This window comes from Chromobacterium amazonense (assembly GCF_001855565.1).
GTDB classification, from domain to species: domain Bacteria; phylum Pseudomonadota; class Gammaproteobacteria; order Burkholderiales; family Chromobacteriaceae; genus Chromobacterium; species Chromobacterium amazonense.
In genome coordinates this window covers 115,344-169,487 of sequence record NZ_MKCR01000033.1, presented here as the reverse complement: position 1 = coordinate 169,487, position 54,144 = coordinate 115,344, and the positions used below count along the sequence as shown (strand labels likewise).

The following is a 54,144-nucleotide window of genomic DNA, read 5'->3' as shown; positions in this document are numbered from 1 at the left end:
CTTCCACACTACCCGGGAGATGAGGACATGACGGTTTTGGCTACGCTGCGCCAGCAATTCGACGCGCTCAACCACGCGTATCTGCAAGTTCATAAAGCTAAGGAAGATCTGTTCTGGGACACCTATATGGCGGTGTCCGACGACGACGCCGGCTTCGCCCGCGCCGAAGCCGCGTTCAAGGACTTCATTTCCAGTCCGGAGCGGCTGGCGCAGGCCAAGTCGGCTGTCGCCCAGCTGCAGGGCTTGCCGGCCGAGTCCGAGCGCGATGCCTTGCTGCATGGCTTCAAGGGGTGGCTGGCGCTGTTTGAGAGCAACATCATTGAAAGCGATGAAGCGCGTAAATTGATGACCGAGCTGGTGGAGCTGGAGTCCGAGCTGTTCGCCAAGCGCCGCGCTTACAAGATGCACCATCTCAACGAGGCTGGCGAGCGCGAAGAAGCGACGCTGAGCATGCTCAGCACCAATATGGGCACCAACCGCGAAGAGGCGGCGCGCAAGAGCTCGCACGACGCTTTGCTGGGCCTGGAGCGCTGGGTGCTGGACAACGGCTTTCTCGACATCGTGGTCAAGCGCAACCAGCTGGCCCGCAGCCTGGGCTATGCCGACTACTTCGAATACAAGGTGAAGAAAAACGAGCAGATGACGCCGGATCAGCTGTTCGCCATTCTGGACGATTTCGAGGCGCGCACCCGCGACGCCAACCAGCGCGCGCTGGATGATTTGCAGGCCAAGCATGGCGACGCCGCGCTGTTGGGCCACAATCTGCGTTTTCATATGAGCGGCGACGTCACCCGCCAGATCGATCCCTACCTGCCGTTTTCCAAGGCGGTGGAACGCTGGGTGCTGAGTTTCCGCCGCCTGGGCATCCAGTACCGCGGCGCGACCATGCAGCTGGACCTGATCGAGCGCCAGGGCAAGTATCAGAACGGCTTCTGCCATGGTCCGATTCCGTCCTTCTTCGATGGCGCAAGCTGGGTGCCCGGCCAGATCAACTTCACCGCCGACGCCAAGCCGGACCAGGTGGGCAGCGGCGCGCGCGCCATCAACACCCTGTTCCATGAGGGCGGCCACGCCGCGCACTTCGCCAACGTCACGCAGAATGCGCCGTGCTTCTCCCAGGAGTTCGCGCCGACTTCGATGGCCTACGCCGAAACCCAGAGCATGTTCTGCGACAGCCTGCTGGACGACGCCGACTGGCTGAAGCGCTACGCCCGCAACGGTCAGGGCGAAGTGATTCCCGACGAGCTGATCCGCGCCCGCATCGAGGCCGCCCAGCCGTTTGCCGCCTACGCCGAGCGCTCCATCGCCGTCGTCGCCTACTTCGAGCGCGCGCTGTACGCGCTGCCGGAAAACGAACTGACCGCCGAGCGGGTGCTGGAACTGGCGCGCGCCAGCGAGCGGCGCATCCTGGGCATCGCGGTCAGTCCGCGTCCGCTGCTGGCGATCCCGCACCTGCTGAACCAGGAATCGGCCGCCGCCTATCACGGCTACTTGCTGGCCAATATGGCGGTGCATCAGACCCGCGCCTACTTCATCGGCAAGTTCGGCTATCTGACCGACAACCCGGCCATCGGCCCGCTGCTGGCTCAGCACTACTGGGGTCCGGGCAACAGCATCAATCACAACGCCACGCTGCTGAGCCTGACCGGCGAGCCGTTCAACGCCCGCTATCTGGCCGACAGCTGCAACCAGAGCGTGGAGCAAGCGTGGGCCGAGGCGCAGAAGCTGATAGCCGAATCCGCCGCGCGCGACTATCCGGCGCAGTACCCGGGCGATCTGGATGCGCATATCCGCCTGGTGCACGGCGCGGAGCTGATCGCCGACAACGCGGCCGGCGACGCGGCGATGTTCGACCGCTTTGAAAGTTGGGTGGCCAGCCGTTACCCGGCCAGCGTGCATTGAGTCTGAGGCAGGAAAGCGAAACGGCCAGGGAAATCTGGCCGTTTTGCTTGGGCGCGCCGGCAGCCGTTATTGCTGCCGGTAGATCAAGCGTCCTTCCAGCAGCAGCTCGCTCGGCGTCAGCGCCAGATTGTTGCTGGAGGCGGCGCGGTCGAAGACGAAGCGCTGGCCCTGGTATTCGATCCAGGCGCAGATCGGCTCGCCTTGGAAGCGGCCGAGGATTTCTTCGGAGCGGACGACCTCGGCGTCGGCCGACAGCATCAGGCCCTGCGGCGATTCGTTCTCCACTTGCCAGCTGTCGTTGTCCACCGGCTGCGGGTCGTGCCGGGTGGCGGATTTCAGCCACATGCGGAAGATCCACAGCGGCAGCACCACGCGATGCACACGCTTGTCGTCGCTGATGACGCAGGCCACCGGGAAGGTTTCGCCGCATTTGGGGCAGCGGGCGTCCGCGGACAGGAAGATCTTGCCCTGCATCAGGCTGGCAATGCCTTCCATGTGTTCGGCGCTGACCATGGAGCGGCATTGCGGGCAATGCTTGCCGAAACGGCGCACGCTGTTGCCGTTGGCAAAGGTGAGCGGAAGGAAGCGGGAAATCTTGTCTGGTCGTGCCATTGCTGCAATGTTCCGGTATGCGGGGAAGCGCCGCCGGATTGCTGCCGGCGGCAAGTCATCGATTATAACCCCTAGTCGCGGCAAGAGAAATCCACACGGCAAGCCAGCTTATGCGCTGCGCCGGGCGCCAGCGCGCGGGCGTCGTCGCCGGCATTGGCGGTTTCGACGCAGACGAAGCGCCGCCAGTCTGCATCCGGCAGGTCCGCCAGCCGCTGCGCCTTGGCCTGCGCCGGGTTCCATACCACGGCGCTGTGCGAGCCGGCGCTGGCGATGCGGACGGCGCGCCGCCAGCCGGCATCCTGCAGCGTGATGGCGCCGCCGCGGTAGGCCACCAGGTCCACCTCGCCGTCAAAGCGGAACGGCAGGGCAGGCAGATTCAGCCGGCGATCGCTGAGCTTGTCGTGCGCCGGCGCGCCCTCCAGCCCCAGCAGTTCGACGCTGTCGATGTCGGATACCGCGAAATAGCTGTGCAGCGCGGCGCTGACGGTTTGCGGCAATGCGCCGTGGTTGGCTGTGGTCAATTCGATGGCGACGCCGTCCGGGCCAATGCGGAAGTCCAGCACCGCCGACAGCTCGCCGTGGCGCGGTCCGCTGAGTTTCACGTGGAACACTTTGCCGTCGCGGGACGCTTCGGCCAGCTTCCATAGCTGCTGGCGGGCCACGCCGTGCGCTGGCTGCGCGGCGTCGGAAGAATGGGCGCCGAACCAGGGCCAGCATACCGGCACGCCGCCGCGTATCGCTTTGCCGGGCAGATACGCCGATTGCGGCGACAGGTAGAACAAGGGCGGCTGCTCGCCCCGGCGGTAGTCCAGCAACTGGCCGCCCAGCAGCGCGATACGGGCGGAAAAGCCGTCGCCGGCCAGCAGAATCTGTTCTACGCCAGGCGCCAGTTCGGCCAGGCTCATGCCTTGCGGGTGGGTCATGTGCGCTCCATCGAAATCCGAAAAAAGACCGATGATAGCGCGTGGCGCCAGGGGCGTGCTGCGGTGGATCAGGGTTTTGTCGGCGTTTCGCGGTCGATCAGGCCCAAGCGCAGCCACAGCGCGCGCAGGGTCCACAGCGGGCCGATCAGCAGAAATTGCAAATCCTGGGTGAACGAGGGTTTCCTGCCTTCGCGCGCATGGCCGACAAACTGGCCCGCCCAGGCCAGCGCGAACACCAGCAGCGACAGGTAGCCCAGCGGCCAGCCGGCGCTTTGCGCCGCGCTCAGCAACAGCAGCCCTACGCTGCACAACAGCGCCATCACCAGCGCCGCCTGGCGCGACAGCCGCCAGTACCAGGCCACGCCCGCCAGCACGGCCAGCCAGGCCCAGGGCAGCGGGCCGGGCAGGGCCATCAGCATGCCCAGCAGCGACAGCACGATCAGCGGCACGCACAGCTTGTGCATGGCGATGTTGAACGGATGGCGATGGCTTTCGTCGTACGCCTCCAGCCACTGCGGCAGGGTCATCATGGCTTGCCTCCGGTTTTCTGCGCTGGATCATCCAGCGATGCGGCCGCTCGCGCTACAATCGGCCATTCCCTCGAACATGGAGCCACGGTGTCAGACGCCCCGCAACCCCGTTACCAACGGATCAAGGACTACATCCTGTCCGGCATTCGCGACCGCCACTTTCTGCCCGGTTGCAAGATTCCGCCGGAGCTGGAGCTGGCGCGCCAGTTTGGCGTGTCGCGGATGACGGTCAACAAGGCGGTGCGCGACCTGGCCGAAGCCGGCATCCTGCTGCGTTTCGCCGGCGACGGCACTTACGTGGCCGAACGCAAGGCGGAGTCGCCGTTGTTGGACATCAACAACATCGCCGCCGAGATCGAGGCGCGCGGCCACCTCCATACCGCTCAAGTGATGGTGCTGGAGGCGGTGCCGGCCAGCGAGGAAGTGGCCTTGCGTCTGAGCGTGCGCGCCGGCGGCCTGGTGTATCACTCGCTGATCGTGCATTGCGAGGACGAGGTGCCGATCCAGCTGGAAGACCGCTACGTCAACCCGGCTTTCGCGCCCGACTACCTGCGCCAGGATTTCCGCGAACGCACCCCCAACGACTACCTGATGCAAAGTTGCCCGCTCACGGATATCGAGCATAGCGTGGAAGCCGTGCTGCCGGGGCCGGCGGAGCAGACGCTGCTCGGCATTGCCGCCGCCGAACCGTGCTTGTTGGTGCTGCGCCGCACCTGGTCGCACAAGAAGCTGGTCAGTTTCGCCCGGCTGACGCATCCCGGCCTGCGTTACAAGCTGCGTTCGCAAACGCGCGTGAAAAAGTAAATCGGTATATACAATTAATGCGATTAGGAAAAGGCTGCCTGCTGGCAGCCTTTTTTATTGCCCTGCAACATCAAGGATTTGTAGCGGATTTTACAAATCAGCGGCTTGACAGTGCTAAACCATGCGCGTATTTGTATATACAAATCACTGCGCGAGAAACCGATGCCACCGATTCATCCGCACCGCCCCAGCCTATGGCTGAATGCCCGGCTGGCCACCATGGACCCGGCCCGCGCCGCGCCGTACGGCAGCCTGGAAGGCCACGCGCTGTTGTTGCGCGACGGCCACATCGCGGCGGTGTTGCCGCAGGCGGAGGTTGATCCGGCTGCTTTCGACGGCGAGGTATTCGACCTGCAAGGCCGCTGGGTCACGCCCGGGCTGATCGACTGCCACACCCATCTGGTGTACGGCGGCAGCCGAGCGGCGGAGTGGGAGAAGCGGCTATCCGGCGTGCCTTACCAACAGATCGCCGCCGAGGGCGGCGGCATCGTCTCCACCGTGCGCGCCACCCGCTGGCTGGACGAGGAGGAGCTGGCGCTGAAGAGCCTGCCGCGGCTGAAGGCGCTGATGGCCGAAGGCGTCACCACGGTGGAGATCAAATCCGGCTACGGCCTGACCCAGGCGGACGAGCTGAAGCAATTGACTGCAGCGCGGCGGCTGCAGGATTCGCTGCCGGTGGAAGTGGCGGCCACGCTGCTGGCCGCGCATGCGGTGCCGCCGGAGTACGCCGGCGACGCCGACGGCTATATCGATCTGGTCATCGAAACCATCTTGCCGGTGGCGGCCAGAGCCGGTCTGGCGGAGGCGGTGGACGTGTTTTGCGAATCCGTCGGCTTCACGCCGGCGCAAACCCGCCGCGTGTTCGAAGCGGCGCGCCGCCATGGCCTGCGCGTCAAGGGCCATGTCGAGCAGCTGTCCAACCTCCACGGCGCGGAGCTGGTGGCGGAATTCGGCGGCCTGTCGGCCGACCACATCGAATATCTGGACGACGCCGGCGTGGCAGCGTTGAAACGCGCCGGCACCGTGGCGGTGCTGCTGCCCGGCGCCTTCTATTTCCTGCGCGAGACGCAAAAACCGCCGGTGGACAAGCTGCGCGCCGCCGGCGTGGCGATGGCGGTGTCCACTGATCTGAACCCCGGCACCAGCCCGTTCGCGTCTATCCGCCTGGCGATGAATCAGGCCTGCGTCTTGTTTGGCCTGACGCCGGAAGAAGCGTTGGCCGGCGTCACCCGCCATGCGGCGCAGGCTCTGGGCCGCGGCGACACGCATGGCCGCCTGGCGGCTGGCTGCGTGGCGGACCTTTTGGTATGGGATATCGAGCATCCGGCCGAAATCGCCTATAGCGTGGGCGTGCCAGTTTTGAAACAGCGCGTGTTCCGCGGGACGGTTCAACACATCGATTAAGCGCATGACCGCCACTCCGCCGCGGCGGAGTAGCGCAAGACAAGGATTCAGCGATGAGCATCAATATGAGCGTGTGGACCGGCCGTGTGGACGCGGCGGAAGGCGAGGCGGCCCGGCGCTGGCACCAGGTGGTGCAGGCCCTGCCGGAAGGCGGCGCGCCGGGCATCGCCATCATTGGCTTCGCCTGCGACGAGGGCGTGCGCCGCAATCAGGGCCGCGTCGGCGCGGCCGGCGGCCCGCAGGCCTTGCGCAAAGCCTTGGCCAACCTGGCCTACCACCCCACGCAGCCGCTGTACGACGCCGGCGACGTGGTGTGCGACGCCGGCGATCTGGACGCCGCCCAGCGCAAGCTGGCCTTGAAGGTACGGCAAGTGTCCGCCGCCGGCCATCTGCCGCTGGTGCTGGGCGGCGGCCATGAAACCGCCTACGGCCACTGGCTGGGCCTGGCCGATGCCCATCCCGGCAAGCGCATCGGCATTGTCAATTTCGACGCCCACTTCGACCTGCGCCAAGCGAACGAGGCCACCAGCGGCACGCCGTTCGCGCAGATCGCCGCCGACTGCGCGCAGCATGGCCAACATTTCCGCTACTTGTGCTTGGGCGTGGCCGAAACCGCCAACACCCAGGCGCTGTTCGACACCGCGCGGCGGCTGGGCGCCGAGTGGCGGCTGGATACCGACATGAACGGCTGGCAGCTGGCCGATATCCGCGGCCAACTGGCCGATTTTCTCGACAGCGTGGATGTGGTCTATCTGACCATCGATCTGGACGTGCTGCCGGCGGCGCAGATGCCGGCGGTGTCGGCCCCTGCCGGCTACGGCGTGGACATCGCCGTGGTGGAGTCGCTGGCTGCCCGCATCGCCAAGAGCGGCAAGCTGGTCGGCGCCGACCTGGTGGAGTTCAACCCGGAATACGACATCGACAGCCATGGCGCCAAGGCGGCGGCGCGGCTGGCGTGGTCGTTGGCGCGGAATCTGCGCCGTTGATGGACTGGATTTCCACGCAAGTTAAAAAGCTTTTTTGCCACAGAAACACACGGAAGAACACGGAAAACAGGAAGAAGACTCAAATGCCGATTGGATAAGTCATTTGATTTGTTTCCGTGTCTTCCCGTGTGCTTCCGTGGCGAATTGATGTTACGTGGCATGAGAACCCGTTTTACAGAGGAGAGCCCCCATGACCGACCCGCGTTTTGACGCATCCCGCCATATCCGCGCGCCGCGCGGCAGCGAGAAGACCTGCAAGAGCTGGCTGACCGAGGCTGCCTACCGCATGATCCAGAACAATCTGGACGCCGAAGTGGCCGAGCACCCGCAAAGCCTGGTGGTGTACGGCGGCATCGGCCGCGCCGCCCGCAATTGGGAATGCTACGACAAGATCCTGGAGACGCTGCGGCGGCTGGAGGACGACGAAACGCTGCTGGTGCAGTCCGGCAAGCCGGTGGGCGTGTTCAAGACCCATGAAAACGCGCCGCGGGTGCTGATCGCCAATTCCAATCTGGTGCCGCACTGGGCCAACTGGGAACACTTCAACGAGCTCGATAAAAAGGGTCTGATGATGTACGGCCAGATGACGGCCGGCTCCTGGATCTACATCGGCTCGCAAGGCATCGTGCAGGGCACCTACGAGACCTTTTACGCGGTGGCCAACCAGCACTTCGGCGGCAAACCGCAAGGCCGCTGGATTCTGACCGGCGGCCTGGGCGGCATGGGCGGCGCGCAGCCGCTGGCCGCCACCATGGCGGGATTTTCCATGATCGCTGTCGAATGCGACGAAACCCGCATCGATTTCCGTCTGAAAACCCGTTACGTGGACCGCAAGGCCACCACGCTGGACGAGGCGCTGGCCATCGTCGAAGACGCCAAGCAAAGCGGCAAAGCCGTATCGGTGGGCCTGCTCGGCAACGCCGCCGACGTGTTCGCCGAGCTGGTGGCGCGCGGCATCACGCCGGACGTGGTCACCGACCAAACCTCGGCCCACGACCCGGTGCACGGCTATCTGCCGCAGGGCTGGACCGTGGCCCAGTGGCGCGACAAGCAGAAGACCGCCGCCGCCGAAATCACCGCCGCCGCCAAGAAGTCCATGGCTGTGCAAGTGCGCGCGATGCTGACCCTGCAGCAGCGCGGCGCCGCCACGCTGGACTACGGCAACAACATCCGCCAGATGGCGCTGGAAGAGGGCGTAGAAAACGCTTTCGACTTCCCCGGCTTCGTACCGGCCTATATCCGCCCGCTGTTCTGCGAGGGCATCGGCCCCTTCCGCTGGGTGGCGCTGTCCGGCGATCCGGAAGACATCTACAAGACCGACCAGAAGGTGAAGGAACTGATCCCGGACGATCCGCACCTGCACAACTGGCTGGACATGGCCAAGGAACGCATCGCCTTCCAGGGCCTGCCGGCGCGCATCTGTTGGGTGGGGCTGAAAGACCGCGTGTGCCTGGGCCTGGCCTTCAACGAGATGGTGAAGAACGGCGAGCTGAAGGCGCCCATCGTGATCGGCCGCGATCACCTGGACTCCGGTTCCGTCGCCTCGCCTAACCGCGAGACGGAATCGATGAAGGATGGTTCCGACGCGGTGTCCGACTGGCCGCTCTTGAACGCCTTGCTCAACACCGCCGGCGGCGCCACCTGGGTCTCGCTGCACCACGGCGGCGGCGTGGGCATGGGCTTCTCGCAACATGCCGGCGTGGTCATCGTCTGCGACGGGACCGACGCCGCGTCCGAGCGTCTGGGCCGCGTGCTGCGCAACGACCCGGCCACCGGCGTGATGCGCCATGCCGACGCCGGCTACGACATCGCGGTGAAGTGCGCCAAAGAGCAGGGCCTGGACCTGCCGATGCTGAAGTAAACGCGTAGGGCGGAAGCCTCAGAGGGGCGTTCCGCCTTCGCATACATGGAGAAATGGCAGTGCAAGCATCAGACCTGATCGGCGAATGGAAGCTGGACGACTTCATCGTCCACCGTGAAAACGGCGAGGCCTTCCATTGGCCTGGCGAGCAGAGCGGGACGCTGATCTACACCGCCAGCGGCTACGTCAGCGTGGCGCAGAACCGCCAGCCGCTGGCCAATCCCAGCCCGGAAGACGCGCAGCGGGTATCCAACTTCTATACCGGCCGCTGGCGGCTGGGCAAGGAGCCGGGCGTGGTCTACCACACCGCCTTGCAATCCAGCGCGCCGGCGGTCATCGGCCAGACCATGCGACGCGAGGCGGAGCGCCTGCCGGACGGACGGCTCAAGCTGTCCGGCCAGGGATTGAAAGAGCGCGTGACGCTGATCTGGTCCCGCATCGGCTGAATCCGGCCCGGATCAGCCATCGATGAGCAAAACATAAGAGAAGCAAGAGAGACAGAAGCCATGAGCATCCTCAACATCGTACCGGGCCAGCTGACGCTGGCCGAGCTGCGCCGTGTTTCACGTGAAACCGGCCTGCAATTGCAGATCGATCCGTCCGCGCATGCGGAGATCGACGCCTCCGCCGCCACCGTGGCGCGCGTGCTGGCCGAGGGCCGCACTGTCTACGGTATCAACACCGGCTTCGGCCTGTTGGCCAATACCAAGATCGCCACCGACGAGCTGGAGCTGCTGCAGCGTTCCATCGTGCTGTCGCACGCCGCCGGCATTGGCCAGCCGATGGAAGACAGCACCGTGCGCCTGGTGATGGCGCTGAAGATCAACTCGCTGGCGCGCGGCTTTTCCGGCATCCGCCGCCAGGTCATAGACGCCCTGGTCACGCTGTTCAACCGCCAGATCTACCCGGTGATTCCGCAGAAGGGTTCGGTCGGCGCGTCCGGCGACCTGGCGCCGCTGTCGCATATGAGCGCGGTGCTGATCGGCGAGGGCGAGGCTTTTGTCGACGGCAAGCGCGTGTCCGGCGCCGAGGCGATGCGCGCCGCAGGCCTGGAGCCGATCACCCTGGCGCCGAAGGAAGGCCTGGCCCTGCTGAACGGCACCCAGGCATCCACCGCCTTCGCGCTGGAAGGCCTGTTCGCGGCGGAAGACCTGTATGTGTCCGCCACCGTGGCCGGCAGCCTGTCGGTGGAGGCCGCGCTGGGCAGCCGCACCCCGTTCGATGCGCGCATCCATGCGGTGCGCGGCCATCAAGGCCAGATCGACGCCGCCCGCCTGTACCGCGAGCTGCTGGCGCACAGCCAGATCGAGCAATCGCATGAAAACTGCGGCAAGGTGCAAGACCCGTACAGCCTGCGCTGCCAGCCGCAAGTGATGGGCGCCTGCCTGACCCAGATCCGCCAGGCGGCAGAGGTGCTGCGCGTGGAGGCCAATGCCGTTTCCGACAACCCGCTGGTTTTCGCCGGCGACAACGACATCCTGTCCGGCGGCAACTTCCACGCCGAACCGGTGGCCTTCGCCGCCGACAACTTGGCGCTGGCCATCGCCGAAATCGGCTCCTTGTCCGAACGCCGCATGGCGCTGCTGATCGACAGCAATCTGTCCAAGCTGCCGCCCTTCCTGGTCAACAACGGCGGCGTCAATTCCGGCTTCATGATCGCCCAGGTGACCTCCGCCGCGCTGGCCAGCGAGAACAAGTCGCTGGCGCACCCGGCCTCGGTGGACAGCCTGCCCACCAGCGCCAACCAGGAAGACCACGTGTCGATGGCCACTTTCGCCGGCCGCCGCCTGCGCGACATGGCCGGCAACACCGCCGGCATCCTGGCGGTTGAGCTTTTGGCGGCATGCCAGGGCATAGACTTCCGCGCGCCTAACCAGTCCAGCGATAAGCTGGAAGCGGCCAAGGCGATGCTGCGCGAGCAGGTGGCGTTCTACGACAAGGACCGCTACTTCGCGCCGGACATCGAAAAAGCCGCCGTCCTGGTGGCCAGCGGCCGTTTCAATGGTTTGATTGGCGGCAGCATATTGCCGTCGCTGTAAAGTAGGGCGGAGGCCCCGGCGTTGCCGGGGCGTTCCGCCGCATGCGCGTCATTCGTTTAGGGTGATGGAAAGCAAGGGCAGGCCGGGAGGCTTGCCCTTGTGTCGTTTTGAGCCGGATTTACAGCAATTCGAAAGACAGCAACACCGCGCATACCGACATGCCGCACAAGCCAAAGACAAAGGCGATGTCCGCATGCCGTTCCAAACGGCCCCAATTGGGGCGCCGTATCGATAAGTAAGACAACAAGGCGCTGATCAGGAAGATGACGCTGTCGTCGGCCAGTAGTTCGTCGATGATGGTGCCTACATGGCCCACTTTCATCAGTTTGATGATGGGGATGACGGTCATGCACACGCCCAGCATGGTGGCGGAAGTCGGCAGGATGTGGTGGGCAAGGTTACGCATGCTGCAAATCTCTTCTGGAGACACTAGGACGGCTGCGCCTTGGCCGCCTCATAGGGTTAGATCGGCAGATTCTAATGGTTGGATGTTGTGCAAGTTTCTAGCGGCAAGGACGGTTTGCAAAGAAACGTAAAGCCTGGCCAGCGAGGCAGGAATGGTTTGCCGCTTGTTTGCGCTTGAGCGGCGTCGCGGCCAAACCAAGGCCATGGTTGGCATTGCGCTTTGCTATCGCTGCCATCCTGAAATCCAATTGGCATTAAGTGGAATTGGAGATCAGACTGTAAGCGTAAACCTCCCCATGGAGCGAGGCATGCTGAGCGATATGTTGACTGAGTTGCTGCCTTACAGCGGCAGCTACCGTGGCGGTTTGAGCAATCATTTGCCGATGACCCTGCAGGCGCTGGCGGAGTTGGGGGCCAGCGACGCCGAGTTGCGTTTGCTGGCGGCGCGGCGCAGCCATCTGGAGCCGCTGCCGGACGATGGCCGCGATATCGGCGATACCCGCGGCTGGCTGGGCGATGCGCAGAGCGAAGGCGCGTGGCGGCGGCGTTTTGCCTGTGAGCGCGGGCGCGGCGAGTGGGGGCGTCATTGGCCGAGCCGTTTGCAGCTGGTTCTGGCGGCGCCGGCATCCGCGTCGTTCCATGGCGTGATTCGCTTGGCCTATGCGCTGCGCGGCGGCGTGGAGCCGGAAATCGACGCTGCCTTGGCTTATGCGCTGTCGCACTGGCGTTTGCTGCCCTTGCCTGGCCTTGCCACTACGCCGCTGGGCCTGGGCGAGGTGCTGCGCGACTGGCAGGCCGCGCCTTTGCCCATTCCGGACGATGGACGGCTGATCTCGGACGACATCGCGGCGGCGCTGGCCTTGCCGGATGTGCCGCAACGTCTGCCTCCGGGCCTGCTGGCCAGCGCGCGCGAGCAACGGCGCTACGCCCGCCTGTTGTTCCAGGCGCGGCATGAGTTTGACGCGCTGCACCTGCTCACCGGCTGGGAGGCGGCGCTGAGCCTGGCGCGCGGCCATGGCATGAGCGAGGTGCCGGACAGCGCGGCTTTGCAGATGCAGGCGGCGCTGCTTGGCATTTATATCTACAACGGTTGTCCGGTTTTGGCGCGGCCGGGGAAGATGGCTCTGGCCGATGTCGGGGAAATCGCCGCGCAGGCCCGTTCCCAGGCCGACGATCACAGCATCAAGCTGGCGCTGAGCTGTTTGCGCTTGGCCGAGCTGGAGGACGACGCCGACTGGCTGATGCTGGCGGCGCAAACGGCCCGGCGCGGCTGGCGCGGTGTGGCGCGGGCATGAAAAAGGCGGCTTGTCGGCCGCCCATAAGGCTCAGGCGGCTTCCGCGCCAAAAATTTCGCGCCAGGACAGGAACAGCGCCAGGTACATCACCGGAAAAAGCACCAGGAAAGCCAGCCCCAGCGTCAGCAGGGTCAGCAGGCCGAGCAGCACAAAGGCGAGCAGGCTCAACAGCATGGGTTGCCAATTGCGCAGCACGGCGTGCACGCTCAGCGACAGCGCCTGCCAGAACCCCACGCCGTTGAAGATCAGCAAGGCTGGAATGAAAGAGCAGAGTAGCCCAAACAGCAGCAGGGCGATTTCCGCCGCGATCAGCAGCGTATGCTGAACGCCGTGGCTTTGCAGCAGATTCTGGGCGATGTATTCGCTCACGATGCTGATCGGCAGCAGGAACAGGCAGTAGCCGGCCAGCGGGCGGAAATGCAGCCGCCAACCCAGGAACAGGTCCGCTACGCTTATGCTTTGATCCAGGCTACGCTTTTGGGCCGCTAGCAGGAAGCCGGCGACGAACAGCGGCATGCTGCTGCTGAGCAGCACTTGGCCAAAGCTTTGCAGCATGGACATGCCCACCCAGATCAGCACATAGAGCAGGGACATGCCCACCCAAGGCCATTTCTGTTGGCGGAACAGCTGGAACCCGTCGGCTATCCAGCCCCAGCCTCGGCTGGGGGCGGCTGTATGGATATGGATCTCGGCTTGCATCGTCGCTCCTGTTGAAGGACGGCCGGCGGGCGGCGCGTCGGTGGATGGGCCGGGGCGTGGCTTATGACTCCGGCTTGCCGTGTTCGCCCTGCACGGGCGAATGAACGGCTGCAACTAGAACGGCAGGCCGCCGCGCATGCGACGCGCCTGCCGAGGCGCTTGCTTACTGTACTTTAGCGAATGCTTGGGCCACATAGGGCGCGTTGGCGGTATTGAGGCCGGCCACGCACATGCGGCCGCTGCCCACCAGATACACGCCGAACTGCTCGCGCAGCTTGTCCACCTGGGCCTGGCTGAAGCCGGTGTAGCTGAACATGCCGCGCTGGTTCATCAGGTAGCCGAAGTCGCGCTCAGGCAGCGCTTCTTTCAATACCTGCACCAGCACGCCGCGCATCGCCTGGATGCGCTCGCGCATCTCATTCACTTCCGATACCCACAGCGCCCTCAATTCCGGATCGTTCAGCACGGCGGAAATCACCTTTGCGCCATGCGTTGGCGGGCTGGAGTAGTTGCGGCGCACGGTAGCTTTCAGCTGGCCGGCCACCAGCGCCGCTTCGGAGGCGTCGTCGCACACCACGGACAAGCCGCCGCAGCGCTCCCCATACAGCGAGAAGATCTTGGAGAAGGAATTGCTGACCAGACAAGGCACGCCGGCATCGGCCATGGCGCGGATGGCGTACGCGTCTTGCTCCAGGCCGGCGCCGAAGCCTTGGTAGGCGATGTCCAGGAAGGGGATCAATTGGCGCGCCTTGGCCACCGCCACCACTTGGTCCCACTGCGCGTTGGTCAGGTCCGCGCCGGTAGGGTTGTGGCAGCAGGGGTGCAGCAGCACGATGCTCTTGGCCGGCAGCGTTTCCAGCTTGGCCAGCATGGCCAGGAAGTCCACGCCGCGGGTGGCCGGATCAAAATACGGGTAACGCTCCACCGTGAAGCCGGCGCCTTCGAAAATGGCGATGTGGTTGTCCCAGGTCGGATCGCTGACCCAAACGTTGGACGTCGGGAAATAGCGCTTGAGGAAATCCGCGCCCACTTTCAGCGCGCCGGAGCCGCCCAGCGTCTGCAGCGTGGCGATGCGGCCGTTTTTCACGGCCGGGTGTTCGGCGCCGAACAGCAGTGCCTGGATGGCGTTGCGGTAAGCCGCCAGACCGTCCATCGGCAGATAGGTGCACGGCGGCTGCGGCTGGCTGGCCAGCAGCGCTTCGGCCTGCTCCACCGCCTTCAGCCGCGGGATGCGGCCGGCTTCGTCGTAATACAGACCAATGCTGAGATTGACCTTGTCGGCGCGGGCGTCTTTGCCGAAGGCTTCCACCAGCGACAGGATGGGGTCGCCGGCGTAGGCGTCGATATGTTGGAACACGAGTCTTCTCCTCTAGGTATGCTTGCGCCCGCCTGTTGCGTCGGCGGGTCGCCCGGTGTGCGGCGCGGCGCTCAGGCCAGGTCGTCGCGTTTCAACGCCAGGCCCATTGCCAGCAGCCATGGCAGAATCAGCCATCCGCCCACGACATTCAGCAGCGCCACGGCGCGCAACCGCGGGCTTCTCTCCAGCAGCGCGGTGAAGGTGGGCAGCAAATAGGCGCCTACCATGACCAGGGCATCGCCCAGCCAGATGGCGGCCTCAACCAGCTCCGGCCGGTTTTGCCAGCTGCCGTAGCACCATAGCAGGATGGCCAGCGCCAACAGCGCGAACAGCAGGTTTCTCAGCAGCGGAAATGGGTTCATGGCGAGAGGGCGATGGGCAAACCCTTATCGTGCGAGTTTTTTCCTCGGCTGGCAACGGCCTTCTACGTGAAACAGGAGAATGAAATTCCATAAATTGGGCAGATTCTGGCATGAATAGATCGTTTTCATGCCAAACGCTTGTTTGGGCCTGGCAACTTGTTTAGGCTAGGCTTTTTCCAAGCGCAAGGGAGCGGCCATGGCGGTGCAAATCGATTGCGATCCGCGGCGGCTGGACCGCGAGCGGATCTACCGGTATCTGTCGCAGCAGTCGTACTGGGCGCGCGGGCTGCCGCGCGACATCTTCGAACGCTCGCTTGAGCATTCCCTATGCTTTGGCGCCTATGACGAGGCGGGCAGCCAAGTCGGCTTTGGCCGGGTGGTGACCGACCGCGCCACCTTTGCCTATCTGGCCGATATCTTGGTGCTGGATGGATGGCGCGGGCAGGGCATAGGCAAGCAGATCGTGGCCGCCATGCTGGCGCATCCAGAGCTGCAGAACCTGCGCCGCATGATGCTGGCCACCGCCGACGCCCACGGCTTGTATGCGCAATACGGCTTCACGCCGCTATCCAGACCGGAGCGGTTGATGGAGAAGCTGGAGCAGGAGGTTTACCAGCGGCTGGCGCATGAAGGCCAGGCGGGCGGCGCTTGATGGATGTCGCGAAGGCGTCGGCAGGCATGACCCGCAAGCAATTCTGGAGCGATCCGTATCAGACTGAACTCCTGACCCGCGTCCGACGCGTGGAGGGCGAGCGGGTGTGGCTGGACGCCACCATCTTCTATGCCTTCTCCGGCGGCCAGGAGAGCGACAGCGGCAGCATAGGCGGCCGCCCCGTGTGCGCGGCGGAAAGGCAAGGGCGGGACATCGTCTATACGCTGGCGCCGGACCACGGCCTGCAAGCCGGTGCCGAGGTGGCGGTGAAAATAGACTGGCCGCGCCGCTACCGGCTGATGCGGCTGCATTTCGCCGCCGAGCTGGTGCTGGAGCTGATCTGCCGCCAGGCGGCCGGCGCGGAGAAGATAGGCGCGCATATCGCGGAGGACAAGGCGCGAATAGACTTCGCGCTGGACCAGGCCATCACCGCCTTGCTGCCCGCTATTGCCGCCGAGGCGCAGCGGCTGATCGACGCCGATCTGCCCATCGCCAGCGCCTTTTCCGACGAGGCGGCCGAGCGCCGCTACTGGGAGCTGCCCGGTTTCGCGCGCGTGCCTTGCGGCGGCACTCACCTCAAGCGCAGCGGCGAGGTGGGGCGAATCGCCCTCAAGCGCCGCAATGTCGGCAAGGGCAAAGAGCGCGTTGAAATTTATTTATTGGATGCATGATGTGGTATGACTTTGCCGCAGTCGGCGCCGCCGGCTGCTGGGCTTTGGGCGGCCTGCTGGGCGCCGCGCCCTCCCGCCATTTCGGCCCCTTCGCCTTCACCCGCTTGCGGCTGACGCTGCTGACCATCGTATTAGGCGCTTACAGCCTGCTGTCCGGCGGCTGGCACAGCATCAGCGCCGCCGCATTGTGGCCGGTTCTCATTTCCGGCCTGGCTGGAATCTTCCTGGGCGACACGGTGATGTTCGCCTCGATGAACCGGCTGGGGCCGCGCCGCACCGGCTTGTTGTTCGCCACTCACTCGGTGTTTTCGGTGCTGCTGGGCGTGCTGTTTCTGTCCGAACGCCTGAGCGCCGGCGCCATGCTGGCTAGCGCGCTGGTGTTTGGCGGCGTGCTGCTGGCGGTGGCCTTTGGCCGGCGCGAAGTAGACGCCCACGTATGGGAGCGCAACGACAAGCTGGCCGCCGGCGTCGCGCTGGGCCTGGCCGCCGCGTTGTGCCAGGCGCTGGGCACCTTCTTCGCCAAACCGGCGATGGCGGCTGGGTTGGAGCCGGTGACCGCGTCGGCGCTGCGCATGGGCGTCAGCTGCGGCGCGCATTATCTGCTGTGGTGCAGCGGCTGGCGCCTGGCGAAAAGCCGCGGGCCGTACACGCCGCGCATGCTGGGCCAGACCGCGCTGAACGGCTTGGTGGCGCTGGGCCTGGGCATGACGCTGATCATGTTGGCCTTGCAGCATGCCAACGTGGCCACGGTGGGCATCCTGTCCGCGCTCAGCCCGGTGCTGATCCTGCCCATGCTGTGGGTGACGTTGCGCCGCCCGCCGCCGCCCTTGGCCTGGATAGGCGCGGCGGTCAGCTGCGCCGGCACCGCGCTGGTGGTGCTGCGCTGAACTGTGCCGCACCATGCAAAAACCGCGCTGAACAGGCGCGGTTTCACGTGGAACGTTGCGGGCGTCAGTACTTGATGCAGGCGAGCAGGGCGATGTTGCGGGGGCGAGTTTCTGCTCCTCCGGTCTTGTCCGTGGGTACGGGGCCGACCCCATCGCCATAGTCGATGCCTGTTCCCATGTTTGTGCCAACCTCTCTGCCGGGAGTTGTAGGGATGCCATTTGTGGTTGGGCTGGCATGACTATGACTTAAGAAGTCATGGTTTTGCAATGAACCCAGACCGCGCGTGGAGTCGGGGTCGGCTCCACGGCCTCTATCCCAACCTCGAATGAATTCACCTTGTAAATTAGGTAGTTGGAACTGTTTTATGCCATCCCCACCGAATATAGCCCCAATAGCAGTGAACAAAGCAGGATAGTCTTTGCAGCTTTTCATTGAACCATCGGCAATTAACCAGCCGGTCGGCGCATCCTTCATCGCGAAATAAGCCACCATGCCAGCCGGAGCGGCGGCATTGACTTGAGTTGAAGTCGCGCCATCGCTGATGCCATACCCGGCCAGAGTGGATGCCCTGTCGGCCTTGCCGGCAAGCAGTTTAGCGATCGACGCCGCGAAGTTGGCGTCATTGCCCAGCGCTGCCGCCAGCTCCTGCAAGGTGTTCAAAGCGCCCGGCGCGCCGGCTACCAGATTGCTGATTGCGCTTTGTAGATCAGCCTTGCTCGCCCCATCGTTAATGCCATACCCCGCCAATGTAGTTGGCTTTTGATTGCCGCCCCAGGCGATGCTCTGCACCGCTTGCAGCAGCTGATCCTTGCGCGCCGGGTCAGGGTTCTGGCCGTTGCTCTTGATGACGGACAGCAGTTCCTGCTGCGTGGTTTGCACCGCGGATTGCACGCCGTTGAGCCAGTCCGAGGTGACGATGGTGCCGAGTTCGCCGGTGGCGGGGTTGCCGTCATGGAACAGGCCGTCCGGACTGGTGATGGGTTTGAGCTGGTCTTGCATGGAAAGCGCCTCCCGCTGGTAATGAGAAATCGGCCGCCGGGGCCGATGACAGATGTCGCTGATTCGGAATGACGGCGATTGTGCGGGAAGCCGGCGTGGCGGCTCAGTGGACGAATGTCAGTGCTAAAGGGAAACAGCCACTCCTGATTCGGAGTGGCTGTTTTTAGATGCTACTAAGCTCCGATAGCGATCTTTTTAAGATTGGAAATGATTTCCAGTGAGAGGTTTTTCACATTCTGAAGTGTAGGCTGCTTGAATAGTTCCAGTTTCCTCATTCGTTCCGTTGCCAGTTGTTCCTTTTGTACGCGCAGTGCCTGGGCATTCGACAGTACAGTTTCACACGCCTCTTGTATGGTTTTGCCACTTGCCTGGATGTATGTCGCCATGTAATTTCCGGGTGTAGCCTTATAGCCGGACTGTTTCAACTCTTTAGCCTCAACTTCGCGTATTTGGTACTCTTGGTCAAATCGGGACAAGTCGTTGTACAGCTGGGCAGCAATGTTGTCTATCGCGATAGCCTCTCGGGTGGATATTTCTTTCAGCGATCTTTCAACAATCTTGCCATCGATATAACGATAATCAAATTGTCGTTCCAGCAAGTCTGTAGGCACATTGTTGACATCCAGCTCAACCAGGGATGCGCCACAAGGCCAGAGCGTTGAAATATCCTGCGCTAAAGAGCGAATGGAACCATCGGTTTCGTAAACTATTTTCAATGTGCTGGGAGAGAATTTCTTTTGGGATTGATACCAGTCTTCCCCATTGCCATCACGAAGATACAGCGTATTCGGCATCGCATTGTCAGGGGTATATTGTTTCAGATTAAGTAGCTGTCTCATGGGAATCGCCTTAGATAGAGGAAATGGTATACCAAGGGAAGGTCTGAACAACCTGCCACGCAAACAGAAATGCAATTTCTCGCGGGGCTTCGGTTGCATTTCACCCACCAATTCCAGATCGCCCGCCATGAGGATGACCGGGTGCTTCCGGTCATCCGGCCTTTTAACTCGCCGCCAGCAAGGCCTTTCGCGCCAGCCAGATGTTGGCCAGCCCAAACAGCGTCATCAGTTGCGCGGTGTTCTTCTTCAAACCGCGGTAGCGTGTTTTCAGGTAGCCAAACTGCTGCTTGATGACCCGAAACGGATGCTCCACTTTGGCCCGAATCTTGGCTTTGACCATTTCGCCCAGCTGGATCTGCCGGTCGTCGGCTGAATCGGTCAGCGCTTTGCGCTGGCCGGGCCTCATCGCAATCCACCAACGCACCGCTCGCGATTGGTGTTCGGCTCGCTTGTGCACGCCAGCAAAGCCGGCGTCGCCAAACACATCGATTTCCTCGCCGTGCAACAACTGATCGACCATCGTGACATCCGCCACATTGGCGGGGGTGCCGGCCACGTGATGCACCAAGCCGGACTGGGCGTCGACGCCGATATGGGCCTTCATGCCGAAGTACCACTGATTGCCCTTCTTGGTTTGATGCATGTCCGGATCGCGCTCGCCCTGAGCGTTTTTGGTGGAGCTGGGCGCGTGGATCAGGGTGGCATCGACGATGGTGCCTTGCTTCAACATCAGCCCTTTGTCGCAGAGATGCTGGTGGATGGCGGTAAACAGAGCGTGGGTCAGCTGGTGCTTTTCCAGCAGATGGCGGAAGTTCAGCAGGGTGGTTTCGTCCGGGACGGCGTCCAGGGAGAGGCCGGCGAACTGGCGCATGGAGGCGATCTCGTACAGGCTTTCTTCCATGGCGGGATCGGACAGGCTGTACCAGTGCTGCAGGCAGTAGACGCGCAGCATGGCGGACAACGGGTAGGGGCGGCGACCGTTGCCAGGCTTGGGATACACTGGATCGATGACGGCTTCGAGCTGCGCCCAAGGCATGACCTGATCCATCTCTGTCAGAAAGATTTCGCGGCGGGTGCGCTTCTTCTTAGCGGCGAGTTCGAGATCGGTGAAGGTCATCTGCTGTCGCATGCTGGCGTCCTGGATCTGACTGAGGGGGAGTCAGTTTACGGGAAGATTGGAGACTTGTTCAGACCTTCCCAAGTGCCGTTGATCTGTTTTTGCAATGGGCGGCGTTGCACCACGTCAGGGAAGGCGTCGGTATTGCCATTGACCACACCTGTTATGACATAACCAGCAGTGTCGGAGTAACCTGGTCCATTCCAGATCATGACGCTTTCCATGGCACCCAGCCGGATATCTTGTACTAAGGAGGGGCCGGGATTGAAGTTTCCGGAGTGCCAAACACGGTATTCTGCGCCAGAGGCTTCCTTGAGTACTAAGGTTTCGGAGCCGTAATTCTTATGGACCAGCGCTACGGCTGATTTTCCTGGACGGTGCAAGCCGAGCGATGGGAAGTCATCTCCCGTTGACTGCAACATCATGGTGCCGCGGGCATAAATATTTGGGTCATATTGGTTGGGTGTGGTTTTGACGATGGCGGTGGTTTGCGCTGTGGTTAACACGGCATTTCTTGGGGAAATTACGCCGTCAACCGCAGCATTCATTTCATTTTTGCTGGCCGCGTCAGTGATGCCATAGCCGGCTAGTGTGGAGGCTTTGTCGGCCTTTGCTAGGAATGCGGGACTGTCCTCATGTACCAGTGTATGCCAAGCATTCCATTTCTTTGCATCGTCGTTACGAGTGCGAAAACGCATGATACTGCCACTGCCGTAATCGGCTGTTAGCTGGCAGGAGTAGTCGATGCTGCCGCCTAGGCCGCCGAAGGCGATGAACGGGCCATTGACGCCGCTGGAAGTCCCATAGTTGAAGCCCATTTCGCCAGCGGAGATCGAGGTATCGAGGGATGTGCCGTCATCAGCATGAATCCGGTAGCGACGTTTCTTGATGATTTGGCTGTCATTTCCGGAATGCCACACCCGATATTCGCCGCCGCCTGCTTCCTTCAGCATCAAGGTATCGTCGCCATAGTTCTTGTGCACCAGCGCCACCGCGCTGTTGCCGGGACGGTGTAGGCCCAGTGACGGGAAGTCGGTGCCGGTGGAGCGCAGCTCCAGCGTGCCATTGGTGTAGAGATTGTTGTCGTAGACGTTGGGCGTGGTTTTGAAGATCTGCGACGTTTGCGCGGTGGACAGCGCCAACGTGTTGATGCCGTAGCCGGCCAGCGAGCTGGACTTGCCGGCCAGTTTGTTGGTGATGGTGGCGGCGAAGTTGTTGTCGTTGCCCAGCGCCGCTGCCAGCTCCTGCAGCGTGTTCAGGGCGCCGGGCGCGCCGCTGACCAGGCCATCCACCGCCGCTTTCAGCTCGGCCTTGGTGGCGCCGTCGGTGATGCCGTAGCCGGCCAATGTGGTGGCGGCATCGGCTAGTTTTTGCCATTGGGTCCAGTTGCCGCGGTAGCGGCAGCGGTACCAGCAGCCGGCATTGTTGAAGGACTGATATTGCTGGTAGACCATCTCGCCATCGGAGAAAGCGAACAGCAGGCCGGCGTACGGCACCGGGTAATTGGCACCGTTGGCGGCATAAGCGTTGGCAGGGTTGTGGTACAGGCCGTCGTCCGTGATGTTGTTCAAATCGACCCTATCACCGAGCTGGGGCCGCAGCGTCAAACCATCCGTAATGCCATACCCCGCCAGGGTGGTCGGTTTGTTGTTGCCGCCCCAGGCGATTTTCTTCACAGCCTGCAATAGCTGGTCCTGGCGCGCCGGGTCGGCGTTCTGGCCGGTGTCCTTGAGCACCGACAGCACTTCCTGTTGGGTGGCCTGGAGGGCGGATTGCACATTGTTCAGCCAGTCGGCGCTGACGATGGTGCCGAGCTCGCCGGTGGCGGGGTTGCCGTCGTGGAATTTCTGGTCCGGCGTGGGAATGGGTTTGATGGGGTCTTGCATGGGCGCTCCTGAGAGATGGATGGGAGGCGGCGTGCCGCTGGCGGCGGGGCCGGGTGAGGAGAAGGGCGGGCAGTGGACGCGCGCAGCGCGGGCTTACGGCCGGTAGGCGAAGTAAACGAAGGTGTGGGCCGGTTTGAGGTCCTGGATCATTTCCTCCAGCCTGGGGTCGCCGAAGGCGGTGAGGCGTTCGCCCGCCAGCGATTGGCCGGCGCGAAACTGGTAGGGACGGACCTTGCTGCCGAACACCGTCACCTGCCACACCCAAGGGATGTCTTCGCTCCACAGCTGCTGGCCGGCGCGGTTGACGCCGGCGCGGAACGGCTGCGGCTCGGCGATCTGGATTTTGTAACCCATGCCGGCGGCCAGCCGGGTGAAGTAGGGGATGGACAGGCCGCCGGTTTCGGCCAGCTTGGCCAGCACGGCCTGCTGGCGCTGCTGGTAGGGCGCGCCGGGCGGCGGCGTCAGGCCGCAGACGCGTTCCCAGTCCGGCAGCAGCGCCTCGGCTTGCAGCGGCGTGACGGCGCCGGCCAGCTGGCGGGCAGAGCTTTGCGCGCGGTCCAGCGCCGCGCCCTCGCTGGCCAGTTCGGCTTGCAGCCGCGGGCCGTCCGGGCGGTAGCTGGCCGGCGGCAGCAGCCGGGCCAGCAATTCCTGGTAGGGCGGTTGCGGCATCATTTCAGCGTCCTCACCGTCAGTTGGCCCAGGCGCAGCCATTCCACCTTGCTGGCGTCGGAAACCGGTTTGACGTTGCCGGCCGGGGCGTTGAGCTGGCGGTCCTGCACGCCGGGCAGGTCGGAAATCATCGCCTCGATCCGGCTTTTGACCAGCTGCTCGCCGGGCGCGAGGCCGGCGAAATAGGCTTGCAGCGTTTGCTGCAGCAGCGGCGTGAAGGCGTCCGCGCCCATGCCGCCCAGATCCAGCGCCACGTCGATGTCCACCGGGCGCGGGGTGGGCGCCAGCACCAGGCAGTTTTTGGCGGTGACGGGCCGCAAATCTTCGATATGGGCCTGCACCTTGGCCAGCGTTTTATCCGAGGGCAGGCTGCCGTCGGCGGTGATGACCACGTCCACGGTGCCGGGTCCGCGTCGCAGCGGGTAGACGTAGGCGGCGCTGACGCCGTCGATTTCCATGGCCCAGCGGCGGTAATCGTATTGGTTGCCGCCGGCGGGCGGGCGGCGGATCAGCTCCAGCAGGCGGTCCAGCAGGGCCGGGTCGCTTTCTTCGTCGGTGGCGCCGGTCATCGTCAGCAGCATGGCTTTGCTGGCGATGCCGGAAGGCGCCTGCATCAGTTCCACCGGCAGATTGGCGGGCTGATTGCCGGCGCTGCCGGGCAGGCTAGCCTGGATGGGCAGGCTGGCCCGGCCGTTGGCGTCCAGCCGGTCCGGCGCCGGCTTGCCCTGCGCATCGAAGGGCTGCGCGACGTACAGCTGGTCTCCGACGCGGACTGGCAGGCCGCTGGCTACCAGCGCGCCGGGCGCGCCGTTGATCTGCAGCCAGCCGCTGGCGGCGGTGGCCGGCTTGCGCACGATGCCGCGCAGGCGGGCGTGTTGTTCCAGGTAGGCGCTGTCGGCGGTGTCGGGGAAGATCTGGCGCGCGATCCAGCTTTGGTGCTGGTACAACCCTTCCACCGCGCCGGCGGTGGCGCTGGCGCGGACGAAGTTGTCGCTGTCCGGCGCGGTGGCGGCATCGGCGCGCAGGTTTTGCAGGTCGCGCAGCAGCGCGTCGCGAATGCTGGCGAAGTCGGGCGTGGACAGGGGCATCAGGCTATCCTCACTTGATGTTGGAAATGTCGGATGTGGCCGCCGGTTTCGGCCACTTCAATGCTCAGCACCAGGCGGCCGGGGCCTTGCCGCTGCGCCGATACCTGGATGCGGCTGGCGCGGCCGTCCTGTCGCAGCGGCTGCAGCGCCTGTTCCGCGTACTGACAGGCCAAGAGGTCGATGCGGCTGCTGTCCTTGCTCCGCGACAGTTCGTGCAGGCGCGAGCCCAGCGTCGCATCGGCCCACCAGCCGCCCAGAGGGGTCATCAGACGGAGGTAGACGGCGTTGGCGAGGGTGTCGGTGGCGCCGCCGGCGTAGTCGCCGGTGACGGGGTCCAATAGTGGGTCCATGGCTATTTTCCTGGATGGGGGAAGGAGGCGGCAGAGGACGCCAGTCAGTGGCGCGGCTTATTTGGGCGGGCTGGTGGGGCCGTTGGGCGCGTCATGGGTGTGCGAGACCAGGCTCTTGCCGCTGGCTTTGACGTCGCCGCTGGCGTTCATCGACCCGGAGAGCTGGATATCGCCGTTGACGCTGGCGCCGCTGCCGCCCTGGATGGCCAGGCCGCCGTTGCCGTTGATCTGGCCCTGGGCGGTGAATTGGGCGCTGGTTTTCAAGGCGGGGGTGGTGAAGCTGGCTTGCTCGCTGGCGTTGACTTGCCAGTTCTTGCAGCTGAGCTGGAAGGTGTCGCACTCCACCGCGATGATTCTGCCGCGTTTGAGCACGATCTTGCTGCCTTCGTCGCTGTACAGGGCCACTTCTCCCGGTTGCAGCGATTGCAGCCGGTAGCTGCCGTGCTCGGTGGCGATCACCACGCTATGGCTGCTGCGGCCGCCCAGCGGCAGCACCATGGCCATGGTGCCCGGCGGCGGATTGGAGGTGTAGCCGTAATGCTGGAATAGCTCGGCGTCTTGCAGCCGCTCGCCGGCCAGCGCGTCGGCCTGGGCCAGCTGCACGCCGCCGCCGCTGTCCACGTGGGTCAGCGCCGCGCGGAAGCCTTGGCGCACATTGCTGAAGGCGCGGCGTATGCGTTGGTCTACTTCATGCCACATGGCGGTTTCCTTTAAGTCTGAAAAACATAGCAATAGCCACGGAAACACACGGAAGGCACGGAAAAATTAAATCAGACATGGAGCTTTGCACGCGATAGAACCGCCATCAGAACCTATATTTCTCCGTAATTTCGCCGATTTTCCGGGGATGAAGAGGCATTGATGGTTTTTTCCGTGTCTTTCCGTGGCCAATAATGGGTTTAGGGGCTTTGTTTTCCGGCGCGCATCGCCGGTATCCAGCACTGGTCTTCCTTCAGCGTCAGCCGCGTGACACAGCCTTGGCCGCGGCCGCCTTCGAAAGTGCGCGCCATCAGGAAATAGGTGCCGTGGATGCCGTGCGGCTCGCTTTCCACTTCGATGCGCTGGCCCGGCGTCCATAGCGCGCCCTGGCTGTCGCGGTGGCCGGCCACGGTGGCGGTCAGGGTGTAGCCGGCCAGGCGGGCGTCGGCCAGCATCTTGTCGGCGCGGGCGGCCAGCTCGGCCGGGCTGGCGGCGTCCGGCTCCACCTGGATGCGCGGCTTGTGGTAGCAGACGTCGGAATCGAAGGTTTGATGGCGCATGGCGTGGCGGCCGGCCGTCAATGCCTGGCCGTGGGCCTGACCCAGCAGGATCAGCTCGGAATAGCGCTGCGCGTGGGAGCGGGTTTCGCTCAGGCTCAGCACATTGTTGCCCTTGCCGTCGCGGCGCAGGATCAGCCGCGCGCTGGCCGGCCGGCTGTAGTCCGGGCCGCCCACCACCAGGGTGCCGTCCGGGTCGAACCAGGCGGTCAGGCCGTTGGCCTGCGCGGCGCGCGTGAGCACGTCCCAGGCGCTGTTGCCGGGATCGACGTTGATCTTCTCGATCTGCCCTTGAGCCTTGGCGTCGACACGGATATGGGCGATACCCAGCGGTTTCACCACGTTGTCCAGCACGTCTTGCAGCGTCATGCCCTTGGCGGTGAACAAGGGCGCGCTGCAGTCCAGCAGCATGCCGGCCAGGTCACGGCCAGACAGCGCCAGCAGGTGGCTGCCGGAAGCGACGCTGTGGCTGATGTCGTCGATGCGGCCCAGCAGCACGGTTTCGCCGCCGACCTGCACTTTCACCAGCGCGCCCGGTTCCACTTCCGGCGGGAAGACGCCGCCGGGCAGGCCCAGCGACACCTGCCAGCCGTCGGCGGCCATGGCCAGGTCGGAGTCGATGGCGTAGTGGGTCCAGTCGCCATGCTGGCGGCCGTTGATTTGCAGGCTGACGGCGTGATTAGCGGGCGTAGCCATAGACCAGGGTTCCCGGAGTCAGGTGATTCGGTTGCGACAGCTGCGGATTCAGCCGCAGCAGCTCGTCGGCGCGCTGGCTGTCGCCATACCACAGGTGGGCCAGCTGGCGCAGATTGCAGGCGGCCTCCACCTTGCGCTTCAGCAGTGGCGGTTTGGCGGCGATCAGCGCGGCGGCGCTTTGCTGCACCTGCAGGCCCAGCGTGCGCAGGCCATCCACCACCGGATACGCGTATTCGGACGCCATGCCGGCGCGCCATTGCTCCATGGTGGCTTGCAGCGAACCGCGCACGTCGCCGGCGATCTGCTCCAGCGCCGGCGGCGTCAGCGTCGGCTTTTGCGCCTCGCTTTGAAAGATGCCGGCGGCGGCGGCGGCCAGTTTGGTGGAGACATGCAGCTGCAACATGGCGTCGATGCGGCGTTGGTCATCGGCCCAGACCGACAGCGAGGCGCCGGCGGAAAGCGGGGCGATATTCTGGCGCACCGTGGCCGGCAGGTTTTCCAGGCGGCGGCGCAGCGCTTTCCAGTCGGCCAGCGTGGCGGAGGGCAGCGCGGCGGCGGTTTTCAGCGCCGGCAGCGGGCCGAGATCGACTTGTCGATCCAGGCGCCAATTGGCGGCCGCGTCCACCAGCTGGCCAGCCTGGGAGACGAAGGCCTGCGGATAGGCCAGCAGGTCCGTGGCCTGGGCCACTGCCTGATTGGCCATTTTCGCCAGCTGTCCCACCGTGGCGGTGAGCTGCTGGCGCAGCGCGGCCACCCGGCTCAGCGCGCCCTTGGCCGTCGCCACCACGCCTTGCGCCTTGGAGAAGGCCTCGCCGGCCATCTGGCGCAGCTTGTCCACTTGGGACGAGATGGCCTCAACCTGCGGCAGGGCGGCGCCGGCGGCGAAAAACGGATTGCCCGGCGTGGCTTCCACCCAGTTGATGTCCACCGTGCAGGAGTCCGGCGCGTCGGCGTCGTGGCTGATCTGGTAATCCAGCACCTGAGCCTGCGGCATGCTGCCGAACACCGGGTGCACCAGCTCGCCGGGGCCGGCGGCATCCAGCGCGGCGACGAGCTCGCGCAGCCGGCGCTGGTAGTCCTTGCCCCAGAACATGGCGGACAGCGATACCTTGCGCGCCTTGCGGCCCAAGTCCTCCACATCGGCCCCGTCTTTATATGGGTACTCGTGCATGGCCTGGTCGCGCTGCGCGCTGTCCACGCTTTTCAGGCAGTCGAAGCGCACGCCGCGAAAGCTGGCGTCCACCAGGCCGCCGGCGGATGGGACGCCGGCGAATACATTGAGGCTGAACATCAATTCCTCCTTTGCTGCTTGCTATTGGCGGCGTTGACGGCAGCGACGATGTTGCCGTTTTGGACGTCGACCACTACGCGTATCGGTTGCGCCAGCGCGGCGCTGAGTTGGGCTATCAGGGCGGATAGCTGCGATTCGGCTGTATTGCCGAGAGCAGGTGCGGCTTGACCGGTCGGCGCGGATTTTTTGGCCGGGGGGGCCGGCTTGGGCGCTGCGGCGCTTGGGCCAGCCGATTCAGCCGGTTTGGCGGCGATGGTCGCTTTGGCCGGCGGCGTGGTGTGGGGCTCGGCAGAGGATGGCGATGCGGGGCTGGCGCTGGGCGCGCCACTGACTGCCACCTTGCCGGCCTTGAAGCCTTCCACTTTCTTCATGCCGTCCATCAGAGCCTCGAACTCGGGATGAGTCAGGTCCTTGATTTTCTTGCCATGCAGGTCCAGGCCGCGGCTGGCGGCCAGCTGGTAGATGCCCTCGGCGTACTGGGCGTGATGGGCCTTGCCCGAGTAGTCGGACACCGCGTATTTCGGCAGCATCTGCTCGATGGTCTTGTCGCCGTGTTGCTGGGTCAGCAACTGGGCCTTGGCCGCGCGTCCCGCCGCTTCGTCGGTGAAGATGGCGTTGCCCCATTGATCCAGATCGACCACGCCTTGATAGCGTTTTTGGGCGTCCGCCAACGCGCGGGCTTTGCTGCGTTTGCTGTGGTCGGTCTTGTCATGGCTGCCGGCGTAGCCGAATTTCAAGTTGCCCGGATTGTGGTTGCGCCAGGCCACGGTGCCGCCGCTGCGGGTTTGCACCGTGCCGTCAGCCATTTGGTAGACCCGGGTGCTGCCTTCGGCCCGCAGCAGCTTTTGCACGGCAGCGGATGCCGCGGGTTGCTGGGCGGATGCCGCCGCGGCGGGTTTCGCGGTGACTGGTTTCTGCGTAAGGGGTTGCGACGCCACAGCTTTGGGTTGAGGTGCTTTCTGCACGGCGGCGGCGGGGGGCGCTTGCAGATACTCGGCCTTGGGACGCAGGAATTTTTGCGGTTGACCCCACCATGCGCCCTTGCCCATGGCGGCGCGGGACGCGCCTTTCTTGGATTGCGCGCCGAAGAAGCTGCCTTTGCCGGTTTTGGCGTCGTAGTCCTCGACGATGCCGGTATGGTTCTTCTTTCCTTGCCATAGCGCGATGTCGCCAGGTTTGACGTCCTTGGCATCAACTTCCTGGTAATACTGGGAATGCGCCATGTCGGCGGTGGTCTGGTACGGAATGGCGTAGCCGGCGCCCTTGACCGCCTGGTTGACCAGATGGGAACAGTCGATGCGCTTGACGCCCTTGGCGTCTTGCTCGCCTTTGCCGCCGTATTGGTACTTGTAGCCGTTGAAGCGGCTTCTTTGACTCAAAATCGCCTGAGTGCCCGAAGCGGAGCTTGGCGCTGCAAACGAGGAGGCGTCTTTGGGCATGGCCCTTTTGGCCTGCTGTTGGCCTGCTTGGATGGCTGGGGGGGCGGGATGGGCCGTGCCGGTGTCGATGCCATCATGTGTGTTGGCAGGGCGGGCCGCAGGCGTAGCCGGCGCGTCTGTCGTCGGCTGCGCGGCGGCATGGCCGCCTTGCATGGCTTGCTCCACTTGCGGCGCCAAACGGTTGATGGCGCTTTGCGCGCGCTGCGCATACTCGGCGGTCGAGGTGCCATTGCCGTCGCGGGTTTCTTTGTGCTGCTTGAAAAGCGCGCTGGCCCCGCCAACGCCTTTCAAATGCGCCGCCCCGGCGAAGGCCGCGATTCTCTCCGCGGAGTCGTTGGCGTTGATGGCCTTTAACTTGATGCCTTGCTGGATTTGTTTGTTGGTGTATTCAACAAACTTGGCGTCTTGCAGGGCTTTATCGCCAAGAAAGCTGCTGAGACCGCCCGGCGTTTTCCAGTTGGACGCATCCTCCAAGAATTTGGCGTGCAGGCCAGTGTTCTTGGCATACCATTGTTTTCGCCAAGCTTTGCCGTACTGTTTCTTGGCAGCGGCGATAGCGGCATTGTATTTTTCGCGGTCGACCAGCCCGGTTTCTACCAGCGCTTCCGCGCCGAACTGGTATTGGCCGTAGTAGCCCTGCTTGTTGTCGCTGTTAACCTTGCCGGCGCTTTCTTTCTGCATGACCGCAGAGGCGTAAGCGCGGGTTTGGGCCTCGGTTAGGCCGGCGATTTTGTCCTTCCCCTGAAAAGACAGCGCATGTTGGACGAGATCGAATCCCTCGTTTGCTTGTTGATTCCGTGGTTTTTGAGTCATCGCAACCTGCCAGTGGTGACGTGCTGCCTGTTGAAGACACAGGCAGCACGGATTAACGACTTAGTGGAGTCACTCCGTCACTTTGCGCAGCGACATCAGCTTGATGTCGCGGCGCGCTTCGCTTTCCACGCCGTATTTCTCGCCGACTTCCAGCGTGAAGCAGTCGAGGTAGCTCACGCGCTTGCCGCCCGGGGCCAGCGGATATTCGGTCAGCTTGGCGCCTTCGATCGCCTCCCAGTCGATCTCGCCGCTCAGCGGGATTGAGACGGTCACGGCCAGTTCGTATTCCGACACGCCGCGGGCGAAGCCTTTGGCGCGGCCGCTGGAGTTCATGGTTTTCACCAGCTTGCGGCCGGTTTTGCTGCTGACGTTGAGGTCGATGACATCGATTTCCTGGCCGTCCACTTCCAGGACGATGGAGCCTGCGTATTCTTTGAGAGCCATGAGTCTTTCCTTGTGGGTTCTAGAGAAGGGGCCGACCGGCGGCGCCGGCCGGCAAAGGGGAGAGCGTTACAGCAAGAGATCGATGCGGCCGGCGAACACGTGCAGGCCGTTGACCACGTCCACCGGGATTTTGGCGTCCAGGCGGTTGGCGTCCTGCAGATCGCGTTCCACGATCAGGCCGGCCTTGTTGGCTTCCACCTGTTCGATGATTTCCAGCTCTTCCAGCTTGTACAGCACGTCCAGCAGCTCGGAGCGGACCTTGGACGGCGTGCGGTCGGACAGCTTTTCGCGCGGGAAGCGCAGCGCGATGCGCTCGCGGCAGGCGCGGCGCACGTAGTCCAGGGTGCGGATGGTGGTGATGTCCAGCAGCGACACGTCGTCCACGCCCTGCGCATCCTTGGTGTAGGTGCTGATGGCGCGCACGATCTGCACGCGGTTGCCGGCGGCCACTTCCAGCGGGGTGACGCCGTTGTACAGCGCGCTTTCCTGCTCGGTGCGGGTGGTGCGGTAGGCCAGGTCCACCACGTCCAGGCCTGGCAGCTCCAGCGTGTTCAGCGGGCGGGCCGGATCTTCCTCGCTGGCGATCACCGCGGCGTAGGCGGCGGCGATGTCGCCCGGCAGCTTGGCCGATCCGCGATACCAGGCGGCGGTGATGCGGCCGCTGTCCAGCTTGGCGGACAGGGCGCTGGCGTCGGCCAGCGCGCCGGTGCTGGCGATGACGCCGATGGCGCCGCGCTGTTCCAGCGGGCCGGACACAAAGTCCAGATGGGCGCGCAGCGCGGTCAGCGCGGCATCGCCGGTGAACGGGCTGGCGATGATCTGATGGCCGCCGCTGGCTACGGCGGACAGGGCCGGCGCGATGTCCGGGTCGCCGGCGCCGCCCTTCATCGGCGCGACGACGACGCCGAGGCCGGCGATCTGCTCCTGCGCCTTCAGCGCGATGGCGTTGCCCAGGCTGCCCTTGTGGCGGGCGGTGAGGGTCAGCACTTCCTTGGCCGCGACAGCCGTGATCGGCAGGTCGGTCAGCTTGGCCAGCGCGGCCTGAGCGTTGGCGGCGATCTTGGGCGCGTCGTCGCCGGCGGCGACGGCGACGTCCACGCGGGAGGCGCCGATGTACAGGCTCAGCACGCCGGCGGCGGTGGCCGGGCCGCTGAAGGTGAAGCTGCCGACGGCCGGCACGCCGGCGGGATTGTCATCGACGGCGATCACCGTCAGCTGCAGGTAGGGGTTGGCGTTGATGGCGGCGCGGGCCATCAGGTGGGCGAAGGAGCCGCGGCCGAAAACCTGGGCGGCCTGCTCGTCGCTGAACACGTCCAGCGCGGCCAATGCCGGCTGGGCGGCGCTATCGGCCAGGCGCTGGCCGATCACCAGCACGCGCTGCGGATTGCCCGGCAGCGTGCGCACCGCCAGTTTGGTGTTGAACTCGAAGTATTTGCCCGGCTTGCGGATGGAGGCCGGAATCTGGTCGAAGCTGATGTTGGGGCTGGCCATGAGGAAAAACTCCTGATTTGGCGGTTGGGAAAGGAGCCGCGCCGAGCGGCGCGGCGAGGGGAAAGGCCGAGGCGGCTTCAGGCTTTGGGGGCGTTGACCACGTCCTGGGCCTGGACGCCGGCGGAGCCGGCGATGTGGTAATTGAGTTGCACGCTTTGCGCGGATTTGACCGGGTCTTCCAGGCGGCCGCCGAAGGCGCGGAACAGCGCGTCCGGATCGGCGTCGCCTTGCGGCGCCGGCCAGTGGCCGTTGTCCAGCGCCTCGTCCAGCCAGTAGGTGCTGAAGTCGCAGGCCACCAGGCTCCACGGCTGGCCGTCGCGCGCCGCCTGGCCCAGCGGGCGGACTTTTTCCGGCAGCAGCGGGTTGACGGCGAGGCCGAAGTCCTGCGAGGCCAGCAGGCGGCGCACGGCGTACACCAGCTGCCAGACGCCGGCGCCTTTGTAGGCGGCATCGGCTTGCAGGCGGTCGCCGACGATGACGGTGAACAGCGCGTTGGCCTTGTAGCGCAGGCGCTGGCTCGATTGCGGCTGGCTGGAGACGATGCCGCCGGCCACGGTCCACAGCGCCGGCAGCCGGGCCAGCGCCTGCGGGTTGATCGTGGGGCTGGCCTGGCCGGGGGTGAGGCGGCTGGCGTAGTCGCCGTGGGACAATTGCAGGCCGCACAGGGCGGTTTCGTCGAGGTCGGCCGCTACTTCGCGCACCATCTGGCCCATGCCCTGGCGCAGGCGGTCGGCGATGGCGGTTTGCAGCGTGATCAGCATGGACATGATCATTCCTTGGAGAAGGCGGGGATGGGGGCAGTGTGCGGCCAGTAGCGCCGCGCGGCTTAGTTGAGGGGTGTCAGTGCAGTACGCGTTTGAGCATTTCGCCGGCCAAGGCGACCAGCAGCGCGGAGATGGCGCCGGACAAGGCGCCGCTCTTGGCGGCTTGCACTTCCACGTCGCGCAGCCGGCCGTCCAGCTCTTCCAGCTTTTTGTCCTGCTTGGCCAGGTGGGCGACGATCATGTCCAGCTTGCCTTCTATCCGGCCCAGGGCCATCAGGTTGTCCTGTTCCACGTGAAACCTCTCAGTCTTCCGCCTGTTGCTGGCACTGCACGCAGCGGGTGCAGCTGGGTATGGCCGCGCGGCGCGCGGCCGGTATCGCTTCGCCGCAGTCCTCGCAATGGCTGTAGCCTCTGGATTGCAGTTGCTGGAAATGGCGGGCCAGCGCCTGTTCGCGGAATTCGGTTTCCAGTTCGCTGGCGCGATCAAAGAAATCGCTCATGGTTGGGGTTCCTGTTGCGTGAAGAGTTGTTTCAGGGCGAGGAGGCGCTGCTCCAGCTCGCCGCACCAGGCACCGTAGTCGGCGGCGTGGGCAAGGAGGTCGGCTGGCGGTAGCCCGCCATCGGCGCCGGGGGCTTGGGCGGCAGATCCAGCAGGTAGGGGCTGGGGGCCGGGCAGGTCGGCGGGATAGCCGAGGAGCTGGCGGTAGAGGCGCAGGCCGTCAGGGCCAAGGCCAGTAAAGCGGGGACCATCGTGGCGGGCGACATCGTCTATCCTTTGCGTTTGCTGGCGCCGCAGGGCTTGCAGCGCGTTTTGCTTGTCCAGCAGCTGGCCTTCCAGCTGGTCCATGCGTTGCCGCCATTGCCGTTGCCATGCCAGCGCGGCGGCTTGCTGCTGTTGCAGCTGCTGGCTGTGACCGGCCTGCAGTTCGGCAAGCTTGGCCGCCATTTCGGCCTGCCAGGCATGGCGGCTGTGGGCGCTGCCCGCGGCATAACCGGCTGCGGCGGACAGAATGGGCAGCAGCAGCCGGTTATGCGCAGGGTGGACAGGCTGATCATGGCTGGCTCCGGTCGCGGTAGGCGGCGATCATGCGCAGCGAGGCGGAATAGCCGCCCACCACGCCCAGATAGATCAGCCAGATGTCCGGCGTCAACGCGCCGCGCCAGCCGTCGCGGATGAACATCGCGGTGGCGGCGGCGCAAGCCACGTTGGCCCACAGCCGGCTATGGCTGATGCGGCGGCTGCGCGGACGGCACAGCAGGTCGGCGGGATGCATGCTCAGGGCTCCAGTGACAGTTGAAAATGCGGGAATTCGCGGTAGGGCGCGTCCAGTTGGCCATGCCAATACAGGCCCAGGCCCAGCGCGATGCGGCCCATGGTTTGCCAGTGGGGGTGGTCTGCGTCGCAGACCGGTTTGCCGCCGACCAGGGGCACGACGTCGAAGGCGCGCGCGGCCGGGCTGCCGTACAGCATGGCGTTGTGGGCGGATTCGCCGGGGCGGGCATAGGTGACGATCGGACCGGGCTTGTCGCGACCTTGCTGGTAAAGCGCGTCCTGCTCGGCCGCCGAGCGCCAGGTGCAGACGATCAACGGATCTACGCCGTGGTCGCGGCAGCGTCGCAGGAAGGTTTCGGCCAGCGGTTGCAGTTGCGGGTGCAGATCGGAAATGGCGCGGCTGGCCATGCGGGTTCTCCTAGGTTCGGGAAACGATCAATGCACTTCTCCCGGCGCCGGCGGCGTTTTCAACACGCGCCAGATCATCCGGTCGCTCAGGTGGTAGCGCATGGCGAGCACGCCGACCGCCTCATTGGCGCCCAGGCCATCGGCCAGCAATTCGTCGAAGTCGCGGATCAGTTGTTGATTGCGCGCTTGGCGCAGCGCCTGGCTGCAACGCGGGATGTACAAAATGTCGCCGCCGAAGTGATGGGTCAGCCGTTCCGCCGCTTCCTGGCCGATCACATCGACCAGCGCGGCGAAGCGCAGCTGGCCGGCGCGGCTCTGATTCTTGGAGAACGGCAGGGTCGTGCCGCCTAGCGCCTGCACCAGCTGCAGCGTGCGAGGCATGCCGATCAGCTTGGCGACCAGTTGCATGGTGGAAGGCAGGGCGGGATATTGCGCAAGAGTATTCATCACGGAAGCTCCAGGAGGTCGCGAATGGCCTTGGGAGACAGTAAGTTCTAAATAAGTTACAATTTCCTGATCACGGAGAAGACAGACAGCCGTGTATTATTGGGTGTTTTTTTAGAACTAACTTGCCTTGGTCATCAGTTTAAGTATAAGTTTCAACTGTAAAAATAGAATAATTGGAACTGATTTGTCATTTCGTGGCTATTCTAGACGGGTATTTTGAACTAAACAAGCAGCGGGATGTCACTACGCATGTCAGTTCCACTGGATGAGATGACAAAAGAATAGTACTCTGGGGGGTCGGTCCAGCGGTACATGCAACTGATGGAGTTCCAAATGGAAAATTCTCTGCAGGCTACGGATTTCAAGCAGCGGCTGGAACTGCTGATCGGCGCCGAAAAGCCATACGCCTGGGCGGCGCGCATCGGCATCAACAAAGGCTCCTTCACCAATATGTGGTACAAGGGCGGCGTGCCCAGAATGGCGACCGCGCAGAAGATCGCGGCCAGCAGCGGCTGCCGTCTGCCTTGGCTATTGCACGGCGAAGGGGCGATGCGCGACGAGGCGGCGGCGCCTCCCGAGCCGGCGGGCGAGAGCGAGCGCGGCAGGGCGGCGCGTCCGCTGGACGCGGATGACGATTTCGTGCCGCCGGGCGTGCATGAGGAGTTCTGTTTTATACCGCGTTATAACTTGAAGGCGTCGGCCGGTTTTGGAACCAGCGCCTCGGGCGAACAGGCGATGTTCTATATGGCCTTTCGCCGTTACTGGGTAAAGAACTATCTCAACGCCTCCCCGCGCGATCTGGCGGTGATCAGCGTCAAGGGCGACAGCATGAGCGGCGTGCTGGAAGACCGGGACACCATCCTGGTCAACACCGCCGAGCGCAATCCCGGCGAAGGCTTGTTCGTGATCCGCATCGGCGACGACATCTTCGTCAAGCAGCTGCAACGGCTGCCGGGTGGCGCGGTGCAGGTGAAGAGCGCCAATCCGCTATATGAGACCTTTACCGTCGATCTGGCCGGCGCTGGCGCCGAGTTCGAGGTCATCGGCCGGGTGGTGTGGTTCGGCCGGCAGATCGCCTGAGGACCGCTCTAGGCGTTGGGTGTAAACTGTGGCCGACTTCGCAAGATCAGGATGCTCCATGCAAAACCATATTCAGGCCAGCCTGGCCGAGGCGCAAAGCGCGCTCGATAATCTGCTGGCCAATCCGCAGGCGTTGGCCGCCATCGAGGCCGCCGGACAGACCATCATCGACGCGTTGGGCAGCGGCGGGCGGATTTTCTCCTGCGGCAACGGCGGCTCGATGTGCGACGCCATGCACTTCGCCGAGGAGCTGACCGGCCGCTACCGCGACAACCGCCGCGGCATGGCGGCGATCGCCATCAGCGATCCCAGCCACATCAGCTGCGTCGGCAACGATTATGGCTATGACGAAATCTTCGCCCGCTATCTGGAAAGCCACGGCCGGGCCGGCGACGTGCTGCTGGGCTTGAGCACCAGCGGCAACAGCCGCAATGTCATCCGCGCCGCCGAGGCAGCGCGCGAGCTGGGCATGAAGGTGATCATCCTGACCGGCCGCGCCGGCAGCAGGCTAGAGCCGCTGGCCGATGTTTACGTCAACACCCCGGGCGGCCGCTACGCCGACCGGGTGCAGGAGCTGCACATCAAGGTGCTGCACATCCTGATCGAACTGACCGAACGCCATTTCTGCCCGGAGAACTATCCGGCCCCATGATGGCGCCGCGGCAGCCGGCGCGCCGGCCGACGCGGTTCAGTCGGCGTTGAGGAATTCGCCGATGCGGCGATAGGCGAGGGCGCAGGCCTCTGGCACCAGCGCTTCCATGTTCAGGAAGGCGTGCATCTGGTCGTCCAGATGCAGTTGCGCCACCGCCGCGCCGGCTGCCTGCAACTGGCGCGCGTACTGCTCGCCTTCGTCGCGCAGGATGTCGAAGCCGGCAGTGATGACCAGCGTGGCGGGCAATTTCGCGCTGCACGGCCAATACAGCGGCGACGCCTGCCGCCTGTCTTCGCCATGCTGGAAATACTGGTCGAAATACCAGGCGGTGCGGCTGGCGGTGAGGAAGTAGCCCTCGCCGTTTTCCTTCACCGATGGCTGGGTCAGCGTGTAATCGACGCAGGGATAGATCAGCACCTGGCGCGCGATTTCCAGCGAGGCATCTTGCTGCGCCTTGCCGCTGAGACTGGCGCACAGCGCGCCGCCGGCGGAGTCTCCCGCCAGCGCCAGACGCCGTTGGAAACGCAATTGGCGCTGCTCCAGCACGTCCCAAACCCCCTTGGCCACCGACCACGCGTCGCGCAATCCGGCGGGATAAGGGTTTTCCGGCGCCAGTCGGTATTCCGCCGCCACCACGATGTGGCGGCTGGCTGCCGCCAGGCGCCGGCTGATGCCGTCGTAAACGCTGACGCCGCCGGCCATGTGGCCGCCGCCATGCAGGAAAACCAGCACCGGCAAAGGCTGATCCGGGGCTGGGTGGTAGATCCGCACCGGCACGCTGTATTCGCGGCCGGGCACCAAGTCATCGTTGACCCAGGCGATATCGGGGCCGGGGCTGACCATCTGCGCGGTCAACTGCGCCAGCGCCTCGCGCGCGCCGATGGCCGTGGCCTTGTAGCCGCTGGCGATCTTTTGCGCGGCTATTTGGTTGAACTGTTCCAGCCATGGTTTCAGCGTGGGGTGGAGTGTGTGCATGGTGGGCCTCTGCCAGGAGATGCGGCATGAATGGTGGTTTTAATTTATACCATGCGCATTCTTGAGGCAAATCATGTGACCCATATGCCGACCGTTCTCAACCGAACAGCATTTCCAGCAGGCCAGGGCGTTTGCGGCTGTTGAGCTTCTGGTTTTCCGCCAACAACTTGTCTATCAGACGGTTGTTGGCGCGGGGCTGGCGCGCCTTCACCAGATCGCGCTTGCCCGACGGCGTCAGCGACAGCTCGCCGCTGTGCTTGCTCAGGCGATAGCCGCCGCCGCAAGCCGGGCAGTAGATGTCTTCGCCATCTGCGGCGTCCGACGGCACAGCGATGATGGGACCGCAGGACAGACAACACTGCATGGGTACGCCCGGTTCGCTGTGCCCCAGCACATGGTCGAGCTTGCCGGCGCGGCCCAAGGCTACGAAGCGGTCGGCCAGTTCGGCGTCGAACTGGCCGCCGCGGTTTGCCTCGATGATGGCCAGCGCTTTTTCCGACGGCATGCCTTGGCGGTAGGGCCGGCTGCTGGTCATCGCGTCAAAGGCATCGGTGATGCCGACAATGCGCGCCGCCAAAGGGATGGATTTGCCGCTGAGCTGGTTGGGGTAGCCCCGGCCATCCGGCGTTTCGTGATGGCTGAGCACCGCGTCTATCACCAGGTCGGCCAAGGGATGGTCCAGCAGCAAATCCGCGCCGACTTGCGGGTGGATCTTGATCACCGCGTATTCTTCGTCGCTCAGCTTGTCCGGCTTGTTCAGCACCGCGTCGGGCACCCCTATCTTGCCCAGATCATGCAGAAAGCCGCCCAGCGCGATGCGTTCCACCTCTTCCCGCGGCAGCTGCAGATCGGTCGCCAGCAGCAGGCTATAGCGCGATACGCGCCATAGATGGCCGCCGGTATAGGCGTCGCGCGCCTCAACCAGCATGGCCATGGTGTACAGGGTTTTCAGCAGTTCGCGATGGGCTTGCATGGCAGCTCTCCTGGGCGGTGGTTTTCTTACTATGGCATATGCAAATCGGATCGACAGCGGATTGATGCTGCGCTGGCGAGATCACGACAGTCAGTCGAGTGTTGGATCTATTTCTTACGGCAAACGCTGGCCCGATATACAAATTTCATATTTCCTTTCTACTGTGCTGTGTCTATCCCTTCGATGCCGTACCCACCACTCATCACGAGGAGAAAGCATGAAAGCATGGTTGCTGTTGAGCGCCGCGTTGGCCGCGCCTGCCTTTGCCGGCAATGCCGATGTGACGCCGGACGCCCGCTACGCCCATATCCTGTCGCCGTCCGGTCCGCTGAGCCGGGAGCAGCTGCTGAAGCAAGGGCTGCCCAAAGCCAAGACGGCCAAGGCGCGGCTGGGCGCCCAGTCCGTGCCGGGGCCCGCGACCTACACCTATGTGCGCTGCTATTACCGCGCCTCCGGCGCCAATACCCAACCGACGACCGACTACGTGTGGGCGCTCGATCCGTCCAGCGGCGACTACTACCGGCTGAACGGCCATTGGTGGGGAAGCGGGTTGTTCGATTGGAAGAACATGTTTTACAGCGACGTGACGCAGGACGCGCTGCGCTCGGTCTGCCAGAGCACGCTGGCCAGAAAAGGCATCCAGCAGCAGCCGGCGATGGTGTTCGCGGCCGATAACGCCATGTCGTTCAACTACACGGTATGGACTAACGATCAGGCAGGGCAGGGAACGGCGATCAACAAGATCGTCGCCTTCGGCGACAGCCTGTCCGACAACCAGAATGTCTACAACGCCTCGCAATGGACGCTGCCGAATCGCAATAGCTGGTATGTCGGCCATTTCAGCAACGGGCCGGTCTGGGTGGAATACCTGGCGTCGCGCTTGAAGCTGCCGCTGTACAACTGGGCGATAGGCGGCGCCGGCGTCAGCACGCAGAAACTGGTGATCCCGGGCGTGGTGCAGCAGGTGCAGTCGTGGCAGGAATACATGAAGCAGGCGCCCAACTACAACCCGGCCACGACCCTGTTCACCATGTGGATAGGCGGCAATGACCTGGTCAATTATGGCAGCACCCCGGACAAAGTGATCGCCGGGCAGCAGCAGGCGCTGAGCAACCTGATCCAGTCCGGCGGCCGCAATATCCTGTTGCTGAAGCTGCCGGATGTTTCGCGCGCGCCGGTGTATCAGCTGAAGGGCGGCGCCGCCACGGTGGCGGCCCAGGTGCTGGACTACAACCAGAAGCTGGCCGCATTGGCCGCCTCGCTGAACCAGCAGTACGGCGCCAACATCCAGGTGTTCGACAGCTATGCGTTGTTCAACGATCTGCTGACCAATCCGAGCAAGTACCAAGTCAGCAACACCACCCAGTCCTGCCTGAACATCAATACCGATTCGGCGTTGAACTATATGCAGGGGCAGTCGCCGCGCGCCAATTGCGGCAATGCCGATGCCTTCGTGTTCTGGGACACGCTGCATCCGACCACGCATACCCATCTGCTGCTGGGTAACGCGGTGGCGGACTTCCTCGGCTCGTCCGGCGCCATGCCGCTGTTGAAGACGCTGCATTGACCCGCTTAGGCGGACGGCGCTTGGTGCGCTGTCCGCCAGGGCTTACAATTCGGTTTTGAACCGGCCGGGGCCAACACCCCGGTCCGGCCGAACCGTAATCGAAAGCCCCCATGTCCAGCCTGACCGAACTCCTCAGCCGCGCCGCCGCGGCTCGCGCCGAACTCGTAGCGCGCCTCGCCGCCGAAGACACCAACTGCTACCGCTTGTTCCACGGCAGCGTCGAAGGCGTGCCCGGCCTCACCATAGACCGCTACGGCGATCAGATCCTGGCGCAGAGCTTCCACCGCTCGCTGGAAGAGGCGGAGCTGGCGGAAATTCGCGCCTACTACCGCGAGACGCTGCCCGAGCTGACGCTGGTGTACAACGACCGCAGCGAGGCCAATTCCCGCGTCCGCAACGCCTTGTCGCTGGCCGAACAGGCGGTGGCGGAACAGGACGTCACCATCCGCGAAAACGGCGTGGCCTTCCATTACCAGGCCCGCCACAAGGGGCAGGACCCCTGGCTGTTCCTCGACCTGCGCGCCGCGCGTCGCCGCGTGATGCAGCTGGCAGACGGCAAGAGCGTGCTGAACTTGTTTTCGTACACCTGCGGCGTGGGCGTGGCGGCAGCCAAGGCCGGCGCCAGCTTCGTGTTGAACGTCGATTTTTCCGAATCCAGCCTCAGCGTGGGCCGCGCCAACGCCAAGCTGAATCTGTTGGCCACCCGCCCGCGCTGCCTGCATAGCGACGTCTTCGCCGCCGTGCGCCAGCTGTCCGGCATCGGCCAGCCGGACCGCGTGCGCGGCAAGCGCATGCCGGCCTTCCCCAAGCTGGAGCCGCGCCAGTTCGATCTGGTCTTCCTCGACCCGCCGCGCTACTCCAAGAGCCCGTTTGGCGTGGTGGACCTGGTGAACGACTACCAGGCCCTGTTCAAGCCGGCTTTGCTGGCCACGGCGCCCGGCGGCATGCTGATCTGTTGCAATAATGTTGCAGAAGTCGACGGCGATGCCTGGCTGGAGTCGCTGAAGCGCAGCGCCGCCAAGGCCGGCCGCGAAGTGCGCGCCGCGGAGTGGGTCGCCCCCGATGCCGACTTCCCCAGCACTGACGGCAAACACCCGCTGAAGATCGTGTTGCTGAGTGTTTGAGCGCCGTTCTCATCCCTCAAAACCGCTGCCCAGGCAGCGGTTTTTTCTTGTCTGGAGCGGGCGCCGCAGCAGCAATTTCCGGTAAAACTTTAAAATTAAAGGTTTATTTTAAATGTAAACGCCTGTTATCCTATTGTTGCGCGTGGTTTACGTAGAGCGCGGAATCCTTGCCGCGACCGATTGGCAAACCTGACCACCGCTGACAATAAGATCAAGGTATCGGGTGAATACATGAAACGACTTTTCGCATCAAGCTTGCTGGCCGGCCTGCTGGCCGCCGGCCAGGCGCAGGCGCAGGCGCCGCAACCGCCTAACGATGAACTGGACGGCGTGCTTTCCGCCGGCAAGCCGCTGTCCGAGGCCGAAGCGGCCGCCGCCGCCAGCCAGGCCAAACCGCAACAGGGCAGCATGACCTACACCTATCTGCGTTGCTATTACCGGCTCAGCCCGGCGTCCAACCAGCCGCAAACCCGCTATGTCTGGGCGACCGACCCCTCCAGCGGCGACTACTACCGCGTCAACGGCTACTGGTGGTCTGGCAGCATCGTGGCGCTGAAGAATATGTTCTACAGCGAGGTCAGCCAGGACGCGCTGCGCGCGGCGTGCCAGAACACGCTGGCCAAGCAGGGCATCAATCGCCCGCTGGCGCTGGTGGCCGCGGCCAACAACGCCATGTCGTACAACCACACCATTTGGACGCTGGATAGCGCGGCGCAGGGTTCGGCCATCAACAAGCTGATCGTGTTCGGCGACAGCCTGTCCGATACCCAGAACATGTACGGCGCGTCGCAGTGGAAGCTGCCCACCGCCCAGAGCTGGTATATCGGCCGCTTCAGCAATGGCCGCGTGTGGGTCGAGCATCTGGCCGAGCAGCTGGGGCTGCCGATCTACAACTGGGCGATAGGCGGCGCGGCGGCGGACAAGCACCTGGTGGTGCCGGGACTGCTGCAGGAAGTGGATTCCTGGACGCAATACATGCAAAAGGCGCCGGGCTATCGTGCGGAGAACACGCTGTTCACCATGCTGATCGGTGGCAACGACCTGCTGAACTACGGCCGCAGCGTTGACCAGGTGATCGCCGACCAGGGCAAGGCGCTGGAAAAGATCATCTCCGCCGGCGGCCGCAACATCGTGGTGTTGAACCTGCCCGATTTGTCGCGCACGCCGTCCGGCAGCAGCGGCGGCAAGGCCGCGCAACTGGCGCAGCAGGTGAAGGACTACAACGCCAAGCTGGCGGCGCTGGTGGCGAACCTGCAGCAGAAACATGGCGCCGGCCTCAAACTCAGGCTGTTCGACGCTTACGGCATGTTCAACGACCTGTTGGCCAATCCGGCCAAGTACCAGGTCAGCAACACCACCCACTCCTGCCTGAACGTGGCCGCCAATGCCAGCCTGCCCTATATTTCGGCGCAGACGCCGCGGCCGGAGTGCGGCAACGCCGACGCCTATGTGTTCTGGGACAATCTGCACCCGACCACGCACACCCACCTGCTGCTGGGCGGCTTCGTCGCCGATTTCGTGCGGCAGCAGGGCTACGCGCTGCCGGTCCAGGCCAAGGCGATGGCGCGTCGGCGTTGACCGTTTGCATCGCTAGAAGCGAAAAGCCGCATGCCTTGCCGGGCTGCGGCTTTTTATCATCTTGGTTCGCCATGTTTTGCATCCATGCGCTTGCTGATGGCGGGCGTCTGTCGCTAAGCTTGGTTCGATGATGCAAACGCACCGGTCTACCGGGTCCGGTCTGTATTGAGAAAGCGACACCATGAGCGAAACCGCCCCCCTGACGCCCCAACCCTGCCCCAAATGCGGCGCTCGCGCCGAGCTGGTGAAGGCCGGTTCGCGCCGGTTGTGGGTGCAGTGCAGCCGCTATCCGGAAAAGGGCAATTGCCCGGCCATCGGCGCTCAGGCCGACAACAAGAAGGAGGCGATCCTGAACTGGAATCGGCTGAAGTAAGCCTGCTGCCGGATTCGCCGATTCGGCCGCGCGGCGCCCAGCCCGCGCCTGGGGCTTACTGGTTGGCCCGCACCCAGCGGTGCCACTGCGAGAACAGCTCAGGCGTGATGGCGGCCACCACCGAACGCTTCCAGATCACGTCGCTCCAGTAGTCGTCGGTGTTCAGGCTGGCCAGGCGGGCGCCGGCCTCCTCGGCGATGACGGCCCCGGCGGCGTAGTCCCACAGCCGCTGGCCGCCATGCAGATACAGGTCGTAGCGGCCGGCCGCCAGAAAACACCAGTCCAGCGTGCTGGAGCCCATATTGCGCTGGCTGCCGCACGGCGCCACGCTGCCGATGCGCGCCGCCAGCTTGCCGGAGCGCAGATACTTGACTTCGACGCTGGCGATGGCGTCGCCGATGCAGTTGTTGATGGTCTTCAGCGGCAGGCGATGGCCGTTCAGCCAGGCGCCGAGGCCGCGGCGGGCGTAGAACATCTCGTCCGACACCGGGTTGTAGATTACGCCCAGCTCGCTCTTGCCGGCCACCATCAGGCCGACCGAGATGGCGAAATACGGCAGGCCGTTGACGAAGTTGGTGGTGCCGTCTATCGGGTCCACCACCCACAGACCGTCGCGGTTGGCCTCCCACAGCGCATCCTGTTCCTCGCGCTCCATCTCCTCGCCCAGCACCGGATGCGGCAGAATGGCCGGCAGGCCGCCTTGCAGCGCCTGCTGGCAGGCCAGGTCGGCCTCGGTGAACAGGGTGCCGTCGTCCTTGCGGCTTTTGCCCACGTGCAAAAAGCGCGGCATCACTTCGCGCGCCGCCACTTCGCGCACCAGTCGCATCACCTGTTCTAGCACCTGCATCCTGTCTCTCCTGCAAAAATGCGTCGTCGCGGCGCAAAAGCGGTTTGCCGAATGAAGCAAACCTAGCAAAATACCGGTATCAACAGCGACTTTCAATATCCGATGCCAAGGTTTTATCTGGACGCCGACCTCGCGGTTGGCCAGCAACTGTCCCTGCCCGATGCTGTGGTGCGTCATATTCAAGTATTGCGGCTGAATGCCGGCGACGCCATCACCTTGTTCAACGGCCGTGGCGGCGAGTATCACGCCGTGCTCGGGGCGGTGATGAAGCGCGACGCGCAGTGCGTGATCGAGCGCTTCGACGACGTTTCACGTGAAACCCCGCTGTGGCTGGGCCTGGCCCAGGGCATTTCCGGAGGCGACAAGATGGAGTTCACGTTGCAGAAAGGCGTGGAAATGGGCGTGGCGGTGTTCCAGCCCATTGCCGCCGGCCGCTCCGTGGTCAAGCTCAGCGGCGAGCGCGCCGACAAACGGGTGGCGCGTTGGCAGGAGATCGTGATTTCCGCTTGCGAGCAAAGCGGCCGCAACACCGTGCCGCAGGTGCTGCCTATTCTGACGCTGAACGAGTGGCTGGCAGAGCGCCAGGAAGCCGACATCCGGCTGATCCTGTCGCCGCGCGGCGACAAGAGCCTGGCGCAATTGGCCGAGCGGCCGGCGCGCAGCTGGCTGATGGTGGGACCGGAAGGCGGTTTCTCCGCGCCGGAGGAGGATGCGGCCCTGGCCGCTGGCTGGACGCCGCTGAAGCTGGGGCCGCGCATCCTGCGCACCGAAACCGCGGCGCTTGCCGCCGTCGGCGCCATGCAGGCGGTGTGGGGGGACTACCGGTAGGGCGGAAGCCCCAAGGGGGCGTTCCGCCAAGTCTTTGTGCATGCAAGTCGTTTGGCGCTAGCGTGATCGACGGCGGGATGGCGGATCGCCCCGCGAGCGGGGCATCCGCCCTACAGGAAGCGCAGCGGGTCGATGTGCCACTTCTCCGGAGACTCGTGCTTGACGATCTTGTCGCCGCCGCCCGCGCCCAGGCGGCGCGACAGGTCCACGATTTCCGGCTTGATGTGGGTGTTGCTCTTGATGCTGAAAAACACTTTTACCTTGGGGCAGATCAGATTGTGGTCGTTCTGCTCCACTACCACGCCCAACCTGCCGCTTTCCAGCCGCACCAGGGTGCCGATGGGATAGATGCCGATGGCGCGCATGAAGGCCTGCACCAGTTCCGGGTTGAAGTGGAACTTCGACCACTCGTAGATCTTGCGCAGCGCGTCGGTCGGCGACATGCCCTGGTGGTAGCAGCGGTCCGAGGTCAGCGCGTCGTAAACGTCGACGATGGCGGCCATCTGCCCCAGCTGGGAAATCTTGTCGCCTTTGAGGCCAGCCGGATAGCCGCTGCCATCATGGCGTTCGTGGTGCTGGCCGGCCACCTGGATGGCGATTTCCGGAATGCCCGGCGTGGCATGCAGTATTTTCTGGCTTTCCACCACGTGGCACTTCATCACCTTGAATTCCTGCTCGCTCAGCTTGCCCGGCTTGTTCAGGATGTCGTCCGGCACCTTCATCTTGCCGATATCGTGCAGCATGCCGCCGATGCCGGCGTGATGGATGGCCTCGCGGCTCATGCCCAGCGCATTGCAAAAGCTGACCATCAGCGCGCCGACGCTGACCGAGTGCTGGAAGGTGTAATTGTCCTTGTCCTTGATCCGGCATAGCGACAGCAGGGCGCCGTTGTTGCGCAGAATGGATTCGGTCAGCCTTTCCACTTGCGGCTCCACCTGCTCCAGCTGCACCTGCTTTCCCAGCCGCACATCCTGCAGGATGTTGCGCACGATCAGGTTGGCCTCGTTGTGGACCAGCTGGGCGCGGCCGAACTCCTCGGCCGCCTCGACTTTGCGCGTCACGGTGCTGGGGCGGCTGGCGATTTCGATCAGCTCGCTTTCCAGCTTCCGCCGCACCTCGTGCTCGGTAGGCGCGGACGGCAGATCGAGGCCCTTGCTGGTATCGATGTAAACCTCGTGGATGCCGGAATCGATGATCTTTTCGATTTCCGATTCCTTGCGCACCAGGAAGCGGTTGACCAGGAAGGGATGGGACATCCAGTCGCTGTTCAGATCGTGGATGTACATGCCGATCTTGATGTCTTTGACGTCTATGCGCTTGATCATGTCGCGTATCGGAGGATGCGGGTTGTCCATGCGCCGTGGAGGGCGCTTTCTACAAGCATCAGCCCCGCGGGGAGGATTTGCAAGGACGCAGCTTGATCTGTTGCAAATCGACCAGGTTTGAAAGCCGGGCAACAAAAATTCCGATGCGACCCGCGGCGCCGCCTTGCCTCAGCCTCCTCGGCGGCGATTTTTGCCAGCCCCAGGCAAGATCGAGAGAGAATGCAGAAGAAAATTCGCATGCTGCGGCAGGCATTAGCCTTGCCGACATAGTGGGAAATGGGATATATTCCGACAATTTTGTTCGGAACGCAGGCATGAAACAGGCAGCAAGACAGCGAAGCGGCATCAGCGACACCCGCCTGGGTGGCGCGGCGGCGCTGTTGTTTCCCGCCATCGTTCCCGACGTTCCCGTATTCCGCAAAAAAAGCCCCTGAATCCAGGGGCTTTTTTTTCGTCCGCAACCGCCAACATGAGGAAAGCGATCATGGCCAATCCACTGTACCGCAAGCACATCATCTCCATACCCGACTTCAGCCGCGAGGAACTGGAACTGGTGGTGGAGACCGCCAGTCGCTTGAAGCAGAACCCGCGCAGCGATCTGCTGCAGGACAAGCTGGTGGCCAGCTGCTTCTTCGAACCGTCCACCCGCACCCGGCTGTCGTTTGAAACCGCGGTGCAGCGCCTGGGCGGCAACATCATCGGCTTTGCCGACGGCGGCAATACCAGCGCCAAGAAGGGCGAAACGCTGGCCGACTCGATCAAGATCATCAGCTCCTACACCGACGCGGTGGTGATGCGCCACCCCAAGGAAGGCGCGGCGCGGCTGGCCAGCGAGTTTTCGGCGGTGCCGGTGATCAACGGCGGCGACGGCTCCAACCAGCACCCGACGCAAACCCTGCTCGACTTGTTCTCCATCCGCGAGACCCAAGGCCGGCTGGATGGCCTGACCGTGGCCTTCGCGGGCGATCTGAAATACGGCCGCACCGTGCACTCGCTGGCGCAGGCGCTGTCGCTGTTCGGCGCGCGCTTCTATTTTGTGGCGCCGGAGGTGCTGGCGATGCCGGACTACATCTGCGAGGAGCTGGACGAGAAGGGCATTCAGTACACGGTGGCGGAGAGCCTGGAAGACGTGATCCCGGAAGTGGACGTGTTGTACATGACCCGCGTGCAGCGCGAGCGTTTCGACGAGGCCGAGTTCAAGAAAATCCAGGGCCAGTACGCGCTGCGCGCCGAAATGCTCAAGTCCGCGCGTCCCGGCATGAAGGTGCTGCACCCGCTGCCGCGGGTGGACGAGATCGCGGTGGACGTCGACGCGACCCCGCACGCTTACTACTTCGAACAGGCCAAGAACGGCGTCTACGCGCGCCAGGCGCTGCTGTCGCTGGTGCTGAACGAAACCGTGTAATCAGGCAAGAAAAGAGGACAAGATCATGCAATATACCCGCACCGTAGAAGCGCTGAAGCAAGGCACCGTGATCGATCACATTCCGGCTGGCGAAGGCGTCAAGATCCTGCGCCTGTTCAAGCTGGCCGAGAGCGGCGAGCGCGTCACCGTGGGCCTGAACCTGGTAAGCCGCCACATGGGCAGCAAGGACCTGATCAAGGTGGAGAACGTGGCGTTGACCGAGGAGCAGGCCAATGAGCTGGCGCTGTTCGCGCCCCAGGCTACCGTCAACGTGATTGAAAACTTCGAAGTTGTCAAAAAGCATAAATTGACGTTGCCGGAGGCAGTGGAGGGCATTTTTTCCTGCCCTAACTCCAACTGCATATCTCACAACGAGCCGGTGACCAGTTTCTTCTACGTGAAAACCGTCGCTCACGACACAAAAATGAAATGCAAGTATTGCGAAAAAGTGTTCAGTAGGGATATTGTTGCAGAAGTGCGCTGAGTCGTACAAAGGACGAGAATAGAGAAAATCAAGAACAAGCACTGCACTGACAGTCGCTGTAAAAAAAGAGAAGCGCCGCAGGCAACTGCGGCGCTTTTCGTTTTCCGGGCGGCGGCGCTCTGCTAGGCTTGACGCCAGTCGTCTCCACCGAGTTTCCGTTCGCATGCGTTTGTCGCCCAAACTGCGCCGTCTTGTTCTAATCCCCTTGTTAGCGGCCGCGTGCGGCGTGCTGGGCGCTGTGCTGGTGCTGTGCTTCCAGGGCGCGCTGCACGCGCTGGCGTATCTGCAGGGCGGGCACGCCAGCGGTCTGGTGGAGATCGCGAGCCGGCTGGCGCCGTGGCAACGGGCGCTGGCGCCGGTCTTGGGCGGATTGCTGGCCGGCGTGGTATTGGAGCAGGGCCGGCGTCTGTTGCGCGGCGCGGCCGCCGGCGACTACCTGGAGGCGGTGCGTGTAGGGGATGGCCGCCTGAGCCTGCGCCGCACCCTGGTCAACAGCCTGTCCTCGCTATGCACCGTCGCCAGCGGCGGCTCCATCGGCCGCGAAGGGGCGATGGTGGCGCTGTCGGCGCAAGGCGGCTCCTTGTTGACCCGGCTATTGCCGATGAGTTTGCCGCAACGGCGGCGTCTGGTGGCTTGCGGCATCGCCGCCGGCTGGGCCGCCGCCTATCATGCGCCGGTGTCGGCGATGGTTTTCGTCTGCGAGGTGGTGTGGCGCCGGCTGGATGCGCGTTCGCTGCCGGCCTTGGCCTTGGCGGCGCTGACCGCCAGCTTGACGGTTAGTCACCTGTTTGGCTTGTCTCCCTTGTATCACCCCCCGCCGTTGCCGGCGCCCGGCGCGCTGGCGCTGGCCGGCTATTGCCTGCTGGCCTTGATGTTGGGCGCTTGCGCCCCGCTGTTTCTGCTGCTGATGGAGCTGGGCCGGCGCGCTTTCGCCCGCTTGTCCTGGCGGCTGCCGCTGCGGATGGCGCAGGGAGGCGCGGCGGTGGGCTGCCTTGCCTGGTTCTGGCCGCAGATGTGGGGCAACGGCTACAGCACGGTATCGTGGCTGCTGGGCCATCAGCCGGCCTGGCAGCTGGTGTTGACGCTGCTGCTGTGCAAGCTGGTGGCGACGGCGGCGACCAGCGGTTCCGGCGCGGTGGGCGGCATCTTTACGCCTATGCTGTTCGCCGGCGCGGCGTGCGGCGCGCTGGCCGGCCAGCTGTTGAATCTGGCTTTGCCCGGCTGTTTGCCCGGTGGCGGAGCGGTGCTGGTGGGGATGGCGGCGTTCTTGGCGGCGACGGCTCAGGCGCCGTTGTTGGCGGTGGCGATGCTGATGGAGCTGACCGGCGCCTGGAGCATGTTGTTGCCGGTGGCGCTGGTCGCGCTGCTGGCTGCGCGCATCGGCCGCTTGCTGGGCGGCCGCGCGCTCTATCACGATGAGACTGAGGGGGTCAGGCGTCGGCTGCCGGGCCGTTGGTGGGGTCGCCGTCGATGAAGCGCTGCAGATAGACCAAGTCCAGCCAGCGTCCGAACTTGAAACCGACTTGCGGCAGACGGCCCACCTGGACGAAGCCCAGCTTCTCATGGAAGCGGATGGAGCCCTCGTTTTCGGCGTCCACCGCGCCCAGCATCGTGTGCTTGCCCAGTGCCTGGGCGCGCGGGAACAGCGCCTGCACCAAGGCGGTGCCTATGCCCTTGCCGCGGGCCTGCTCGGTCAGGTGCACGCTGTGCTCCACGGTGAAGCGGTAGCCGGGGCGGGTGCGGAAATCGCCGAAGCTGGAGAAACCCAGCACGCGGCCATCGTCTTCCTCGGCCAGCAGCACCGGGTAGCCGGCGGCGGTGCGATCCTGGAACCACAGCGCGAATTCGCCCGGCGTCAACGGGTCGTCGTTGTAGACGGCGGTGGTGGTGGCGATCACTTCGTTGTAGATGTCGAGTATCGCGGCCAGGTCTTCCAAGTTGGCTTCACGAATCTGCATGATCTGTCCTTGCGTGAGGTCGTAGGGGCCTTGAATCAAGGCTTGTGCAATTAACGTGCCAGTTTCAGCCGGCAGACGGAGTTTTCTTGCGCGGGCTGCGTTTCTTGCGGGCAGGAGCGGCCGGGGCATCCTCAGCTTCGGCCGCTGGCGCCACTGGCGCGTCCGCGCTGGCCGGCTCGCCGTCATGGCGCAAGCGGATTTCGCTATGCAGCTTGGAGCCATTGCGGCTCTCCTGCACCGTCAGGAAATCCAGTTTCTTCACCATCTGCGACAAGCGGCCATGTCCCCAATTGCGCGGATCGAAAGAGGGGTCGTTTTTGGCTAGGTAGGAGCCGACGGCCGATAGTTCGGCCCAACCGCTGTCGCGCGACACGGCTTCGATCGCCGAAGTGAACATGTCTTGCAGCGGGTGGCGCTCCTTCGCCGGCGCCGGTTTGGCGCGCGCGCGGCTGGCGCGGGTCTTCGGGGCGACGGGTTCCGCCTTTGCCTTGGCCGGTTGGGCCGGGCGCAGCACTTCGGTGAACACGAATTTATCGCAGGCAGCGATGAAGGGGCGGGGCGTCTTGGCCTGCTCTCCCAGGCCGATCACGGTCAGCCCGGCTTCGCGCAGCCGGGTGGCCAGGCGGGTGAAGTCGCTGTCAGACGATACCAGGCAGAAGCCATCGAAATTGCCGGTGTAGAGCAGGTCCATGGCGTCGATGATCAGCGCCGAGTCGGTGGAGTTCTTGCCCTTGGTGTAGGCAAACTGCTGGATGGGCGAGATGGCGTACTGGTGCAGCACGTCCTTCCAGCCCTTCAGTTGCGTCGTGGTCCAGTCGCCATAGGCGCGCTTGACGACGGCGGTGCCGTATTTGGCCACTTCGGCCAACAGCTCCGCGATCAGCGACGACTGGGCGTTGTCGGCGTCTATCAGTACCGCCAATTTGCGGTTTTCCATTGATGCTTTCGGGTAGGGCGACACTACATGCTAAGCCGGGCTTTTCGCATCTGTCAAAAAGGCTGCGCTGCGCTAGAGGGCAGTGCCTAGGGGCTGTTGACGTTTGGGGAGCGGTCGCGCAGGGATGCATTTTGCGCCGAATCGAGGCGTTTCGCGCGCCGCATAGTCATTCTCTGCCAGCGCGGAACAACGAAGAGTCGGCGCGAAAGGCGCCCGGCCCTGCGGGTTTGGCCGCTTTGGGCCGGAAGCCGCGTTGCCCAGCCCTTGCATAGAATGACTATGCGTCGGACTGTGCGCCTTGCTTCCGGCACAAATCGGCGCAAACGCGATCCACTCACCAAACGTCAACAGCCCCTAGGCTGGCATGCCTCTTGCGTTGATGGCTGCGACAGGGCAAATCAGGAGGGCGCGATGATGGCGACGGCGGCGAGCAGGACCAGCGATATGGTGGTGTTCAACTATCGTCGCCCGGTGCGGGCGCGGCGGGTAGAACTACAGGGCGGCAGCCGGCTATGGCTGGTGGAGATGCTGGACGCGCGCGGCCAGGTGTGGGTCTGGCAGGACGAGTGGGCCGGCGCCGACGCCGCGCTGGAGCGCGCGCGCCGGCTTAGCCTGATGCTGGAGTGATTACTTCTTGGCGATGGTCTTGCCGTAGGCCTCGGCCGCGGCCTGCATCTTAGGCAGCAGGGTTTTTTCGGCGGTCTTCAACGTTTCGCCGGCGATGCCGTTGATGATCTGCGGCTGCTGCTTCATGAACTTCTGACCGGCCGCGCTCTTGTAGAAGGCGTTGATCTGTTTCAACTCGTCGGCGCTGAACTGGGCGCTGAAGTTCTTGACCACGGTTTGTTCAAACTGGGTCTTGACCGATGCCGAGCCAAAGTAGTCGGCGGCCAGCTTGTGGATGTTGTCGCCGTAGCCTTTCAGGCCGGTCTGAACTTTCTTCTGCTGCGCCTCACTCAGCTGGATCTTGTTCTTGACGAAGTACTCCTGCAGCAGCGGCACGGCGCTGGCGGAAGTGCGCTGCGCCAGATCCGGCAGCATATTGTCTAGATTCAGCGTGGCGGCCAGTTCCTTGGCACCGGCTTCCTGGGCGGCGTCAGCATGGGCCAACAGCGGCATGGACAGCAGCACGGCGACGAGGCCGGCCTTCAGCGGGCGGGAAGCAAACATGGCAAATCCTTTGATCTGGTGAAAGATATCGGATCGGCAGTGTGACACCGCCAGGCGGGAAGGTCAAAGCGGAACTGGCGATCAACGGCTGCCGGCGGATGGCAGCGGGCTTTGCCAGCCGCGGTAGGCGGCGAGATTGTCGCGGGTCACCAGGGTGACCGGCACCAACACCATGCGCGCGGTTTGTTGTCCTTGCCGCAGGCGCTGTCCCAGCAATACCGCCTCGCGGCCTATCAGATACGGCGATTGGCTGGCCGAGGCGATGATGGGCCCGGGCAGGCGCAAAGCCCGCTCGATGTCCGGCGAGCCATCCACCGAGGCGATTCTGACGCGGCCGGACTCCTGCGGCGGCAGCGCCTTGGCGCAACCCAGCGCCTGGCGGTCATTGGTGGCGAACACCGCGTCTATGGCGGCGAAGCGCGCCAGATCGCTTTGCAGCGCGCGCTGGCCGCCCAGGCTGGAGCTTTGGCCGTTGACGCCGTTCAGCACGCGGATGCCTGGAAAGGCCGCCAGCGCGGCGCGGCAGCCGGCGATGCGGTCGCTGACCGAACTCACCGGCGACCCGCCTTGGATCAGCAGCGCGCCCTTGCCTCGCAGTTGCTGCGCCAGGTGGCGGCAGCTGATTTCGCCGGCCTGGCGGTTGTCCGACTTTACCGTGCCGTCGGCGCCCGGCGCATCCACATCCACCGCCACCACCACGATGCCGGCGGCGCGCGCCGCCCGCACTTGCGGCGCGATGGCGCGGCTGTCCACCGCGCCGAGCAGGATCAGGTCCGGTTTCTGCTCGATCAGTTGCCGCATTTGCTCGCGCTGCCGCGGCAGGTTGAAGTTGGCGGACAGCGAGGTGACCTGCACCGATGGATTGAGACGGTGCGCGGCCTGGATCGCCCCGCGCGTCAGCGCTTGGTAGAACGGATTATCCAGCGCGCCCACCGTGATGCCTATCCGTTGCGGCCCGATGGCTTGAGCGGGCGGGCAGGCGAGGAAAAGCGGCAGGCTGGCCAAAATGACTGTGGCGAGGCGCATGGCGGCGGACCGCGGGACAAAGATGCTTCAGTCTAGACCAAAGCCGCGTGCGCCGAGTCGGCTTGGGATTGCAGGCGATGGCCGGCGCGCGTCGCCAGCCGCAACAGCAAGGGCCAGCCTTCTTCCCATTGGCGGTGGCCGGAGTCGATATTGATATGGCCGGCGTGCTGCAGCCAGGTGATCGGCGCTTGCCAGTAACCGGCCATGCGCGCGGCGCGCGCCGATTTGCAGAACGGGTCATTGCTGCTGGCGACGATCTGCGCCGGGAAGGGCAGCGGCTGGCGCGGCACCGGGGCGAAATTCATCAGCTCGGCAGGGGCGAAGGCGCGCTCCACGTCGGCCGGCGCCACCAGCAGCGCGCCGGCGATGCGGTTCGGGTGCCGGGCCGCGTAGTGGGCGACGGTGACGCAACCCAGGCTGTGGGCGATGACCAGCGGCGGTTTGCGGCAGCGCGCCAGCGCGGCATCCAGTCCGTCCAGCCAGTCTTCGAGTAGCGGGCGTTCCCAGTCGGCGTTGTCCACCCGGCGCGCGCCCAGGTGCCGCTGCCAATGGCTTTGCCAGTGCTCGGCGCCGGAGTTGCGCCAGCCGGGCTGGATGATCAGATCAAATGCTTGCAGCGGGGGGAGCATGGCAGGCCTTCGCGTGAGTCGATGATTGGACTGTAGCGCGCGGCGATATGCAATAAAAATAATAATGAATTGATTTGTTATTCTTTTGTGGAATAAATTGCCTGTTCAGCCGCCGCAATTCCTCCCTTTCCAAAAAATCATGGCGGCAAACCGCCAACCAAAGAAAGCCGCCATCGACAATAGTGTCGGCAACCATGCCAAGAACAGCAGAATCGATCCAAGTAGGGTAGATCAAGCATCTGAACAATCCGATCGAGCCAGGTTGCCGGGCGCTCAAACGCCCAGTCCGCCCAGTATTGGATTTCAAGAATGACGGCACTGCCGGCGGCATTCCCATTGGCCTCAAGATGGCCGGCGCCATTCCTAAAGAAGCCAACTCGGAAGAAAGACGGCAGGTTTGACGCCCGTCAAGCAGAGCTATGGGGCGGCCGCTTGAACCGGCTGGTCGCCCGGTCCTCTGCACGCCACTTGAGGCTTACTGCGGCATAACTTTTCGTCTTGCCATAGCCGCCGCGCCACTCGCCTCAGACCAACCTAACAGTTCTGCTAGCTT

Annotated in this window: 58 protein-coding genes; 22 read left to right on the top strand and 36 right to left on the bottom strand. The window is 64.2% G+C overall.

Annotated elements, in window-relative coordinates; genetic code table 11:
• Positions 1–27 precede the first annotated feature (27 nt).
• Positions 28–1,902 carry a M3 family metallopeptidase gene (locus BI343_RS17645; RefSeq protein WP_071110698.1) on the top strand — a complete coding sequence of 625 codons (1,875 nt, stop codon included), beginning with the start codon at positions 28–30 and terminating at the stop codon, positions 1,900–1,902.
• Between the two features lie 66 nt (positions 1,903–1,968).
• Here BI343_RS17645 and BI343_RS17640 read toward each other — a convergent pair whose 3' ends face one another.
• The 3 genes from BI343_RS17640 to BI343_RS17630 all read right to left on the bottom strand — a co-directional run bounded on the left by BI343_RS17640 (position 1,969) and on the right by BI343_RS17630 (position 3,967).
• Positions 1,969–2,514: a CpXC domain-containing protein gene (locus tag BI343_RS17640; protein WP_071110697.1), complete on the bottom strand. Its 546-nt coding sequence runs from the start codon at positions 2,512–2,514 to the stop codon at positions 1,969–1,971.
• 71 nt (positions 2,515–2,585) lie between these two features.
• Complete coding sequence (locus BI343_RS17635) at positions 2,586–3,437, bottom strand: D-hexose-6-phosphate mutarotase (RefSeq protein ID WP_071110696.1); 852 nt, start codon at positions 3,435–3,437, stop codon at positions 2,586–2,588.
• Positions 3,438–3,505: 68 nt separating this feature from the next.
• On the bottom strand, positions 3,506–3,967 hold the full coding sequence (locus BI343_RS17630) for an Mpo1 family 2-hydroxy fatty acid dioxygenase (RefSeq protein WP_043625601.1): 462 nt from the start codon (positions 3,965–3,967) through the stop codon (positions 3,506–3,508).
• 87 nt (positions 3,968–4,054) lie between these two features.
• Here BI343_RS17630 and hutC point away from each other — a divergent pair, with 87 nt between their 5' ends.
• The 6 genes from hutC to hutH all read left to right on the top strand — a co-directional run bounded on the left by hutC (position 4,055) and on the right by hutH (position 11,061).
• Positions 4,055–4,771, top strand: coding sequence for a histidine utilization transcriptional repressor HutC (gene hutC, locus BI343_RS17625; protein ID WP_043625603.1), 717 nt, complete (start codon positions 4,055–4,057; stop codon positions 4,769–4,771).
• 162 nt (positions 4,772–4,933) lie between these two features.
• The gene (hutI, locus tag BI343_RS17620; RefSeq protein WP_071110695.1) at positions 4,934–6,175 is read left to right on the top strand and encodes an imidazolonepropionase; all 1,242 of its coding nucleotides are present in this window, start codon (positions 4,934–4,936) and stop codon (positions 6,173–6,175) included.
• A 53-nt stretch (positions 6,176–6,228) separates the two neighbouring features.
• Entirely contained in the window at positions 6,229–7,161 is a 933-nt protein-coding gene (gene hutG, locus BI343_RS17615; RefSeq protein ID WP_071110694.1) for a formimidoylglutamase, read from the top strand.
• Between the two features lie 190 nt (positions 7,162–7,351).
• Positions 7,352–9,022 carry a urocanate hydratase gene (gene hutU, locus BI343_RS17610; RefSeq protein WP_071110693.1) on the top strand — a complete coding sequence of 557 codons (1,671 nt, stop codon included), beginning with the start codon at positions 7,352–7,354 and terminating at the stop codon, positions 9,020–9,022.
• Positions 9,023–9,075: 53 nt separating this feature from the next.
• A complete protein-coding gene (locus tag BI343_RS17605) occupies positions 9,076–9,468 on the top strand; it encodes a lipocalin-like domain-containing protein (protein ID WP_043625616.1) in 393 nt (130 codons plus the stop codon).
• Between the two features lie 60 nt (positions 9,469–9,528).
• Positions 9,529–11,061 carry a histidine ammonia-lyase gene (gene hutH, locus BI343_RS17600; protein WP_071110692.1) on the top strand — a complete coding sequence of 511 codons (1,533 nt, stop codon included), beginning with the start codon at positions 9,529–9,531 and terminating at the stop codon, positions 11,059–11,061.
• A gap of 118 nt (positions 11,062–11,179) precedes the next feature.
• Here hutH and BI343_RS17595 read toward each other — a convergent pair whose 3' ends face one another.
• Positions 11,180–11,467: a hypothetical protein gene (locus BI343_RS17595; protein ID WP_071110691.1), complete on the bottom strand. Its 288-nt coding sequence runs from the start codon at positions 11,465–11,467 to the stop codon at positions 11,180–11,182.
• Positions 11,468–11,774: 307 nt separating this feature from the next.
• On the opposite strand from BI343_RS17595, the gene BI343_RS17590 reads away from it, so the two are divergent.
• Positions 11,775–12,761, top strand: coding sequence for a hypothetical protein (locus BI343_RS17590; RefSeq protein WP_139165781.1), 987 nt, complete (start codon positions 11,775–11,777; stop codon positions 12,759–12,761).
• A 30-nt stretch (positions 12,762–12,791) separates the two neighbouring features.
• On the opposite strand, the gene BI343_RS17585 is transcribed toward BI343_RS17590, so the two are convergent.
• From BI343_RS17585 to BI343_RS17575, 3 genes are all read right to left on the bottom strand, one after another.
• Entirely contained in the window at positions 12,792–13,460 is a 669-nt protein-coding gene (locus tag BI343_RS17585; RefSeq protein WP_071110689.1) for a BPSS1780 family membrane protein, read from the bottom strand.
• A gap of 163 nt (positions 13,461–13,623) precedes the next feature.
• Positions 13,624–14,817, bottom strand: coding sequence for an amino acid aminotransferase (locus BI343_RS17580; protein WP_071110688.1), 1,194 nt, complete (start codon positions 14,815–14,817; stop codon positions 13,624–13,626).
• Positions 14,818–14,888: 71 nt separating this feature from the next.
• Complete coding sequence (locus BI343_RS17575) at positions 14,889–15,179, bottom strand: superinfection immunity protein (protein WP_071110687.1); 291 nt, start codon at positions 15,177–15,179, stop codon at positions 14,889–14,891.
• A gap of 196 nt (positions 15,180–15,375) precedes the next feature.
• Between BI343_RS17575 and BI343_RS17570 the strand changes: the two genes are divergently transcribed.
• The 3 genes from BI343_RS17570 to BI343_RS17560 are packed head-to-tail and all read left to right on the top strand — an operon-like array spanning position 15,376 to position 17,389.
• Positions 15,376–15,831, top strand: a complete 456-nt coding sequence (locus BI343_RS17570; protein WP_043625633.1) for a GNAT family N-acetyltransferase — start codon at positions 15,376–15,378, stop codon at positions 15,829–15,831.
• Between the two features lie 26 nt (positions 15,832–15,857).
• Positions 15,858–16,502 carry an alanyl-tRNA editing protein gene (locus tag BI343_RS17565; protein WP_071110803.1) on the top strand — a complete coding sequence of 215 codons (645 nt, stop codon included), beginning with the start codon at positions 15,858–15,860 and terminating at the stop codon, positions 16,500–16,502.
• A complete protein-coding gene (locus BI343_RS17560) occupies positions 16,499–17,389 on the top strand; it encodes a DMT family transporter (protein WP_083341052.1) in 891 nt (296 codons plus the stop codon). Before BI343_RS17565 ends, BI343_RS17560 begins: the two co-directional genes overlap by 4 nt.
• A 64-nt stretch (positions 17,390–17,453) precedes the next feature.
• Here the strand turns inward: BI343_RS17560 and BI343_RS17555 are convergent, their stop codons facing one another.
• The 20 genes from BI343_RS17555 to BI343_RS17460 form a co-directional block, all read right to left on the bottom strand.
• Positions 17,454–18,389 (bottom strand): tail fiber protein, encoded by a 936-nt coding sequence (locus BI343_RS17555; protein ID WP_071110685.1) that lies wholly within the window; start codon positions 18,387–18,389, stop codon positions 17,454–17,456.
• 173 nt (positions 18,390–18,562) lie between these two features.
• Positions 18,563–19,228 (bottom strand): hypothetical protein, encoded by a 666-nt coding sequence (locus BI343_RS17550; protein WP_071110684.1) that lies wholly within the window; start codon positions 19,226–19,228, stop codon positions 18,563–18,565.
• A gap of 163 nt (positions 19,229–19,391) precedes the next feature.
• On the bottom strand, positions 19,392–20,357 hold the full coding sequence (locus tag BI343_RS17545; RefSeq protein WP_083340712.1) for an IS5 family transposase: 966 nt from the start codon (positions 20,355–20,357) through the stop codon (positions 19,392–19,394).
• 35 nt (positions 20,358–20,392) lie between these two features.
• Positions 20,393–22,231 (bottom strand): pyocin knob domain-containing protein, encoded by a 1,839-nt coding sequence (locus BI343_RS17540; protein ID WP_071110683.1) that lies wholly within the window; start codon positions 22,229–22,231, stop codon positions 20,393–20,395.
• 93 nt (positions 22,232–22,324) lie between these two features.
• The gene (locus BI343_RS17535; RefSeq protein ID WP_071110682.1) at positions 22,325–22,903 is read right to left on the bottom strand and encodes a YmfQ family protein; all 579 of its coding nucleotides are present in this window, start codon (positions 22,901–22,903) and stop codon (positions 22,325–22,327) included.
• Positions 22,900–23,988 (bottom strand): baseplate J/gp47 family protein, encoded by a 1,089-nt coding sequence (locus BI343_RS17530; RefSeq protein WP_071110681.1) that lies wholly within the window; start codon positions 23,986–23,988, stop codon positions 22,900–22,902. The genes BI343_RS17535 and BI343_RS17530 overlap by 4 nt, the downstream gene beginning before the upstream one ends.
• A complete protein-coding gene (locus BI343_RS17525) occupies positions 23,988–24,338 on the bottom strand; it encodes a phage GP46 family protein (protein WP_071110680.1) in 351 nt (116 codons plus the stop codon). The genes BI343_RS17530 and BI343_RS17525 overlap by 1 nt, the downstream gene beginning before the upstream one ends.
• 57 nt (positions 24,339–24,395) lie before the next feature.
• Positions 24,396–25,037 carry a phage baseplate assembly protein V gene (locus tag BI343_RS17520; protein WP_071110679.1) on the bottom strand — a complete coding sequence of 214 codons (642 nt, stop codon included), beginning with the start codon at positions 25,035–25,037 and terminating at the stop codon, positions 24,396–24,398.
• Positions 25,038–25,237: 200 nt separating this feature from the next.
• Complete coding sequence (locus BI343_RS17515; protein WP_071110678.1) at positions 25,238–26,290, bottom strand: phage baseplate assembly protein; 1,053 nt, start codon at positions 26,288–26,290, stop codon at positions 25,238–25,240.
• Positions 26,274–27,581, bottom strand: coding sequence for a DNA circularization protein (locus BI343_RS17510; RefSeq protein ID WP_071110677.1), 1,308 nt, complete (start codon positions 27,579–27,581; stop codon positions 26,274–26,276). Before BI343_RS17510 ends, BI343_RS17515 begins: the two co-directional genes overlap by 17 nt.
• On the bottom strand, positions 27,581–29,701 hold the full coding sequence (locus tag BI343_RS17505) for an NlpC/P60 family protein (protein WP_169829041.1): 2,121 nt from the start codon (positions 29,699–29,701) through the stop codon (positions 27,581–27,583). The genes BI343_RS17510 and BI343_RS17505 overlap by 1 nt, the downstream gene beginning before the upstream one ends.
• A gap of 201 nt (positions 29,702–29,902) precedes the next feature.
• A complete protein-coding gene (locus BI343_RS17500) occupies positions 29,903–30,277 on the bottom strand; it encodes a phage tail protein (protein WP_071110675.1) in 375 nt (124 codons plus the stop codon).
• Between the two features lie 66 nt (positions 30,278–30,343).
• Complete coding sequence (locus BI343_RS17495) at positions 30,344–31,768, bottom strand: phage tail sheath subtilisin-like domain-containing protein (protein ID WP_071110674.1); 1,425 nt, start codon at positions 31,766–31,768, stop codon at positions 30,344–30,346.
• Between the two features lie 77 nt (positions 31,769–31,845).
• Positions 31,846–32,535, bottom strand: a complete 690-nt coding sequence (locus tag BI343_RS17490; protein WP_071110673.1) for a DUF1834 family protein — start codon at positions 32,533–32,535, stop codon at positions 31,846–31,848.
• 73 nt (positions 32,536–32,608) lie between these two features.
• Positions 32,609–32,824, bottom strand: a complete 216-nt coding sequence (locus tag BI343_RS17485) for a hypothetical protein (RefSeq protein WP_071110672.1) — start codon at positions 32,822–32,824, stop codon at positions 32,609–32,611.
• A 10-nt stretch (positions 32,825–32,834) separates the two neighbouring features.
• A complete protein-coding gene (locus tag BI343_RS17480) occupies positions 32,835–33,032 on the bottom strand; it encodes a TraR/DksA C4-type zinc finger protein (RefSeq protein WP_071110671.1) in 198 nt (65 codons plus the stop codon).
• Complete coding sequence (locus BI343_RS17475) at positions 33,029–33,478, bottom strand: hypothetical protein (protein ID WP_071110670.1); 450 nt, start codon at positions 33,476–33,478, stop codon at positions 33,029–33,031. Before BI343_RS17475 ends, BI343_RS17480 begins: the two co-directional genes overlap by 4 nt.
• 106 nt (positions 33,479–33,584) lie before the next feature.
• Entirely contained in the window at positions 33,585–33,806 is a 222-nt protein-coding gene (locus tag BI343_RS17470; protein ID WP_071110669.1) for a hypothetical protein, read from the bottom strand.
• A gap of 2 nt (positions 33,807–33,808) precedes the next feature.
• On the bottom strand, positions 33,809–34,213 hold the full coding sequence (locus BI343_RS17465) for a M15 family metallopeptidase (protein ID WP_071110668.1): 405 nt from the start codon (positions 34,211–34,213) through the stop codon (positions 33,809–33,811).
• 27 nt (positions 34,214–34,240) lie between these two features.
• On the bottom strand, positions 34,241–34,660 hold the full coding sequence (locus BI343_RS17460; RefSeq protein WP_043625680.1) for a Mor transcription activator family protein: 420 nt from the start codon (positions 34,658–34,660) through the stop codon (positions 34,241–34,243).
• 333 nt (positions 34,661–34,993) lie between these two features.
• Here BI343_RS17460 and BI343_RS17455 point away from each other — a divergent pair, with 333 nt between their 5' ends.
• Positions 34,994–35,740 (top strand): S24 family peptidase, encoded by a 747-nt coding sequence (locus tag BI343_RS17455; protein WP_071110802.1) that lies wholly within the window; start codon positions 34,994–34,996, stop codon positions 35,738–35,740.
• Positions 35,741–35,798: 58 nt separating this feature from the next.
• Positions 35,799–36,392, top strand: a complete 594-nt coding sequence (gmhA, locus tag BI343_RS17450) for a D-sedoheptulose 7-phosphate isomerase (protein ID WP_071110667.1) — start codon at positions 35,799–35,801, stop codon at positions 36,390–36,392.
• A gap of 36 nt (positions 36,393–36,428) precedes the next feature.
• Here the strand turns inward: gmhA and BI343_RS17445 are convergent, their stop codons facing one another.
• Together BI343_RS17445 and BI343_RS17440 are read right to left on the bottom strand one after the other, a co-directional pair.
• Positions 36,429–37,367, bottom strand: a complete 939-nt coding sequence (locus tag BI343_RS17445; protein WP_071110666.1) for an alpha/beta hydrolase — start codon at positions 37,365–37,367, stop codon at positions 36,429–36,431.
• 97 nt (positions 37,368–37,464) lie between these two features.
• Positions 37,465–38,340: an HD domain-containing phosphohydrolase gene (locus BI343_RS17440; RefSeq protein WP_071110665.1), complete on the bottom strand. Its 876-nt coding sequence runs from the start codon at positions 38,338–38,340 to the stop codon at positions 37,465–37,467.
• Positions 38,341–38,557: 217 nt separating this feature from the next.
• Between BI343_RS17440 and BI343_RS17435 the strand changes: the two genes are divergently transcribed.
• From BI343_RS17435 to BI343_RS17420, 4 genes are all read left to right on the top strand, one after another.
• On the top strand, positions 38,558–39,907 hold the full coding sequence (locus BI343_RS17435; protein ID WP_244886689.1) for an SGNH/GDSL hydrolase family protein: 1,350 nt from the start codon (positions 38,558–38,560) through the stop codon (positions 39,905–39,907).
• A 110-nt stretch (positions 39,908–40,017) separates the two neighbouring features.
• Complete coding sequence (locus BI343_RS17430) at positions 40,018–41,031, top strand: class I SAM-dependent rRNA methyltransferase (RefSeq protein ID WP_071110664.1); 1,014 nt, start codon at positions 40,018–40,020, stop codon at positions 41,029–41,031.
• Positions 41,032–41,262: 231 nt separating this feature from the next.
• Entirely contained in the window at positions 41,263–42,609 is a 1,347-nt protein-coding gene (locus tag BI343_RS17425) for an SGNH/GDSL hydrolase family protein (RefSeq protein WP_244886688.1), read from the top strand.
• A 181-nt stretch (positions 42,610–42,790) separates the two neighbouring features.
• Positions 42,791–42,982, top strand: coding sequence for a Lar family restriction alleviation protein (locus BI343_RS17420; RefSeq protein WP_043625699.1), 192 nt, complete (start codon positions 42,791–42,793; stop codon positions 42,980–42,982).
• Between the two features lie 55 nt (positions 42,983–43,037).
• On the opposite strand, the gene BI343_RS17415 is transcribed toward BI343_RS17420, so the two are convergent.
• A complete protein-coding gene (locus BI343_RS17415) occupies positions 43,038–43,829 on the bottom strand; it encodes an inositol monophosphatase family protein (protein ID WP_043625702.1) in 792 nt (263 codons plus the stop codon).
• A gap of 102 nt (positions 43,830–43,931) precedes the next feature.
• On the opposite strand from BI343_RS17415, the gene BI343_RS17410 reads away from it, so the two are divergent.
• Positions 43,932–44,657 carry a 16S rRNA (uracil(1498)-N(3))-methyltransferase gene (locus BI343_RS17410; RefSeq protein WP_071110663.1) on the top strand — a complete coding sequence of 242 codons (726 nt, stop codon included), beginning with the start codon at positions 43,932–43,934 and terminating at the stop codon, positions 44,655–44,657.
• Positions 44,658–44,767: 110 nt separating this feature from the next.
• On the opposite strand, the gene BI343_RS17405 is transcribed toward BI343_RS17410, so the two are convergent.
• A complete protein-coding gene (locus BI343_RS17405) occupies positions 44,768–46,012 on the bottom strand; it encodes an HD-GYP domain-containing protein (protein WP_339375047.1) in 1,245 nt (414 codons plus the stop codon).
• Positions 46,013–46,466: 454 nt separating this feature from the next.
• Here BI343_RS17405 and pyrB point away from each other — a divergent pair, with 454 nt between their 5' ends.
• The 3 genes from pyrB to BI343_RS17390 all read left to right on the top strand — a co-directional run bounded on the left by pyrB (position 46,467) and on the right by BI343_RS17390 (position 49,345).
• Positions 46,467–47,387: an aspartate carbamoyltransferase gene (pyrB, locus tag BI343_RS17400; protein ID WP_043625707.1), complete on the top strand. Its 921-nt coding sequence runs from the start codon at positions 46,467–46,469 to the stop codon at positions 47,385–47,387.
• Between the two features lie 25 nt (positions 47,388–47,412).
• Positions 47,413–47,871 (top strand): aspartate carbamoyltransferase regulatory subunit, encoded by a 459-nt coding sequence (pyrI, locus tag BI343_RS17395; protein WP_043625709.1) that lies wholly within the window; start codon positions 47,413–47,415, stop codon positions 47,869–47,871.
• A gap of 226 nt (positions 47,872–48,097) precedes the next feature.
• The gene (locus BI343_RS17390; RefSeq protein WP_169829040.1) at positions 48,098–49,345 is read left to right on the top strand and encodes a chloride channel protein; all 1,248 of its coding nucleotides are present in this window, start codon (positions 48,098–48,100) and stop codon (positions 49,343–49,345) included.
• Here the strand turns inward: BI343_RS17390 and BI343_RS17385 are convergent.
• Both BI343_RS17385 and BI343_RS17380 read right to left on the bottom strand, forming a co-directional pair.
• Positions 49,302–49,829 (bottom strand): GNAT family N-acetyltransferase, encoded by a 528-nt coding sequence (locus BI343_RS17385; protein ID WP_043625712.1) that lies wholly within the window; start codon positions 49,827–49,829, stop codon positions 49,302–49,304. The two genes, BI343_RS17390 and BI343_RS17385, sit on opposite strands and share 44 nt — an antisense overlap.
• A 64-nt stretch (positions 49,830–49,893) precedes the next feature.
• Positions 49,894–50,766 carry an NYN domain-containing protein gene (locus BI343_RS17380; RefSeq protein WP_043625715.1) on the bottom strand — a complete coding sequence of 291 codons (873 nt, stop codon included), beginning with the start codon at positions 50,764–50,766 and terminating at the stop codon, positions 49,894–49,896.
• 411 nt (positions 50,767–51,177) lie between these two features.
• On the opposite strand from BI343_RS17380, the gene BI343_RS17375 reads away from it, so the two are divergent.
• Positions 51,178–51,393, top strand: coding sequence for a hypothetical protein (locus BI343_RS17375; protein ID WP_043625718.1), 216 nt, complete (start codon positions 51,178–51,180; stop codon positions 51,391–51,393).
• On the opposite strand, the gene BI343_RS17370 is transcribed toward BI343_RS17375, so the two are convergent.
• The 3 genes from BI343_RS17370 to BI343_RS17360 form a co-directional block, all read right to left on the bottom strand.
• Positions 51,394–51,936 carry a DUF2059 domain-containing protein gene (locus BI343_RS17370; RefSeq protein ID WP_071110661.1) on the bottom strand — a complete coding sequence of 181 codons (543 nt, stop codon included), beginning with the start codon at positions 51,934–51,936 and terminating at the stop codon, positions 51,394–51,396.
• Positions 51,937–52,017: 81 nt separating this feature from the next.
• Positions 52,018–52,962: a substrate-binding domain-containing protein gene (locus tag BI343_RS17365; protein WP_071110660.1), complete on the bottom strand. Its 945-nt coding sequence runs from the start codon at positions 52,960–52,962 to the stop codon at positions 52,018–52,020.
• 32 nt (positions 52,963–52,994) lie between these two features.
• Entirely contained in the window at positions 52,995–53,591 is a 597-nt protein-coding gene (locus tag BI343_RS17360) for an alpha/beta hydrolase (protein ID WP_071110659.1), read from the bottom strand.
• Positions 53,592–54,144 lie beyond the last annotated feature (553 nt).

Excerpts from the sequence above, each read along its gene's own strand:
- BI343_RS17645 (WP_071110698.1), top strand. The coding sequence starts at position 28 with ATGACGGTTTTGGCTACGCTGCGCCAGCAATTCGACGCGCTCAACCAC.
- BI343_RS17640 (WP_071110697.1), bottom strand. The coding sequence starts at position 2,514 with ATGGCACGACCAGACAAGATTTCCCGCTTCCTTCCGCTCACCTTTGCC.
- BI343_RS17635 (WP_071110696.1), bottom strand. The coding sequence starts at position 3,437 with ATGACCCACCCGCAAGGCATGAGCCTGGCCGAACTGGCGCCTGGCGTA.
- BI343_RS17630 (WP_043625601.1), bottom strand. The coding sequence starts at position 3,967 with ATGATGACCCTGCCGCAGTGGCTGGAGGCGTACGACGAAAGCCATCGC.
- hutI (WP_071110695.1), top strand. The coding sequence starts at position 4,934 with ATGCCACCGATTCATCCGCACCGCCCCAGCCTATGGCTGAATGCCCGG.
- hutG (WP_071110694.1), top strand. The coding sequence starts at position 6,229 with ATGAGCATCAATATGAGCGTGTGGACCGGCCGTGTGGACGCGGCGGAA.
- hutU (WP_071110693.1), top strand. The coding sequence starts at position 7,352 with ATGACCGACCCGCGTTTTGACGCATCCCGCCATATCCGCGCGCCGCGC.
- BI343_RS17605 (WP_043625616.1), top strand. The coding sequence starts at position 9,076 with ATGGCAGTGCAAGCATCAGACCTGATCGGCGAATGGAAGCTGGACGAC.
- hutH (WP_071110692.1), top strand. The coding sequence starts at position 9,529 with ATGAGCATCCTCAACATCGTACCGGGCCAGCTGACGCTGGCCGAGCTG.
- BI343_RS17595 (WP_071110691.1), bottom strand. The coding sequence starts at position 11,467 with ATGCGTAACCTTGCCCACCACATCCTGCCGACTTCCGCCACCATGCTG.
- BI343_RS17590 (WP_139165781.1), top strand. The coding sequence starts at position 11,775 with ATGCTGAGCGATATGTTGACTGAGTTGCTGCCTTACAGCGGCAGCTAC.
- BI343_RS17585 (WP_071110689.1), bottom strand. The coding sequence starts at position 13,460 with ATGCAAGCCGAGATCCATATCCATACAGCCGCCCCCAGCCGAGGCTGG.
- BI343_RS17575 (WP_071110687.1), bottom strand. The coding sequence starts at position 15,179 with ATGAACCCATTTCCGCTGCTGAGAAACCTGCTGTTCGCGCTGTTGGCG.
- BI343_RS17570 (WP_043625633.1), top strand. The coding sequence starts at position 15,376 with ATGGCGGTGCAAATCGATTGCGATCCGCGGCGGCTGGACCGCGAGCGG.
- BI343_RS17565 (WP_071110803.1), top strand. The coding sequence starts at position 15,858 with ATGACCCGCAAGCAATTCTGGAGCGATCCGTATCAGACTGAACTCCTG.
- BI343_RS17560 (WP_083341052.1), top strand. The coding sequence starts at position 16,499 with ATGATGTGGTATGACTTTGCCGCAGTCGGCGCCGCCGGCTGCTGGGCT.
- BI343_RS17555 (WP_071110685.1), bottom strand. The coding sequence starts at position 18,389 with ATGCAAGACCAGCTCAAACCCATCACCAGTCCGGACGGCCTGTTCCAT.
- BI343_RS17550 (WP_071110684.1), bottom strand. The coding sequence starts at position 19,228 with ATGAGACAGCTACTTAATCTGAAACAATATACCCCTGACAATGCGATG.
- BI343_RS17545 (WP_083340712.1), bottom strand. The coding sequence starts at position 20,357 with ATGCGACAGCAGATGACCTTCACCGATCTCGAACTCGCCGCTAAGAAG.
- BI343_RS17540 (WP_071110683.1), bottom strand. The coding sequence starts at position 22,231 with ATGCAAGACCCCATCAAACCCATTCCCACGCCGGACCAGAAATTCCAC.
- BI343_RS17535 (WP_071110682.1), bottom strand. The coding sequence starts at position 22,903 with ATGATGCCGCAACCGCCCTACCAGGAATTGCTGGCCCGGCTGCTGCCG.
- BI343_RS17530 (WP_071110681.1), bottom strand. The coding sequence starts at position 23,988 with ATGCCCCTGTCCACGCCCGACTTCGCCAGCATTCGCGACGCGCTGCTG.
- BI343_RS17525 (WP_071110680.1), bottom strand. The coding sequence starts at position 24,338 with ATGGACCCACTATTGGACCCCGTCACCGGCGACTACGCCGGCGGCGCC.
- BI343_RS17520 (WP_071110679.1), bottom strand. The coding sequence starts at position 25,037 with ATGTGGCATGAAGTAGACCAACGCATACGCCGCGCCTTCAGCAATGTG.
- BI343_RS17515 (WP_071110678.1), bottom strand. The coding sequence starts at position 26,290 with ATGGCTACGCCCGCTAATCACGCCGTCAGCCTGCAAATCAACGGCCGC.
- BI343_RS17510 (WP_071110677.1), bottom strand. The coding sequence starts at position 27,581 with ATGTTCAGCCTCAATGTATTCGCCGGCGTCCCATCCGCCGGCGGCCTG.
- BI343_RS17505 (WP_169829041.1), bottom strand. The coding sequence starts at position 29,701 with ATGCAGAAAGAAAGCGCCGGCAAGGTTAACAGCGACAACAAGCAGGGC.
- BI343_RS17500 (WP_071110675.1), bottom strand. The coding sequence starts at position 30,277 with ATGGCTCTCAAAGAATACGCAGGCTCCATCGTCCTGGAAGTGGACGGC.
- BI343_RS17495 (WP_071110674.1), bottom strand. The coding sequence starts at position 31,768 with ATGGCCAGCCCCAACATCAGCTTCGACCAGATTCCGGCCTCCATCCGC.
- BI343_RS17490 (WP_071110673.1), bottom strand. The coding sequence starts at position 32,535 with ATGTCCATGCTGATCACGCTGCAAACCGCCATCGCCGACCGCCTGCGC.
- BI343_RS17480 (WP_071110671.1), bottom strand. The coding sequence starts at position 33,032 with ATGAGCGATTTCTTTGATCGCGCCAGCGAACTGGAAACCGAATTCCGC.
- BI343_RS17475 (WP_071110670.1), bottom strand. The coding sequence starts at position 33,478 with ATGGCGGCCAAGCTTGCCGAACTGCAGGCCGGTCACAGCCAGCAGCTG.
- BI343_RS17470 (WP_071110669.1), bottom strand. The coding sequence starts at position 33,806 with ATGCATCCCGCCGACCTGCTGTGCCGTCCGCGCAGCCGCCGCATCAGC.
- BI343_RS17465 (WP_071110668.1), bottom strand. The coding sequence starts at position 34,213 with ATGGCCAGCCGCGCCATTTCCGATCTGCACCCGCAACTGCAACCGCTG.
- BI343_RS17460 (WP_043625680.1), bottom strand. The coding sequence starts at position 34,660 with ATGAATACTCTTGCGCAATATCCCGCCCTGCCTTCCACCATGCAACTG.
- BI343_RS17455 (WP_071110802.1), top strand. The coding sequence starts at position 34,994 with ATGGAAAATTCTCTGCAGGCTACGGATTTCAAGCAGCGGCTGGAACTG.
- gmhA (WP_071110667.1), top strand. The coding sequence starts at position 35,799 with ATGCAAAACCATATTCAGGCCAGCCTGGCCGAGGCGCAAAGCGCGCTC.
- BI343_RS17445 (WP_071110666.1), bottom strand. The coding sequence starts at position 37,367 with ATGCACACACTCCACCCCACGCTGAAACCATGGCTGGAACAGTTCAAC.
- BI343_RS17440 (WP_071110665.1), bottom strand. The coding sequence starts at position 38,340 with ATGCAAGCCCATCGCGAACTGCTGAAAACCCTGTACACCATGGCCATG.
- BI343_RS17435 (WP_244886689.1), top strand. The coding sequence starts at position 38,558 with ATGAAAGCATGGTTGCTGTTGAGCGCCGCGTTGGCCGCGCCTGCCTTT.
- BI343_RS17430 (WP_071110664.1), top strand. The coding sequence starts at position 40,018 with ATGTCCAGCCTGACCGAACTCCTCAGCCGCGCCGCCGCGGCTCGCGCC.
- BI343_RS17425 (WP_244886688.1), top strand. The coding sequence starts at position 41,263 with ATGAAACGACTTTTCGCATCAAGCTTGCTGGCCGGCCTGCTGGCCGCC.
- BI343_RS17420 (WP_043625699.1), top strand. The coding sequence starts at position 42,791 with ATGAGCGAAACCGCCCCCCTGACGCCCCAACCCTGCCCCAAATGCGGC.
- BI343_RS17415 (WP_043625702.1), bottom strand. The coding sequence starts at position 43,829 with ATGCAGGTGCTAGAACAGGTGATGCGACTGGTGCGCGAAGTGGCGGCG.
- BI343_RS17410 (WP_071110663.1), top strand. The coding sequence starts at position 43,932 with ATGCCAAGGTTTTATCTGGACGCCGACCTCGCGGTTGGCCAGCAACTG.
- BI343_RS17405 (WP_339375047.1), bottom strand. The coding sequence starts at position 46,012 with ATGGACAACCCGCATCCTCCGATACGCGACATGATCAAGCGCATAGAC.
- pyrB (WP_043625707.1), top strand. The coding sequence starts at position 46,467 with ATGGCCAATCCACTGTACCGCAAGCACATCATCTCCATACCCGACTTC.
- pyrI (WP_043625709.1), top strand. The coding sequence starts at position 47,413 with ATGCAATATACCCGCACCGTAGAAGCGCTGAAGCAAGGCACCGTGATC.
- BI343_RS17385 (WP_043625712.1), bottom strand. The coding sequence starts at position 49,829 with ATGCAGATTCGTGAAGCCAACTTGGAAGACCTGGCCGCGATACTCGAC.
- BI343_RS17380 (WP_043625715.1), bottom strand. The coding sequence starts at position 50,766 with ATGGAAAACCGCAAATTGGCGGTACTGATAGACGCCGACAACGCCCAG.
- BI343_RS17375 (WP_043625718.1), top strand. The coding sequence starts at position 51,178 with ATGATGGCGACGGCGGCGAGCAGGACCAGCGATATGGTGGTGTTCAAC.
- BI343_RS17370 (WP_071110661.1), bottom strand. The coding sequence starts at position 51,936 with ATGTTTGCTTCCCGCCCGCTGAAGGCCGGCCTCGTCGCCGTGCTGCTG.
- BI343_RS17365 (WP_071110660.1), bottom strand. The coding sequence starts at position 52,962 with ATGCGCCTCGCCACAGTCATTTTGGCCAGCCTGCCGCTTTTCCTCGCC.
- BI343_RS17360 (WP_071110659.1), bottom strand. The coding sequence starts at position 53,591 with ATGCTCCCCCCGCTGCAAGCATTTGATCTGATCATCCAGCCCGGCTGG.